The organism is Ruegeria sp. SAZD013 (genome assembly GCF_059612525.1).
The window spans coordinates 56961-112392 of the sequence record NZ_JBXWQT010000029.1; the positions used below are offsets into that span (position 1 = coordinate 56961).

Annotated in this window: 58 protein-coding genes and 1 other RNA gene (2 of these 59 only partly in view); 37 read left to right on the plus strand and 22 right to left on the minus strand. The window is 58.0% G+C overall.

Features of this window, described 5'->3' with window-relative positions:
* Nucleotides 1–327: the end of a ceramidase domain-containing protein gene (locus tag AC2FLU_RS15140; RefSeq protein WP_480475747.1), read on the plus strand. It extends 345 nt beyond the left edge of the window; the window shows 327 of its 672 coding nt (coding positions 346–672); the start codon falls outside the window, past its left edge; the stop codon is at nt 325–327.
* 75 nt (nt 328–402) lie between these two features.
* Here the strand turns inward: AC2FLU_RS15140 and AC2FLU_RS15145 are convergent, their stop codons facing one another.
* Both AC2FLU_RS15145 and AC2FLU_RS15150 read right to left on the minus strand, forming a co-directional pair.
* Entirely contained in the window at nt 403–966 is a 564-nt protein-coding gene (locus AC2FLU_RS15145; protein WP_496809099.1) for a DUF4202 domain-containing protein, read from the minus strand.
* Nucleotides 967–1123: 157 nt separating this feature from the next.
* Entirely contained in the window at nt 1124–1282 is a 159-nt protein-coding gene (locus tag AC2FLU_RS15150; RefSeq protein WP_209504628.1) for a hypothetical protein, read from the minus strand.
* Nucleotides 1283–1510: 228 nt separating this feature from the next.
* Here AC2FLU_RS15150 and gatC point away from each other — a divergent pair, with 228 nt between their 5' ends.
* From gatC to rnpB, 5 genes are all read left to right on the plus strand, one after another.
* Nucleotides 1511–1798 (plus strand): Asp-tRNA(Asn)/Glu-tRNA(Gln) amidotransferase subunit GatC, encoded by a 288-nt coding sequence (gene gatC, locus AC2FLU_RS15155; RefSeq protein ID WP_496809100.1) that lies wholly within the window; start codon nt 1511–1513, stop codon nt 1796–1798.
* A gap of 3 nt (nt 1799–1801) precedes the next feature.
* Nucleotides 1802–3289, plus strand: a complete 1488-nt coding sequence (gene gatA, locus AC2FLU_RS15160) for an Asp-tRNA(Asn)/Glu-tRNA(Gln) amidotransferase subunit GatA (RefSeq protein ID WP_480475755.1) — start codon at nt 1802–1804, stop codon at nt 3287–3289.
* 39 nt (nt 3290–3328) lie between these two features.
* Nucleotides 3329–4033, plus strand: coding sequence for a hypothetical protein (locus tag AC2FLU_RS15165; protein ID WP_480554027.1), 705 nt, complete (start codon nt 3329–3331; stop codon nt 4031–4033).
* Nucleotides 3990–4703: an N-acetylmuramoyl-L-alanine amidase gene (locus tag AC2FLU_RS15170; protein ID WP_480516166.1), complete on the plus strand. Its 714-nt coding sequence runs from the start codon at nt 3990–3992 to the stop codon at nt 4701–4703. The genes AC2FLU_RS15165 and AC2FLU_RS15170 overlap by 44 nt, the downstream gene beginning before the upstream one ends.
* Nucleotides 4704–4827: 124 nt before the next feature.
* An RNA gene (rnpB, locus tag AC2FLU_RS15175) (RNase P RNA component class A) lies at nt 4828–5225 on the plus strand.
* Nucleotides 5226–5231: 6 nt separating this feature from the next.
* Here the strand turns inward: rnpB and AC2FLU_RS15180 are convergent.
* The 3 genes from AC2FLU_RS15180 to AC2FLU_RS15190 form a co-directional block, all read right to left on the minus strand.
* Nucleotides 5232–5564 (minus strand): GYD domain-containing protein, encoded by a 333-nt coding sequence (locus AC2FLU_RS15180; protein WP_496809101.1) that lies wholly within the window; start codon nt 5562–5564, stop codon nt 5232–5234.
* A gap of 66 nt (nt 5565–5630) precedes the next feature.
* Nucleotides 5631–6473 (minus strand): DUF2182 domain-containing protein, encoded by an 843-nt coding sequence (locus tag AC2FLU_RS15185; RefSeq protein ID WP_496809102.1) that lies wholly within the window; start codon nt 6471–6473, stop codon nt 5631–5633.
* A 14-nt stretch (nt 6474–6487) separates the two neighbouring features.
* Nucleotides 6488–7123 (minus strand): DUF1326 domain-containing protein, encoded by a 636-nt coding sequence (locus AC2FLU_RS15190; RefSeq protein ID WP_209504621.1) that lies wholly within the window; start codon nt 7121–7123, stop codon nt 6488–6490.
* A 278-nt stretch (nt 7124–7401) separates the two neighbouring features.
* Here AC2FLU_RS15190 and AC2FLU_RS15195 point away from each other — a divergent pair, with 278 nt between their 5' ends.
* The 3 genes from AC2FLU_RS15195 to AC2FLU_RS15205 all read left to right on the plus strand — a co-directional run bounded on the left by AC2FLU_RS15195 (nt 7402) and on the right by AC2FLU_RS15205 (nt 9127).
* Nucleotides 7402–8109 (plus strand): DUF533 domain-containing protein, encoded by a 708-nt coding sequence (locus AC2FLU_RS15195; RefSeq protein ID WP_496809103.1) that lies wholly within the window; start codon nt 7402–7404, stop codon nt 8107–8109.
* Between the two features lie 127 nt (nt 8110–8236).
* On the plus strand, nt 8237–8404 hold the full coding sequence (gene rpmG / locus AC2FLU_RS15200; protein ID WP_037309480.1) for a 50S ribosomal protein L33: 168 nt from the start codon (nt 8237–8239) through the stop codon (nt 8402–8404).
* A 216-nt stretch (nt 8405–8620) separates the two neighbouring features.
* Nucleotides 8621–9127: a hypothetical protein gene (locus tag AC2FLU_RS15205; RefSeq protein ID WP_480475769.1), complete on the plus strand. Its 507-nt coding sequence runs from the start codon at nt 8621–8623 to the stop codon at nt 9125–9127.
* A 185-nt stretch (nt 9128–9312) separates the two neighbouring features.
* Here AC2FLU_RS15205 and AC2FLU_RS15210 read toward each other — a convergent pair whose 3' ends face one another.
* Together AC2FLU_RS15210 and AC2FLU_RS15215 are read right to left on the minus strand one after the other, a co-directional pair.
* The gene (locus AC2FLU_RS15210) at nt 9313–10089 is read right to left on the minus strand and encodes a Bax inhibitor-1/YccA family protein (protein ID WP_480475771.1); all 777 of its coding nucleotides are present in this window, start codon (nt 10087–10089) and stop codon (nt 9313–9315) included.
* A 183-nt stretch (nt 10090–10272) separates the two neighbouring features.
* Nucleotides 10273–10482, minus strand: coding sequence for a YjiS-like domain-containing protein (locus AC2FLU_RS15215; protein WP_480493744.1), 210 nt, complete (start codon nt 10480–10482; stop codon nt 10273–10275).
* 127 nt (nt 10483–10609) lie between these two features.
* Between AC2FLU_RS15215 and AC2FLU_RS15220 the strand changes: the two genes are divergently transcribed.
* On the plus strand, nt 10610–11491 hold the full coding sequence (locus tag AC2FLU_RS15220; RefSeq protein ID WP_480475775.1) for a LysR family transcriptional regulator: 882 nt from the start codon (nt 10610–10612) through the stop codon (nt 11489–11491).
* Nucleotides 11492–11497: 6 nt separating this feature from the next.
* Here the strand turns inward: AC2FLU_RS15220 and AC2FLU_RS15225 are convergent, their stop codons facing one another.
* A complete protein-coding gene (locus AC2FLU_RS15225) occupies nt 11498–12454 on the minus strand; it encodes an NADPH:quinone oxidoreductase family protein (protein WP_496809105.1) in 957 nt (318 codons plus the stop codon).
* Between the two features lie 340 nt (nt 12455–12794).
* On the opposite strand from AC2FLU_RS15225, the gene AC2FLU_RS15230 reads away from it, so the two are divergent.
* From AC2FLU_RS15230 to AC2FLU_RS15240, 3 genes are all read left to right on the plus strand, one after another.
* Nucleotides 12795–13166, plus strand: a complete 372-nt coding sequence (locus AC2FLU_RS15230) for a helix-turn-helix domain-containing protein (RefSeq protein WP_480475779.1) — start codon at nt 12795–12797, stop codon at nt 13164–13166.
* Nucleotides 13167–13211: 45 nt separating this feature from the next.
* Entirely contained in the window at nt 13212–14003 is a 792-nt protein-coding gene (gene hisN / locus AC2FLU_RS15235; protein WP_480554032.1) for a histidinol-phosphatase, read from the plus strand.
* A 114-nt stretch (nt 14004–14117) separates the two neighbouring features.
* The gene (locus AC2FLU_RS15240) at nt 14118–15452 is read left to right on the plus strand and encodes an 8-oxoguanine deaminase (protein WP_496812037.1); all 1335 of its coding nucleotides are present in this window, start codon (nt 14118–14120) and stop codon (nt 15450–15452) included.
* Here AC2FLU_RS15240 and guaD read toward each other — a convergent pair.
* On the minus strand, nt 15449–16735 hold the full coding sequence (gene guaD, locus AC2FLU_RS15245) for a guanine deaminase (RefSeq protein ID WP_480516182.1): 1287 nt from the start codon (nt 16733–16735) through the stop codon (nt 15449–15451). The two genes, AC2FLU_RS15240 and guaD, sit on opposite strands and share 4 nt — an antisense overlap.
* 139 nt (nt 16736–16874) lie before the next feature.
* Between guaD and mgtE the strand changes: the two genes are divergently transcribed.
* Together mgtE and AC2FLU_RS15255 are read left to right on the plus strand one after the other, a co-directional pair.
* Complete coding sequence (gene mgtE, locus AC2FLU_RS15250) at nt 16875–18269, plus strand: magnesium transporter (protein ID WP_496812038.1); 1395 nt, start codon at nt 16875–16877, stop codon at nt 18267–18269.
* On the plus strand, nt 18266–18823 hold the full coding sequence (locus AC2FLU_RS15255; protein ID WP_480475789.1) for a 5-formyltetrahydrofolate cyclo-ligase: 558 nt from the start codon (nt 18266–18268) through the stop codon (nt 18821–18823). The genes mgtE and AC2FLU_RS15255 overlap by 4 nt, the downstream gene beginning before the upstream one ends.
* A gap of 3 nt (nt 18824–18826) precedes the next feature.
* On the opposite strand, the gene AC2FLU_RS15260 is transcribed toward AC2FLU_RS15255, so the two are convergent.
* Entirely contained in the window at nt 18827–19054 is a 228-nt protein-coding gene (locus tag AC2FLU_RS15260) for a putative hemolysin (RefSeq protein ID WP_480475791.1), read from the minus strand.
* 129 nt (nt 19055–19183) lie between these two features.
* On the opposite strand from AC2FLU_RS15260, the gene AC2FLU_RS15265 reads away from it, so the two are divergent.
* The 3 genes from AC2FLU_RS15265 to AC2FLU_RS15275 all read left to right on the plus strand — a co-directional run bounded on the left by AC2FLU_RS15265 (nt 19184) and on the right by AC2FLU_RS15275 (nt 22699).
* Nucleotides 19184–19999, plus strand: coding sequence for a TIGR00282 family metallophosphoesterase (locus AC2FLU_RS15265; protein ID WP_480475793.1), 816 nt, complete (start codon nt 19184–19186; stop codon nt 19997–19999).
* A gap of 87 nt (nt 20000–20086) precedes the next feature.
* Nucleotides 20087–21865 carry an SLC13 family permease gene (locus AC2FLU_RS15270; protein ID WP_480604531.1) on the plus strand — a complete coding sequence of 593 codons (1779 nt, stop codon included), beginning with the start codon at nt 20087–20089 and terminating at the stop codon, nt 21863–21865.
* Between the two features lie 96 nt (nt 21866–21961).
* On the plus strand, nt 21962–22699 hold the full coding sequence (locus AC2FLU_RS15275; RefSeq protein ID WP_480554036.1) for an META domain-containing protein: 738 nt from the start codon (nt 21962–21964) through the stop codon (nt 22697–22699).
* A 13-nt stretch (nt 22700–22712) separates the two neighbouring features.
* Here the strand turns inward: AC2FLU_RS15275 and AC2FLU_RS15280 are convergent, their stop codons facing one another.
* The 3 genes from AC2FLU_RS15280 to AC2FLU_RS15290 all read right to left on the minus strand — a co-directional run bounded on the left by AC2FLU_RS15280 (nt 22713) and on the right by AC2FLU_RS15290 (nt 27102).
* Nucleotides 22713–24374, minus strand: a complete 1662-nt coding sequence (locus AC2FLU_RS15280; protein WP_496809109.1) for an FAD-binding dehydrogenase — start codon at nt 24372–24374, stop codon at nt 22713–22715.
* A gap of 204 nt (nt 24375–24578) precedes the next feature.
* Nucleotides 24579–25313: a glutamine amidotransferase gene (locus AC2FLU_RS15285; protein ID WP_480475801.1), complete on the minus strand. Its 735-nt coding sequence runs from the start codon at nt 25311–25313 to the stop codon at nt 24579–24581.
* A gap of 16 nt (nt 25314–25329) precedes the next feature.
* Nucleotides 25330–27102, minus strand: a complete 1773-nt coding sequence (locus AC2FLU_RS15290) for an SLC13 family permease (protein WP_496809111.1) — start codon at nt 27100–27102, stop codon at nt 25330–25332.
* 110 nt (nt 27103–27212) lie between these two features.
* Between AC2FLU_RS15290 and AC2FLU_RS15295 the strand changes: the two genes are divergently transcribed.
* Together AC2FLU_RS15295 and AC2FLU_RS15300 are read left to right on the plus strand one after the other, a co-directional pair.
* The gene (locus tag AC2FLU_RS15295; RefSeq protein WP_480475805.1) at nt 27213–27953 is read left to right on the plus strand and encodes a YebC/PmpR family DNA-binding transcriptional regulator; all 741 of its coding nucleotides are present in this window, start codon (nt 27213–27215) and stop codon (nt 27951–27953) included.
* Nucleotides 27954–28100: 147 nt separating this feature from the next.
* Complete coding sequence (locus AC2FLU_RS15300) at nt 28101–29381, plus strand: MFS transporter (RefSeq protein WP_496809112.1); 1281 nt, start codon at nt 28101–28103, stop codon at nt 29379–29381.
* A 25-nt stretch (nt 29382–29406) separates the two neighbouring features.
* Here the strand turns inward: AC2FLU_RS15300 and AC2FLU_RS15305 are convergent, their stop codons facing one another.
* A complete protein-coding gene (locus tag AC2FLU_RS15305) occupies nt 29407–30096 on the minus strand; it encodes a nitroreductase family protein (protein ID WP_480475809.1) in 690 nt (229 codons plus the stop codon).
* Between the two features lie 27 nt (nt 30097–30123).
* Nucleotides 30124–31017, minus strand: coding sequence for a LysR family transcriptional regulator ArgP (locus AC2FLU_RS15310; protein ID WP_480624566.1), 894 nt, complete (start codon nt 31015–31017; stop codon nt 30124–30126).
* 87 nt (nt 31018–31104) lie between these two features.
* Between AC2FLU_RS15310 and AC2FLU_RS15315 the strand changes: the two genes are divergently transcribed.
* The 6 genes from AC2FLU_RS15315 (at nt 31105) to AC2FLU_RS15340 (ending at nt 37034) form a co-directional block, all read left to right on the plus strand.
* Complete coding sequence (locus AC2FLU_RS15315; RefSeq protein WP_480554041.1) at nt 31105–31704, plus strand: LysE/ArgO family amino acid transporter; 600 nt, start codon at nt 31105–31107, stop codon at nt 31702–31704.
* Nucleotides 31705–31744: 40 nt separating this feature from the next.
* Nucleotides 31745–32653 (plus strand): DMT family transporter, encoded by a 909-nt coding sequence (locus AC2FLU_RS15320; RefSeq protein WP_480516206.1) that lies wholly within the window; start codon nt 31745–31747, stop codon nt 32651–32653.
* Between the two features lie 83 nt (nt 32654–32736).
* Nucleotides 32737–33309, plus strand: coding sequence for a choline-binding transcriptional repressor BetI (gene betI / locus AC2FLU_RS15325; RefSeq protein ID WP_480554043.1), 573 nt, complete (start codon nt 32737–32739; stop codon nt 33307–33309).
* Entirely contained in the window at nt 33306–34814 is a 1509-nt protein-coding gene (betC, locus tag AC2FLU_RS15330; RefSeq protein WP_480516210.1) for a choline-sulfatase, read from the plus strand. The genes betI and betC overlap by 4 nt, the downstream gene beginning before the upstream one ends.
* Before the next feature lie 66 nt (nt 34815–34880).
* Nucleotides 34881–36539 (plus strand): choline dehydrogenase, encoded by a 1659-nt coding sequence (gene betA / locus AC2FLU_RS15335; RefSeq protein ID WP_480554044.1) that lies wholly within the window; start codon nt 34881–34883, stop codon nt 36537–36539.
* A gap of 255 nt (nt 36540–36794) precedes the next feature.
* Nucleotides 36795–37034, plus strand: a complete 240-nt coding sequence (locus AC2FLU_RS15340) for an HP1242/YdcH family protein (RefSeq protein ID WP_480475823.1) — start codon at nt 36795–36797, stop codon at nt 37032–37034.
* A gap of 73 nt (nt 37035–37107) precedes the next feature.
* Here AC2FLU_RS15340 and AC2FLU_RS15345 read toward each other — a convergent pair whose 3' ends face one another.
* Entirely contained in the window at nt 37108–38508 is a 1401-nt protein-coding gene (locus AC2FLU_RS15345) for a helix-turn-helix domain-containing protein (RefSeq protein WP_480554045.1), read from the minus strand.
* Between the two features lie 63 nt (nt 38509–38571).
* Nucleotides 38572–39777, minus strand: coding sequence for a multidrug effflux MFS transporter (locus AC2FLU_RS15350; RefSeq protein ID WP_480516214.1), 1206 nt, complete (start codon nt 39775–39777; stop codon nt 38572–38574).
* A 183-nt stretch (nt 39778–39960) separates the two neighbouring features.
* On the opposite strand from AC2FLU_RS15350, the gene AC2FLU_RS15355 reads away from it, so the two are divergent.
* The 3 genes from AC2FLU_RS15355 (at nt 39961) to AC2FLU_RS15365 (ending at nt 42579) form a co-directional block, all read left to right on the plus strand.
* Nucleotides 39961–41493 (plus strand): acyl-CoA carboxylase subunit beta, encoded by a 1533-nt coding sequence (locus AC2FLU_RS15355; protein ID WP_480554047.1) that lies wholly within the window; start codon nt 39961–39963, stop codon nt 41491–41493.
* A gap of 113 nt (nt 41494–41606) precedes the next feature.
* Nucleotides 41607–42092, plus strand: a complete 486-nt coding sequence (locus AC2FLU_RS15360; protein WP_480554048.1) for a DUF6497 family protein — start codon at nt 41607–41609, stop codon at nt 42090–42092.
* A gap of 133 nt (nt 42093–42225) precedes the next feature.
* Nucleotides 42226–42579, plus strand: coding sequence for a hypothetical protein (locus AC2FLU_RS15365; RefSeq protein WP_480475833.1), 354 nt, complete (start codon nt 42226–42228; stop codon nt 42577–42579).
* Nucleotides 42580–42665: 86 nt separating this feature from the next.
* Here the strand turns inward: AC2FLU_RS15365 and AC2FLU_RS15370 are convergent, their stop codons facing one another.
* Nucleotides 42666–43817 carry a DcaP family trimeric outer membrane transporter gene (locus tag AC2FLU_RS15370; RefSeq protein WP_480493766.1) on the minus strand — a complete coding sequence of 384 codons (1152 nt, stop codon included), beginning with the start codon at nt 43815–43817 and terminating at the stop codon, nt 42666–42668.
* A gap of 650 nt (nt 43818–44467) precedes the next feature.
* Between AC2FLU_RS15370 and AC2FLU_RS15375 the strand changes: the two genes are divergently transcribed.
* Nucleotides 44468–44671 carry a hypothetical protein gene (locus AC2FLU_RS15375; protein ID WP_480475837.1) on the plus strand — a complete coding sequence of 68 codons (204 nt, stop codon included), beginning with the start codon at nt 44468–44470 and terminating at the stop codon, nt 44669–44671.
* A gap of 116 nt (nt 44672–44787) precedes the next feature.
* A complete protein-coding gene (locus AC2FLU_RS15380) occupies nt 44788–46833 on the plus strand; it encodes an ATP-binding protein (RefSeq protein ID WP_480516220.1) in 2046 nt (681 codons plus the stop codon).
* 76 nt (nt 46834–46909) lie between these two features.
* Here the strand turns inward: AC2FLU_RS15380 and AC2FLU_RS15385 are convergent, their stop codons facing one another.
* Nucleotides 46910–47356, minus strand: coding sequence for a DUF4174 domain-containing protein (locus AC2FLU_RS15385; RefSeq protein WP_480475841.1), 447 nt, complete (start codon nt 47354–47356; stop codon nt 46910–46912).
* 168 nt (nt 47357–47524) lie between these two features.
* Here AC2FLU_RS15385 and scpA point away from each other — a divergent pair, with 168 nt between their 5' ends.
* From scpA to AC2FLU_RS15415, 6 genes are all read left to right on the plus strand, one after another.
* A complete protein-coding gene (gene scpA / locus AC2FLU_RS15390; RefSeq protein WP_480554051.1) occupies nt 47525–49651 on the plus strand; it encodes a methylmalonyl-CoA mutase in 2127 nt (708 codons plus the stop codon).
* Between the two features lie 104 nt (nt 49652–49755).
* Nucleotides 49756–50358 (plus strand): VOC family protein, encoded by a 603-nt coding sequence (locus tag AC2FLU_RS15395; protein ID WP_480493769.1) that lies wholly within the window; start codon nt 49756–49758, stop codon nt 50356–50358.
* Complete coding sequence (locus AC2FLU_RS15400) at nt 50355–50843, plus strand: GNAT family N-acetyltransferase (protein WP_480516224.1); 489 nt, start codon at nt 50355–50357, stop codon at nt 50841–50843. Before AC2FLU_RS15395 ends, AC2FLU_RS15400 begins: the two co-directional genes overlap by 4 nt.
* Nucleotides 50844–50888: 45 nt before the next feature.
* Nucleotides 50889–51569, plus strand: coding sequence for a molecular chaperone DjiA (locus tag AC2FLU_RS15405; RefSeq protein WP_209597848.1), 681 nt, complete (start codon nt 50889–50891; stop codon nt 51567–51569).
* Nucleotides 51570–51573: 4 nt separating this feature from the next.
* Nucleotides 51574–52575, plus strand: a complete 1002-nt coding sequence (locus AC2FLU_RS15410; RefSeq protein WP_480554142.1) for an endonuclease/exonuclease/phosphatase family protein — start codon at nt 51574–51576, stop codon at nt 52573–52575.
* Between the two features lie 37 nt (nt 52576–52612).
* Entirely contained in the window at nt 52613–52987 is a 375-nt protein-coding gene (locus tag AC2FLU_RS15415; RefSeq protein WP_480554053.1) for a hypothetical protein, read from the plus strand.
* A 12-nt stretch (nt 52988–52999) separates the two neighbouring features.
* Here the strand turns inward: AC2FLU_RS15415 and AC2FLU_RS15420 are convergent, their stop codons facing one another.
* The 3 genes in view from AC2FLU_RS15420 to AC2FLU_RS15430 are tightly spaced (at most 49 nt apart) and all read right to left on the minus strand, a layout consistent with a single transcriptional unit that may run on beyond the window.
* Entirely contained in the window at nt 53000–54544 is a 1545-nt protein-coding gene (locus AC2FLU_RS15420) for a Ppx/GppA family phosphatase (protein WP_496812039.1), read from the minus strand.
* 49 nt (nt 54545–54593) lie between these two features.
* On the minus strand, nt 54594–55283 hold the full coding sequence (locus tag AC2FLU_RS15425; RefSeq protein ID WP_209504575.1) for an HdaA/DnaA family protein: 690 nt from the start codon (nt 55281–55283) through the stop codon (nt 54594–54596).
* Nucleotides 55284–55432, minus strand: the end of a protein-coding gene (locus AC2FLU_RS15430; RefSeq protein ID WP_496812040.1) for an AI-2E family transporter. 925 nt of this gene lie beyond the right edge of the window; only the last 149 of its 1074 coding nucleotides appear in the window; the start codon falls outside the window, past its right edge — the gene reads right to left on this strand; it ends in the stop codon at nt 55284–55286.

Here is a 55432-nt window from a genome sequence, read left to right on the forward strand (position 1 = left end):
TATGCGGCTGCTGCTGTCCCACTTTTCCAACAGGTTCCGGGGCTTGGAGGGTCGGCGGTTTATGCGCCGGTCGCTTTGCTGATCCTGATCTATGCTGTTGCGTTGCGCGACCGTGATCCGATTCTGGCCAAAGGGCTGAAAATCGGGGCGTTGATCCTGATCCTGTCGATTGCCTTCCGTGCCCTCGATATGCGTCTCTGTGCTCAATGGCCGGTGGGGACACATTTCATGTGGCATATCCTGAATGCCATTACGCTGGGCTGGATGATCGAAGTGTATCGTGCGGCCCTCATCAGGGGCCGCTTCACCCAAACTCGTGGATCATGAGCATATGTCGTGGAGGCCTGTCGTGACCATCCTTCAGACTTATGATTCGGTCGGTGAAACGGCGCGGCCCTTTTCTCAGTCTTGAAAGGCTGCGGCCAGATGATCCGGCAGGTCGAATTCGCACAAAACCCGTGCGCGGCCCTCGGGCGACATCTTGCGGGCAGTCTTCTCAACGATGCTTTGGATTTTCTCGGCTGAGTGTTTCGCCGCAAAGGGCTGGAGATACCATTTCAGAAATACAAAGCAGATCACATCTTCCAGCGCCTGCACCTCTGCATCGCGTTTGATGCCTTGCTTGCGCAACATGCGACCCGCGGCTTCGGCCTGCTCGGCGTCATAGCCTTCTTGGGTCATCAAACTCATCACCACATCCGCGTGATGCACACCCTGCGCCTTGCGCCAGGCCAGATAACCCGCCCGGCCTTCAGGGAATTCATTGCGGGCAAGTTTCCACCGCTCCACATGTTGACCACGCGCCGCAATCTGCAAGGCGTCGGACGCGCCCGGAAACAGTCGGTCAAGCTCTGCGCTCATCCGCTCGCCGTAAAGCTGCGCTTCGGGGCGGCCATCATCGCGATTGGGGTCATTTGCGTTGGCCGCATCGATGGCATCCAGGACCGCTTGTTTTTGCGTGTTCATCAGCTGCTCCACTGGCTTATTGGAGCCGCAAGTGCCTTATGCAGTTCCATTTTGGTATTTGCAGCAATGCTAACGACTCGGATTGGGCTGTGCACCCTCGAATATGCACTTTGGCCGGGTCAGAGAGGGGAAATCCGACCCGGCCGGAACCTGCGCGTCACTTTGCAGGCTTAACCTTGTCCTGTGTGACCGGCTCCGTCACAGGCGACGGGAAGGTCAACGTGCGTGTCAGGTTGCTTGTGTCGATACCCAAGGCCATGGCCGGTGCGGCCAAAAAGGTGGCGGACAAGACTGCGGCAATCATCAGGGGTTTCATGGTTTTCTCCGGTTTGCGTTGTGTCGCACAAATAGAAATGAACAGTATAGTTCAGTTTTCAAGATCAATATTGAACTAATCAGTTTACTTTTTTGCATACCACTCATTCAGTTTTGAATGGCGGGTGTCATGTGGGGGATCAAAAACTCGCCACGGCCTGTGGCGCAGCGGTCTTGCGACTGCCGCGACAGACAGGTAAACGCCCCATAACGTAGATGAGGGAAGCCGATGTCGATTGACCAAAGCACCGCCGCCAAAGTGGCCAAACTGGCCCGGATCAAGGTCGAGGATGACGCGCTCTCGGCGCTGGCATCCGAGTTCAACACCATCCTCGGGTTCATCGAACAGCTGAACGAAGTGGATGTCGAAGGTGTCGAGCCGATGGTCTCGGTCACGCCGATGCGGCTGAAACGCCGTAAGGACGAGGTGACCGACGGCAACCAGCAGGACAAGGTTCTGGCCAACGCCCCTGATGCCCGCGAAGGGTTCTTCGCAGTCCCTAAAGTGGTGGAGTAAGACATGAGCGATCTGAACAAACTGGGTCTGGCCGAGGCACGCGATGCCCTGCGTTCCGGTGACGTCACTTCTGTCGAGCTGACTGACGCCTGCCTGAAAGCCATTGACGAGGCAGATGCGCTGAACGCTTTTGTCCACAAGACGCCGGAAATTGCGATGGAACGCGCCAAGGCCGCGGATGAGCGGATCCAGCGTGGCGACGCACCGTCGATGTGTGGCCTGCCGATCGGTATCAAGGATCTGTTTTGCACCAAGGGTGTGCCGTCGCAGGCGGCGTCGAAAATCCTGGAAGGGTTCAAGCCGGAATACGAATCCACTGTTTCACAGCAACTGGCCGACGCAGGCGCGGTGATGCTGGGTAAACTGAACATGGACGAATTCGCCATGGGATCGTCCAACGAAACTTCGACCTATGGCAATGCGGTCAGCCCGTGGCGCCGTGGCAACGATGATGCGCATCTGACACCGGGTGGCTCCTCTGGCGGCTCTGCGTCTGCCGTGGCTGCTGATTTGTGCCTGGCGGCGACAGGTACCGACACCGGTGGCTCGATCCGCCAGCCTGCGGCCTTTGTTGGCATCACGGGCATCAAACCCACCTATGGTCGTTGCTCTCGTTGGGGCATCGTCGCCTTCGCGTCCTCGCTGGATCAGGCAGGACCAATGACCAAGAACGTACGTGATGCAGCAATCATGCTGGAAACCATGTGCGGGCATGACCCCAAGGATTCGACCAGTGCCGAACTGGCCGTCCCGAATTTCGAGGCCATGCTGACTGGTGACATCAAGGGCAAGAAGATCGGTATCCCGAAAGAGTACCGTATGGACGGCATGCCCGCCGAGATCGAAAAACTCTGGGCCGATGGCGCAGCGATGCTGAAAGCCGCGGGTGCCGAGATTGTCGATATCTCGCTTCCGCATACCAAATACGCGCTGCCCGCCTATTACGTGATTGCCCCGGCCGAGGCGTCTTCGAACCTCGCCCGTTATGACGGTGTTCGCTATGGCCGCCGCGCACAGCTGGCGCAGGGCGATGGCATCACTGAGATGTACGAAAAGACTCGCGCCGAAGGCTTTGGCCCCGAGGTGCAGCGCCGCGTGATGGTCGGCACATATGTGCTGTCCGCAGGTTTCTATGATGCCTATTACAACCGCGCGCGCCGGGTCCGGACCCTGATCAAGAAAGACTTCGAAGACGTGTTTGCCGCGGGCATCGATGCCATTCTGACACCGGCAACCCCTTCGGCGGCGTTCGGTCTGGGGGAAATGACCGAGGCGGACCCTGTTCAGATGTATTTGAACGACGTCTTTACGGTTACCGTGAACCTCGCGGGCTTGCCCGGTATCTCGGTCCCCGCAGGCCTGGATGCACAAGGTCTTCCATTGGGGTTGCAGCTGATCGGGCGCCCGTGGGAAGAAGGTGACTTGCTCAACACCGCTTATGCGCTGGAAAACGCAGCCGGATTTGTGGCCAAGCCCGGCAAATGGTGGTAAGCCTTCGGGAAAGTGGATTACCAAAAACGGAGCCAAACAATGCGTGTTTTGCTTTTGGTCCCGGCCCTGACACTGGCTGCGGCCTGCACCAATGTCGCGCCGTTGACCAGCACGGGTTTCAACACGCCTGAATATCAGGCGCGGCGCGAGGCTCAATTGGCCGGCCAGGGTGGAGCGATCAATCCGCTGCTGGCTCCGGTCGATGTTTCCCAGCAACCACTGGGCGCGTCAGGAGCATCAACCTTTGCAACGGGTGAAAATGCGGACATCGCCAACCAGACCGCCGCAGCGTTGGCCAGCACGTCCGGGCAATCCTCGGTCCCCGCGTCGCCGGCTTCCGGCTCCAGCAGCAGTGCGATCTCTGACGAGCAGGACTTCGCGGCCGTGTCCGAGAGGCGCAGCATCCAATCCGATGCCGCGCGGATTGAACAAAACCGCCAGACCTACGAAGTTGTCGCACCAACCGCCGTGCCTGAGCGCACGGCGAGCGGCCAGCCGAATATCGTACAATATGCGCTAAGCACCTCCAATCCGGTGGGCACGCAACTCTACAGCCGCTCCGGTTTCAACCTGCAAGCCAAGGCACAGCGGAACTGTGCGCAATTCCCGTCACCGGATCAGGCTCAGATCGAATTCCTGTCCAACGGCGGTCCGCAACGTGACCGCAAGGGTCTGGACCCGGACGGCGACGGCTATGCCTGTGGCTGGGACCCCAGCCCGTTCCGCAGTGCCGTTAACAACTGACGCCCTGACGCCGATCTGGCATCCGTCTCCGAATTTCGGCAAGCGCCGGGGCGGGTTGGTGCCATTCTTGATCGTGATCCACTATACGGCCATGGACAGTGCACTGGCGGCTCTGGATCGCCTGTGCGACCCGGCTTCCGAGGTTTCGGCCCATTACCTGATCGGCAATGACGGCACCCTTTGGCAAATGGTGCGGGAAGAAGATCGCGCCTGGCATGCCGGGGCAGGGGAATGGGGCGGCAAGGACGACATCAACTCGCGCTCGGTTGGGATCGAACTGGACAATACCGGAACACATCCGTTCTCGCAGCCGCAAATGGCAGTGCTGGAACAGCTGTTGCCCCTGATCATGACCCGCTGGTCCATTACGCCGTCCGGGGTCATCGGACATTCCGACATGGCGCCCGGGCGCAAATCCGACCCTGGGCCGCGCTTCGACTGGAACAGGCTCGAAAGGCAAGCGCTGGCCAAACCGCGCGGCACAGGAGTTGATCCGATGTCACCTGATGCAGAAGCATTTCGCGCCTCTGCTCGGATGGCAGGTTTCACCGCCCCCGTGGACGATGCAAAACTGCTGGCCGCTGTCCGATTGCGATTTCGACCCTGGGCGAAAGGTCCGCTGGACATGGCGGATATGAATGCGCTCACCCCGTCGGACATAACAACCTGATCCGCTCTTCATCTGGCCAAAAATATCCCGGGGTTGAATTGGCCGCAGGCCAAGAAGGGGCTGGCCCCTTCTCTGATCCGTCAGCTCTTGACGCCGCAGACCACAAAGCCTACCCAGCCCAGGCGCGGAGGGCCGGATGGCCGCTGGGGCGTACGCCCGAGAGGAAAGTCCGGACTCCACAAGACAACGGTGCCGGGTAACGCCCGGGCGGGGCAACCCGACGGAAAGCGCCACAGAAATCAGACCGCCCAGGGCCTCGGCCCCGGGTAAGGGTGAAACGGTGGGGTAAGAGCCCACCGCGCCGCTGGCAACAGTGGCGGCACGGCAAGCCCCACCGGGAGCAATGCCAAATAGGGTCCTCACGCGGGCCGGTCGGCGCAAGCCGATACCGCCGCTAAGTGCGTCTTGGCCGAGAGGGACCGGGTTGGCAGCTTGAGCCGTGCAGCAATGCACGGCCTAGAGGAATGGTCATCGAAGGGGGCAACCCCGGAACAAGATCCGGCTTACAGGCCCTCCGCGCGTATCCTCTTATCCTCCGGGTGGCGTGTACGTCCCTGTCAACCTTGCGGCTTTCTCAGTGACCGAAACGAACTCGTCCGCGGTCCAGGCGCGAACCGTTTCTATGCTCGTGACCGCTCCCGATGCCGCGACTGCCATGCCGACCGCCACAGCATCTGTTCCGTCTGGCGCTTCGCTGATCACGACCACGTCATTGCTGCCGGTCGTCATGTAGAAGGACAACAGTCGACCGCCGACTTTCTCCAGTAATGCTTTCACCGGGCCGGTGCGGTTCTCGGGCTTTTGCAACATGCCTTTGACGCCAGCATGCGAGTAAGTCGCATAGGTAATGAAAATGGGCATTGGAACCTCCGTATTAACGAAAATTACAGGGCCTTTCAGTCAGCCGACCCCGAAGGCTGTCACGTGTCAAATGTCAAAAATCGACGGTGCCACGAAAAACCAAAGACCTGTGCCGATCAGTGCCACACCTGACACTGGCACCAACCACCTGGTCCTGGGTAGAAGCTTTTCCAGTGCCACGTAAGCGGCGATACCGACAATCCAATAGAGGTTCATTATCCCCCCGATGAATAGCAGCAACATCAGAGCCCAGCAGCACCCAAGGCAATGTGTGCCGTGCAAGGCTCCGGTTCTGAGCGCGCCGAAGGGGCCGGGCCGGTTGTGACCGGCCAGAAACCTTGCGGGGCTTTGGCAGTAACGAAGACACGCGTTCTTTAAACTCGAAAACTGGTAAAACCCGGCAGCCAGCAGAACACATCCCGCGAAGAGGCCGGAGCGGATTGTCATCATCGGCCCGTTCGACAGCCCGATATGTTCCAACTCCCACTGCATTGCCGTTGCAGCCAGGCTGAACGCACCCCAGGTCACCAGATAGCCCAACAGGAAACACAGGCTGAACTTTGCCGCACGGTCTTTCTCAGGACCCATTCGCTTTGTTGCGGCAAACAAAAGCACGGCTGGCGCGGCACTTGGGGTCATCATGGCAATCATCATGATCCACCACATCAGGAAGATGAGCAGGGTGTAACCGAAGCTCCAGACGGTTGCGGAACCCATCTGCATGGGCTCTCCAACCGGGCCTGCCATGCGGGTCATTTCGACCGCAGACATACTCATCCCGACGCCGGCAACTGTGTACCAGGTGGCTGCAAGAATGATCAGAAGGACGCTGCCCAACACGATTGCATTGTCCTGCCTCAACAGCCGCTCAATCGCCCCGGCAGGGGCTGCCGCACTCTGTCTGGTCATGAGAAAGTCTCCGGCTACGCGCCCAGAACACCGTGACCCGAGAGGTTCAGATGTGCGAGATGAGCGTGCGTGGCGTCAAAGGTAAGACTGATCTCACCACCCGTTGTTTTGGCCGACCCGGAGGCAGCCTCGGCGTGGCGGTACTCAAAGCCGTTCGGCAACTGGATCGATGCCCTGTGCGCAGCGCCCGATACGATATGAGGAATCGGGCTGACCTCGACGTCGAAGACCCCTTGAACCCTGGCATAGCCACTGCGATCATCGCGGTTCCAGTTCAATTCGATCGGTACAAAAAGCGTTTCATGTTTCGTCGGTGCCATCGCACTGTAAACGTACCACATGGTCGCCATTTCATCGGTGTCTTCGCCGGTCATGATGGCCTGCAATGCTGCGCGCTGTTCGGCTGTAGCACTTTCGTCAATGATCAGTTGCATCTGACCATTGCCTTCGTGGATCGGTCCCGGCCAGTGATAAACACCTGCTGCCCGCAAACCTGCCAGATCAGTATCGCCATAATGTCCGCTTTCGATGTCGAAAACGACCACTGCCTCGCAATTGCCATGAGATGGAAGAACGCTGAATTGGCAGGGGCAACCGAAATTGCAATTACAATTGGCCAGTTCTTCGCCCTGAATAACCCACTCTGTCATGATAGCCCCCCAAGAAAAGCTGCGTAAAACAACACTGCTCCGCGCGGGCATTACCTGTTTACACTGCCTTGGCCGTCGAGCCTGAAGTCGGCCTCTTGGACGTATCAGTCGCGGTAAACCTATCACGATATCGTGATATGTACAAACTTAGTCACTGCCGTCCGGTCCTCACCGGCTTGGAAATTCAGTCCAGAATCCCGTGGGGGTTGAACGTGGTATTCGCCTTTGCATTCCTCTGATAGAATTGGGGCATATTTTGAAAAACCGGGAGGATTGTCATGAGCTTTATGAAGACACTTGCGTCCGTTGCAGTTGGTTTCGCAGCCGCGAAGGGGCTGGAAAAATACCAGAAAATGGGCGGAATGGCTGGCTTGCAGGACATGATGCAAGGCGCAGGCGGTGGCCTTGGCATGGATCAGCTCGGCAAGATGGCAGAACAGTTCGGCCTTCCCGGAGGTGCGACAGGCCTTCAGGATATGATGGGCAAGATGGGGTTGGGTGGCAGTACCGCCGGTGCCGCCGGTCTTGGCAGGCTTTTGAATGCGATGCAGGGGGCGGCCAGAACTGGCAGCCAGCAAACCACCGACATGATGGAGACGGTGTTTGGCGGAACACCAGCCGGGGCCGCGATGGAAGCTCAGGCCAAGCTTATGTTGCGGGCAATGATCCAGGCGGCCAAGGCAGACGGCGAATTGGATGAACACGAGAAAGAAACGATCCTGGGTGAACTGGGCGATGACATCAGCGACGAAGAACGCGCATTTGTGCAGGAACAACTGAACGCACCCGTCGACGTAATGGGTCTGGCAGCTGATTCTGGGGCGCCTCTCGGAACGCAGATTTATGCGATTTCTCTGGCGGCAATACGGTTGGACAATGATCGTGAGGCCGCATATTTGCGGCAATTGTCCACTGCGCTGGGCCTTTCGGACGGTGAAAGAGACCAGATTCACAACTATATGGGCGCACCAACGTTGCCGGGTTGAACCTGTGCCCGATTCCTGGGCTGGGATCGTCCGATTGGCCTTGACATGCACGGCGTAGCGCGTAAAAGCGCACGCTCATAGGAATTCAACCGAAAGGCCCCTGCCTTTCCGGACGCAGGAGATAACCATGGCGAAGCCGACGACAATCAAGATCCGTCTGAACTCGACCGCGGGCACGGGCCACTTCTACGTGACCAAAAAGAACGCACGCACCATGACCGAGAAAATGACCATTCGTAAATACGATCCGGTCGTTCGGAAGCATGTCGAGTACAAGGAAGGCAAGATCAAGTAATCTTTCCGTTCCATTTGGACTTTCCAAAAAGGCTCTGCTTGGCAGAGCCTTTTTTCGTGCTGAATTCCGGTGGATGGTTGCCAGAAACGTCAACATGCCCATCTGGGGCCGTTGCAGGAGCGCATCAGCCACCGATGCAATCGCATGGCCTGCGGCTTGCTTTTTGTGCCGACCTGCAAGTACGCTTGAGCAAACCGCCACAAAATGTTGACCGCCATGAAAAAAATCTTGTTATCCACAATAGCCGTTCTGACTTTGGCGGCCTGTGAAGACCCGTTCAACCGCAAAGGTGTCGGGTTTACCGGAATCGATGGCGAACCCCGCACGATTTCCGACGTTCCCGGAGCCGTCGCTTTTCTGCCGCCCGAAACGAACGTCCCTGCCGAACTGGCAGAGCTTCAGACCGTCACTCTCTTGGTTGATGAAGTGGATCCATCCAAGGTGGCGTCCGTTGCCATCGATAATGGCGGGCAGACGCCGGGCAATGCGGTCCAGCTACAGGGCAGCGATACGAATCTGTTCTTGAGCACCGTCAGTGTCAACGGAACCTTGTATGGTGTCCTTCGTACGCCGACGAACAGCGTTAAGGTCGACAACTCGGTCGGCGTTGGTTTTGCGCAAGAGGCCGAGCGTTTCACCGGGTGTCTACCTGCTGGCGATGTGTTCCGCAAAGGCACGTCCGAGCGTAGTTCGGGCTTTGCAGTACCGTTGAACTGTAGCTAAGTCTTTTACCTTCTGATGTATCAAGCCCTCGCCGATCTAGCGGGGGCTTTTTCTTGACCGGGCGCGCGTACATCGCTGCCTTTTCCGGTAGAACTTGTGCGCCGGACAAGCTCTATCACCAGTTGGTTCAAAACGAAAAAAGGCCGGTCTGATGACCGGCCTTTCCCCATACCAATGGTATGCAATTACTCGCGGTTGCCCAGGAATTGCAGCAGGAACATGAACAGGTTGATGAAGTCCAGGTACAGTTTCAATGCACCCATGATAGCAGCCTTGCCCAGCCATTCCTGATCGCCACTGTGGGCCATTTGCAGGTATGTGGTCTTGATGTTCTGGGTGTCGTAGGCGGTCAGGCCCGCGAAGATCAGAACGCCGATGGCCGAGATTGCAAAGGCAACCGCCGAAGACGCCAGAAAGATGTTCACAACCATCGCGACGATCAGGCCGATCAGGCCCATCATCAGGAAAGTGCCCATGGCGGACAAGTCTTTCTTGGTTGTGTAACCGTACAGGGACAGGCCCGCGAACGCGATTGCGGTGATCAGGAAGACCTGGATGACCGACTCACCGGTGAAAACAAGGAAGATCCAGCTGATCGAAATGCCCATCACCGCAGCAAAAACGTAGAACACCAGCTGTGCGGCGGCTGCCGACATGCGGTTGATCCCGGCACTGAAGCCGAAAACAAACAGCAAAGGTGCAAACATGATGACCCAGCGCAGGGGCGACGCGTAAATGCTATAGCCCAGCGATGTCAGATAGGTATCGGCATTCAACTGTGCCGCCGCGGCTGACGGATCGCTTGTGGTTGCCAGGCCCGCGATGGCCCAGGCTGCTGCGAACGTAATCAGCATGCCGACGGACATAGTGCCGTAGACTTTGTTCATATGGGCGCGCAGGCCCTCATCAATCTCGGCAGCGCGCGCGCCGGCCGCCGTCCGGATCGTGTCGAATTGTGCCATCAAAGGGTCTCCCTTTACATAATTATTCAGCCCCCCTGCTATGAGGGAAGCGTTCTAGGCAAATATCGGCAACTCAGGGCTGTGTTTCAAGTATTTACCGCGGAAAACCTACTAATTTACGCAACAAAAGTGGCGATCCGCAACACGTGACCGCCACTCATGAACTAAAGATATGTATTTGCATCATTTCTGCCAGAATTCCGGCGCGTCCCAGACGAAACGTCTGGCTTCGGCATCAGCCTCTGATCTACAGACTCCGATGTCCTGAAGGGCGCGATCATCAAGTCGCGCCAGCCGACGGCGTTGACGCTTCAGGGAAACAGCACGCCTGATGATAGTGCCGAGCGATTGCTTCTTGGGATTGCAATGGTGATGAATGGCAATTTGGGTCATATTTATTGTCCTTTCGTGCATTCTCGATGGTTTATCTCGTCTTCATCAATTTCCTTGATTGATATGGGGGAGTATGACATATTTTTAAAACGAATATTTTTGATGAAACACATAAGGAATCGTGAAGATGCGGAATCTGGACATCACAACCCTTCGGTCATTTGTTGCGGTGGCGGATCAGGGTGGGGTGACTCGCGCTGCCGGATTTCTGCATCTGACGCAATCTGCGGTCTCGATGCAGTTGAAACGGCTGGAAGAGTTGCTTGGCCTTCAGTTGTTGGACCGCAGTGGCAGAACGATTGCCCTGACCGCGTCTGGCGAGCAACTGCTGGCCTATGCGCGCCGTATGATCGCATTGAATGATGAGGTCATCTCGAAACTGACCGATCAGGCCTTTGAGGGTGAGGTGGTATTGGGGGTTCCTCACGACATAGTTTACCCGGCCATCCCACGGGTCCTGCAACGGTTCAACGCGGATTTCCCACGGGTCCGAGTTCAGTTGGTCTCGTCTTATTCCTTGCAGTTGAAAGACATGTACAAACGCGGCGAATGTGACGTGATCCTGACCACGGAACCGTCGTCGGTGGACGGTGCGGAAACCATTGCAGAGCTGCCCTTGCGCTGGATAGGTGCGCCGGGTGGATCGGCCTGGCGCAAGCGTCCGCTGCCTTTGGCACTTGGACGTCGCTGCTTGTTTCGACCACAGGTGATCTCTGCGCTGGATGCAGCCGGTATTCCCTGGGAACTGTCGGTGGAAACTGAAAACGACCGCACAATCGAGGCCACAGTCAGTGCTGATCTGGCAGTGTATGCGGCACTGGAAGGTACCGAAGCCGCACATCTTGAACAGATCGAAAGCGGGGGTGCGTTACCGGACCTGCCTGCGCATATGATCAACCTGTATGGTGGCGAACCGGGTCGAGACGCGGTTGTCGAAGCGCTGGCACAACTGGTACGTCAGAACTTCCGCCTTCTTGGGGGGACGCAGCTGCGTGCCGTAGTGGGCTGATTGTGGTCAGGGGGTGATCACGATTTTGCCTGTCGATTTCCGCTCTTTCAGCAACCGCATGCCCTGCGCGACCTCATCAAGAGGCAAGACGTGGCTAATGTGTGGATTGATACGGCCCTCGGCGTGCCAGCGGAAAAGAGTGTCAAAACTTTCGCGCACGGCTTCTGGCCGGAATTTCAGATACCCGCCAATGTAAAAACCGATCACAGTCAGATTCTTGACCAGCAGATGATTGGCAGGGATTTGCGGAACATCGCCGCCGGCAAATCCGATGGGCAGCAGGCGGCCTTCGGGATTGGTGGCGCGGAAGGCCGCCTTGAACACATCGCCGCCGATTGCATCATAGACGACATCCGCGCCGCCAAGCGATCTGACCCGATCCCTTAGATCCTCTGAGGTATCAATCAGGTGGTCGGCCCCCGCCGCACGGGCAACGGCCAGCTTTTCAGGGCCGCGGGCCTGTGCGATGACGGTGGCGCCCATGAGCTTGCCGATCTCAACCGCGGTCAGCCCAACGCCGCCTGCTGCGCCGGTTACCAGAAGTGTCTCGCCGGGTTGCAGCCTGGCGCGGTGGTCAAGGGCCATGTGACTGGTACCATAAGCAATCTGGATCGCGGCGGCATCTTCGAAACGGGTCGTGTCAGGCAACGGGATCGCGCGATAGGCGTCGAAAACGCCATACTCTGCCAGCCCGCCCTGACCAGAATAGACGGCGATCCGATCACCCGGTTTCAGGGTGGGCACACCTGGACCGATGGCATCCACGACACCGGCTATTTCCATTCCCAAAGTAAACGGCGCAGGCGGTGTATCCTGATACGTTCCTTTCTGCATTAACAGATCAGCGAAATTCAAACCGCAGGCTTTGATCGCGACCCGCACCTGGCCCTCACCCGGCTCGGGTTTTGGTACATCGCACAGCTGGGCAACTGCCCCCTCGGATTGAATACAAAAGGCCTTCATGTGGCTCCTCACGTGTTTCGGGCATTGGCACGTCGGCTGTACAAGATGTCAATTCCTTATGCGCTGCGTCCTGAAACGACTGAAAATCTGTCGCATGTCCAACCGGGGCAAGCGAAAAGCGCACAGGGCTTTTGACACATACAACCACAGCCCTTGTGAGGGGGGATCGACTCAACCAGCTTGAAAAAAAATTCAAAACGGGCAATATAGACTATCAGTGCTGGTAACGGGGGACGGCACAGTCCGGATTAGGGGGCGGTTAAGGAAGCCCCTGTTGGTATTGCGATCTCGGACGTCGCTCGATCCCGTACAAATGTGTGTGTAGTAGAGGAGAATACCAATGACTCATCACGTCGATGTCCATGTGGGCAAACGCGTTCGGCATCGCCGCTGGCTGATTGGGATGACCCAGCAACAATTGGCGCAGCAAGTTGGTATCAAGTTTCAGCAAATCCAGAAATATGAGACAGGAGCCAACCGAATCAGCGCGTCCCGCCTGTGGGACATTGCCGAGGCTTTGGACGTACCGGTAAGCTTCTTCTTCGAAGGTCTGGAAGAAGCCGAGAAAAGCAGCTCGGACAAGAAATCTGTTCCAGCTGATCTGATGGGCGATAAAGAAGCCCTGGATCTTGTACGCTCTTACTACGCAATTCCGGAAAACCAGCGCCGCCGCCTGTTTGAACTTGCACGTGTCCTCAGCGACGTCGCCTGATCAGACCGGCTTGACTTTGTCAGGTAATGCCCGCACCAGAGTGCCATGCATCCGGCGAGTTTAAGCGACATTGAAATTGCAGAAGAAATGGCCGAAGCGGCACGCGCGGCCATTCTTCCTTTTTTTCGTCAGACCAATTTGGAAACAGCGAACAAGCTGACCGAAGGGTTTGACCCCGTCACCGCGGCGGATCGGGCCGCCGAAAAAGCCATGCGAGAGGTGCTGTCCCGGTTGCGCCCCGAAGATGGCGTGTTGGGCGAAGAATACGGTGCGCACAAGGGCAGCAGTGGCCGAACCTGGGTTTTGGACCCCATCGACGGCACGCGCGGGTTTATCAGTGGCACACCAACTTGGGGCGTTCTGATCGCGCTCAGCACAGCAGACGGGCCGATCATGGGAGTGATTGATCAGCCCTATATTGGCGAACGCTTTGTCGGATCGACAGCTGGTGCGCACCTTACAGGGCCACTGGGGACCAGTAAGCTGCAAACCCGGGGGACGAAATCTCTGGCGCAGGCGACGCTGTTCACCACTTTTCCTGAAGTCGGCACCCCGGATGACCGGGCCGGGTTTCAGGCCGTATCGGAACAGGTGCAACTGACCCGATATGGAATGGACTGCTACGCTTATGCCTTGTTGGCCGCTGGGCAGGCAGATCTGGTGATCGAAGCAGGGCTGAACTCGTATGACATTCAGGCGCCTATCGCGGTTATTCAGGCGGCAGGCGGAATTGTGACCGATTGGCAAGGTGGCCCGGCGCATGAGGGCGGTAGGGCATTGGCCGCAGCCAACGCAGAGATTCATGCAGAGGCCCTTCAGATCCTGCGTCGGTTCTGAAATCTGTTGTCGCAGATCCCGATGGCGGGTACATAATACACGGTCGGTTCTTAAGCCCGTTTTCCGCCGACCTTCGCACTCCTTGCAAGAGACGGGCAGATGCAGGAGCGCGACATGACAGAAATCCTACTCAAAAACGCTGACCTGATCCTGACGATGGACGAGTCCCGGCAGGAACTCCCCGGGGCTGACATTCTGATCCGCGACGGCCAGATTGCGGGGATCGGGTACGGATTGCAGACACAAGGCGAGGTTCACGATGTTTCGGGCTGTCTGGTGACACCCGGACTGGTGAACACTCATCACCATCTTTACCAAACGTTGACCCGCGCGGTGTCGGGCGGGCAGGACGCATTGCTTTTCGGGTGGCTTCAAACACTTTATCCGATTTGGGCGAAGTTCGGACCAGACGAGATGTTCACCTCGGTCCAGATCGGTTTGGCAGAGCTGGCGCTGTCAGGCTGTACGCTCAGTTCCGATCACCTGTACCTCTACCCCAATGGATCGCGGCTGGAGGACACGATTGCTGCCGCATCCGAGTTGGGGATGCGATTTCACCCGACACGTGGCGCGATGAGCATCGGTGAAAGCGATGGCGGCCTGCCTCCGGACAGCCTGGTGGAAGAAGAAACTGCTATTCTGGACGACATGATCCGCGTCGTGGATGCTTTTCACGATCCGTCCGAAGGGTCGATGTGCCGCGTAGGTCTGGCCCCGTGTTCACCGTTCTCGGTCAGCCGGGACCTGATGCGAGATGCCGCCCTTCTGGCACGGGACAAAGGCGTGATGTTGCATACACATCTGGCTGAAAACGATGAAGATATCGCCTATTCACAGGCTCAGTTCGGCTGTCGGCCCGGTCAGTACGCCGAAGATCTGGGTTGGATCGGCCCGGATGTGTGGCACGCTCATTGCGTCAAGCTGGACGGGGCCGAGATTGACCTGTTTTCGCGTACGAAAACCGGTGTCGCTCATTGCCCATGTTCGAACTGCCGTCTGGGATCAGGCATCGCGCCGGTGCGGGCGATGCGCGATGCGGGGGTAAAGGTCGGCCTCGGCGCTGATGGCTCGGCCAGTAACGACAACGGTAATCTGATGCTTGAGGCCCGGCAGGCACTGCTGTTGCAGCGGGTGGTTAATGGGGCAGATGCGATGTCGGCCCGCGAAGCATTTGAGATTGCAACACGTGGCGGGGCCGATGTGCTGGGGCGTCCTGATTGCGGGCGGCTTGTGCCGGGAAAACGCGCGGATGTTGCTGTCTGGGATGTGCGCAGTATCGAATGCGCAGGCAGTTGGGACCCGGCAGCACTGCTTCTGGCCGGTCCGATGCAGGTAAAGCACCTGTTTGTAGAAGGCCGCCAGATCGTGCGGGATGGGCATATCACGACGATTGACCTGCCCCGCGTGATTGAGCGTCAAAACAGTCTTGCCAAGGCGTTGCAGGCCTAAGCGGCCTTCCGCCCACCGATCCAGACCTCGGCCACAGCCCGATCATCACCCATCATGATGGTCGGGAAGATTGCCTCCCAAACATCGTTTGCACAAGCCTCGCGCTGGGCGATGGCCGGGGTCGAGGCGAGATCAATCACGACCAGATCCGCCTCCATTCCCGGAGCAATGTTGCCGATGCAATCATCCATCCGCAGGCTGCGCGCCGACCCGACTGTACCCAGCCACAGCAATTGCGCCGGATGCAGGGGGCGCCCGCGCAACTGACCGATTTCATAAGCGGCAGCCATGGTGCGCAGCATTGAAAAACTTGATCCGCCACCGGTGTCGGTGGCCAGACCGATCCGGTGGCCATCGTGGATCAAGCCGTTCATGTCGAACAGACCCGACCCTATGAAGGTGTTCGAGGTGGGGCAGTGGATCAGTGACGCATCAACCTCGCGCAGACGATCGCGTTCCCGGTCTTCCAGATGGATGACATGCCCATAAAGTCCGTTCTGCCCCAGCAACCCGAACTTTTCGTAAGTGTCCAGATAGTCCCGGGCATCGGGGAACAGGGAGCGGACCCACTCGATTTCGTCTGTCTGCTCGCTCAGGTGTGTTTGCATCAGGCAATGGGGATGTTCCGCCCAAAGCGCGCCCATGGCCTCAAGCTGTTCTGGGGTGGACGTGGGCGAAAACCGGGGCGTGATGGCATAGGACAGGCGGTCGACACGGTGCCATTTCTCCAGCAGCGCGGCAGATTGGTCATAGGCTGTCTGGGCCGTGTCCCGAAGGCCTTCAGGCGCATTGCGGTCCATACAGGTCTTGCCCGCGACCACGCGCTGTCCCCGTTGCTGCGCGGCAGTGAAAAAGGCATCCACGCTTTCGGGGTGGATGGTGCAAAAACTGCACATCGTCGTGGTGCCATGGGCGGCAGTCAGATCCAGATAACGGTTGGCGATTTCAGAGGCGTATTCAGGATCACCAAACTTCATCTCTTCGGGGAAGGTGTAGGTGTTCAGCCAGTCGATCAGCCGCTTCCCCCAACTGGCGATCATGGCGGTCTGCGGGTAGTGCACATGCGGGTCAACGAAACCCGCAATGATCAGGTGATTGCCATGGTCCTTGATGACGGCATCAGGGTGACGCCGCATCAGCGCATCGGACGCGCCGACATCGGCAACGCGTCCTTTGTCAATCACGACGGCTTCGTCCAGCCGGGTCGCTTCGGTTGGCTCTCCGTCAAAGGGTGAGCCTGTGAAACTCAGAACGCGCCCTTTCAAAAGCGTCTTTTGCGCCATTTGCCCTGTTCTCCACCTGTTTGGGACCGCGCTGTAGCATAGGCAGACGAAAGAAGTGGGTAAATCGGCGCATTGTCATTGTTTTCTGGTAGCTGCTTCTTCTATTTAGGGGCCAATCGCCGAAAGAAGGGGGCAGCGCATGACGACAGGCAATAACCAAGCCGAACACGATCTGCCCCAGGACGAAGACGCGTATGCGCTGGATCGCCGGACCGTGGCGGCGATCCTTTATGCGGTTGATGTGGATGATCGCGACAAGCTGATTGAGCTGATGGAGCCGCTGCACGCGGCCGATATCGCTGACCTTTTGGAGCAGATCAATCCTTATGACCGGGCCCGGCTGATCCGGCTTTATGATAAGGAATTTGACGGCGACATCCTGTCTGAACTGGATGAATCGGTTCGCGAGGAAATCATCGCCGTTCTGACCCCCGAGGTTCTGGCGGAAGCCGTGCGCGAGATGGAAAGCGACGACGTCGTTGACCTTCTGGAAGATCTTGAGGAACCGCAGCAGGAAGCCATTCTGGGCGCGCTCGAAGATTCCGAGCGGCTAGCAGCGCAACAGGCGCTTGCTTACCCCGAGAGTTCTGCTGGTCGTTTGATGCAGCGTGAGGTCGTTATGGCCCCCGAGCATTGGACCGTCGGTCAGGCCATCGACTTCATGCGTGCCAATGACGATCTGCCCGAGCAGTTCTATCATGTTGTTCTGGTCGACCCGCGCCTGAAACCAACAGCGCAGGTGACATTGGGCAAGCTGATGGCGTCCCGTCGTGAAGTGCCGTTGCGCGATCTGGTGGAAGAGGAGTTTCACATCATCCCCGTTGATCAGGACGAGGAGGATGTGGCTTATGCCTTCAACCAGTATCACCTGATCTCGGCCCCCGTGGTCGATGCCGACGGGCGTCTGGTTGGTGTGATCACCATCGACGACGCGATGGTCGTTCTGGATGAAGAGCACGAAGAAGACATCCTGCGCCTTGCCGGTGTGAGCGACGAAAGCTCGCTGTCCGACAGTGTGGCGGCCACCAGCCGCCGGCGACTGCCTTGGCTGGCGGTAAACCTGTGCACGGCAATCTGTGCTTCGTTGGTTATCTCGCAATTTGCGGCGGCGATTGACCAGCTTGTCGCGCTGGCCATCCTGATGCCGATTGTTGCATCCATGGGGGGCAATGCGGGAACGCAGTCGCTGACCGTTGCAGTGCGCGCACTGGCGACGCGCGACCTGACCAACTCAAACGTGATGCGCGTTATCAGGCGGGAACTGCTGGTGGGCATGTTGAACGGGCTCTGTTTTGCCATTGTACTGGGGACCGTGGGAATGCTGTGGTTCGGTTCACCTTGGCTGGGTGTCGTGATTGGGTCAGCCTTGGTCGTGAACATGATCATCGCGGGCTTTGCAGGTACGGTAGTACCGGTAGTGCTGGATCGTCTGGGAATTGACCCGGCGCTGGCGTCAGGAACCTTTGTGACAACCACAACCGATGTCATGGGGTTCTTCATCTTTCTTGGGTTTGCCAGTGTGGTGCTATTGTGACCGATCTGACTGAAATCAAAGCAGCTGCACGCAAAGCGGCATTTGCGCGCCGCAAGGTCGCGTTCGACACGCGTGTTCCCGGTGCGGCCGGACGTTTGTCCGAGGTTCTGGCGGGTTATCGCGGCGTGCCCTTGTCAGGCTACATGCCAATCCGAACCGAGATCGACCCGGTGTCTGCCATGGCTGAAGCTGCGGCTTATGGACCTGTCGGTGTTCCCGTGATACAAGCCGCTGGAAAACCTCTGAAATTTTCGCGCTGGACGCCAGAAGGACCGCTGAAAGACGGCCCATTCGGTGCCAGAGTGCCCGAGGTTGATGATTATTTCGACCCCGAAATCCTGATTGTGCCGCTGGTGGCTTTTGATGCCAACGGCGGGCGTTTGGGATATGGCGGTGGATTTTATGACCGCACGCTGGAAGGATTGCGAGGCAAGCGCGCGACACTGGCAATCGGTTTCGCTTTTGACGCGCAAGAGGCGCAGAAACTGCCGCTGGAGCCGACCGATCAGCCGCTGAACATGGTTATCACCGAAAGCCGGGTGCTGACGTTCTAAGCCTCATTGCTGAAAGTGGCTGCGTAAATAGTCCCAGGCATCCACCTCGGTACCGTCTTTCAGGATGCAGATACCAAAGACGCTTCCATCTTCGTTCTTCCGAAGTTGGTAAACCCCATCATTCTCGACGCAAAAGGTTGCTGCGGGATTGGGCATGGATGTCTTTGTGCCTTGCGCCATAACACCCGAAGCGACCACAAGGCCGAATGTCAGTATTGCCAATAGCTTCACAACATGTCCTTTTGATTTAAGCGCATGGCTAAGACTTTGCCACGCCTGCATGCAATTTCAAGTTCGGCTCAACTTAAATTTCACGGTTCCGCCTTGTTATTGCCCAGCACAGCACCTACGACCCGGATCATGAGGATTTTGTTTCTTGGTGATGTGATGGGGCGCGCGGGGCGCGCGGCCGTTCAGCAACATTTGCCGCGCCTGCGCGACGAATGGCGGCTGGATTTCGTTGTGGTCAATGGCGAAAACGCGTCGAACGGCATGGGGTTGAGCGGCGATCACGCCAAGCTGCTGCTGGATGCCGGGGCAGATTGCCTGACATTGGGCGACCATGCGTTCGACCAGAAAGACATGCTGCAATATATCGAGAAAGAACAGCGCATCGTGCGCCCGGTGAACTATGCAAAGGGTGCGCCGGGGCGGGGGCACCGGCTGTTTAACGCACCCGGCGGGCGCAAAGTTCTGGTGGTGCAGGTGTTGGGGCAGGTCTTTATGAAACGGCCATTCGACGACCCGTTCTCGGCCATTGAACCTATCCTGAAGTCGCACCCACGGGGTGGACAGGCACAGGCCATCATCGTCGATATGCATTGCGAGGCGACGTCTGAGAAGATGGCCATGGGTCATTATTGCGACAAGCGCGCCAGCCTTGTGGTGGGAACACATACCCATGTACCGACAGCGGATTCGCAGATTCTGCCAGGTGGCACAGCCTATCTGACGGATGCGGGCATGTGCGGCGACTATGACTCGGTCATTGGTATGGACAAGCAGGAACCGATGCGCCGGTTCATAACCGGGATGCCCAAGACCCGGTTTACCCCTGCCAATGGCGAGGCCACGCTGAGCGGAGTTTTCGTCGAAACGGATGATCGCGACGGCCAGGCCAAATCTGTTCGCATGGTGCGCGTTGGTGGACGTTTGGAACAAGCCGGGCCTGATTGACAAACGTCAGGCTTGCCCTGCCACGCGCAATGCGTGAAACTGCATGTCATCAGGCGCTTGGGCCAGGGTTCGGACAGAATACCACGAATGAATTTCCTTTCACTGACAGAGACGGGCAGCGCAATTCTGGCGCTGCTGATTGTTGCGAGCATGTTCGTCATGTTCCTGCGCGAGGTTTATCCGGCCGAGGTCGTGGCCATCGGTGGTGCCTCACTGATGCTGGTCACTGGGATCCTGCCCTATCAAAGCGCGCTGGCGGTCCTGTCCAATCCCGCGCCCTGGACGATTGGGGCAATGTTCATCATCATGGGGGCCTTGGTGCGGACCGGGGCCTTGGACGCCTTCACGTCGACCGCGCAAAGGCAGGCGCAGGTCAACCCGCGTATTGCCATCGGATTGCTGATGGGATTTGTCGTGCTGGCCTCGGCTTTTGTGTCGAACACGCCCGTTGTTGTGGTCATGATCCCGGTTTTTGTTCAGATCGCCCGCACGCTGAACGTACCCGCGTCAAAGCTGCTAATTCCACTCAGTTATGCCGCCATTCTTGGCGGGACACTGACACTGATCGGAACGTCCACCAACCTGCTTGTGGATGGTGTGGCCCGCGCGCAGGGGATGAAAGCTTTTACGATATTCGAAGTCACGCCGCTGGGGATTGCACTGGTGATCTACGGCATGATCTATCTGCGTTTCATCGCCCCCAGATTGTTGCCCGAGCGGGATAGCATGGCCTCGCTGCTCAGCGATCGGTCCAGAATGAAGTTTTTCACCGAAGCGGTCATTCCGCCCGACAGCAACCTGATCGGGCGTGAAGTGACCGGCGTTCAGTTGTTCAAACGCCCCGGCGTGCGTCTGATCGACGTGGTCCGGGGCGATGAATCGCTGCGGCGCAATCTGAAGGGCGTTGAATTGCAGGTCGGTGACCGCGTGGTTCTGCGCACCGAGATGACCGAACTTCTGAGCCTTCAGAGCAACAAAGAGCTGAAGCGTGTGGATCAGGTTTCCGCTGTCGAGACCAAGACGGTCGAGGTGCTGATCACACCCGGATGCCGTTTGGTGGGTCGGACCCTTGGAATGATGCGACTTCGGCGCCGGTATGGTGTCTATGTGCTGGCCGTTCACCGACGCAATCAGAATATCGGTCGCCAGTTGGATGATCTGGTGGTTCGGGTAGGGGATACATTACTGCTGGAGGGCGCCCCGGCAGATATCCAGCGCCTTGCCGCGGACATGGACATGGTGGATGTCAGCCAGCCCTCTGCACGCGCCTTCCGTCGCAGTCATGCACCGATTGCAATTGGCGCGCTGGTCGGGATCGTCGTCTTGGCGGCATTGGGTGTCGCGCCGATCCTGCTGTTGTCGATTGTGGCCGTAGCCGTGGTTCTTCTGACCCGTTGCATCGATGCGGACGAGGCGTTTTCGTTTGTCGAAGGTCGCCTGTTGGCGCTGATCTTCGCGATGCTCGCCATCGGTGCGTCACTGGACAGCTCTGGCGCGGTTTCACTGATTGTCGAGGCCGTGGCACCGGGACTAAGCGCTTTGCCGCCCTTCCTGATCATCTGGGCGATCTATCTGCTGACTTCGGTGCTGACCGAACTGGTTTCCAACAATGCGGTCGCAGTTGTGGTCACGCCTATAGCCATCGGGCTGGCCCAGGCCGTCGGAATGGACCCGCGCCCGTTGGTAGTTGCGGTTATGGTGGCGGCTTCGGCATCCTTTGCAACACCGATCGGGTACCAAACCAACATGATGGTCTACGGCCCTGGCGGCTACAGGTTCACCGATTTCATGAAGGTGGGTGTTCCGCTTAACCTGACGGTCGGATTGTTGGCATCCCTTCTTATTCCATTGATCTGGCCTTTGTGATTTCGGCGCAGAATCGCCACTTTGGCGAAGCACATCTTGCAAAGACCCAAGGGCACACGATCTTTTGCGAAGAGGGTTTGCAAAAGGATTTGACCGATGCAGCATTTGGGTCGCGCAATATGGGCGGGTGCAGCAACTTGGGCAGCTTTAAGCAGTGTCGCTATTGCCGGTATTGTTGAAGGGACCGCAACGTACCGAGAGCGCATTGCACTGCCACCGGACGCAACCCTTTATGTTGAGCTTCAGGATATCTCGCTGGCCGATGCCCCCGCTGTCACTCTTGCCGCGCAACGGTATGCGCTGAGCGGGGTGCCCGCGCAGTTCAAATTGACCTATGACGACGCGCTGATCATCGATGCTCATCGCTATGGCGTGCGGGCTTCAGTGATGCAGGGGCAAAACTTGCTGTTCACCACAGATACTGTGTACCCGGTTCTGACGAATGGGGCAGAGAATGCCGCCGATCTGCTGTTGGTTCAGGTCCAGGGGCAGGGGGCGGCAACGCTGGATAACACCCAATGGACCGCCTCGGGCCTGAATGGTGCGCCTATCGAGACCGAAAAACGCCCTGAGCTTGTCTTTGATCAGGATGGCGTCTTTTCAGGCAGCAGCGGCTGCAACCGGTTCAGTGGTCGGGCCGAGATCTCCGGTAATCGTATTGCGTTTCCTGACAACATGGCGGCAACACTCATGGCTTGCCCACCTCCGTTGGACGCGGTCGAGCGGCAATTCCTGCAAGCCTTGCAAAACGTCACGACCTTCGCGATGCAGGGCAACGCTCTGGCTCTGCTGGATGCGCAGGGCCAGCCGGTGATCAAACTGATGCGCAAGTAACCGGGAAAGTGCGTCAGGCGACAGCCCTTGAACGCCCGGCATTGCGACCGGAAAAGATGCAGCCGCCCAGGAATGTACCCTCCAGCGCGTTGTAGCCGTGATAACCGCCGCCGCCGAATCCGGCGACTTCACCAGCAGCGAACAGGCCCGGCACGACATTGCCGTCTGATCCAATCATCTGACTGTCCAGATTGGTCTGCAATCCACCCAGGGATTTGCGTGTCAGGATATGCAGCTTGACGGCAATCAGCGGGCCGTTGGCCGGATCCAGAAACTTATGCGGTTTGGCTGTGCGGATCAGTTTATCTCCGCGATAATTGCGCGCGGCAAGGATCGCCATCATCTGCGCGTCTTTCGAAAAGGGGTTGTCGACCTGCAAATCCCGGGCTTCGATCTGGGCACGCAGATGAGCCTCGTCTATCGGAGTGTCGCCCAGATGGTTCATGCCGTTGACCAGTTCAGTCAGCGTGTTGGCAACAACAAAATCCTCACCCTTTTCCTTGAACGCCTCAACCGGGGCGGTTGCGCTGGAACCTGACAGAATGCGTTGGCGGATTACCTCTTTCCAGCTACCTGAAGTGAAGTCGGGGTTTTGTTCCGACCCGGACAGCGCAAATTCCTTTTTGATCACCTTCTGGGTCAGAACGAACCAGCTGTATTCATATCCGGTTTTCAGGATCTCACGCAGAGTTCCCAGAGTGTCGAACCCCGGCAGACAGGGCGGTGCCAGGCGGTTGCCCCTGGCATCAAACCACATTGAACTTGGGCCGGGCAGGATACGAATGCCATGGGCGGGCCAGATCGGGTCCCAGTTGCGCACGCCTTCGGTGTAGTGCCACATCCGATCACCATTGATGACCTGGCCGCCCGCCTTTTCGCTGATTGCGATCATGCGGCCATCGACGTGAAAGGGTACCCCTGCAACCATATCTTTGGGCGGCTCACCCAAACGGTCCCGGGGCCAGTTTTGACGCACCATGTCAAAATTGCCACCAATACCGCCGGACGTGACAATGATTGATGGGGCATAAACTTCGAACTCGCCAACCTCATCGCGGTTGGTTTTGTTACCGCGCTGGGCGGTGTCATCGGCCAGAATTTCTCCGGAAACACCTTTGGCGGTTCCGTTCTGCATGATGATATGGCTGACTTGGTGGCGGAACTTCATCTGGATCAATCCGGCGCTGACATGGTCGCGGACGCGTCGGATAAATTGTTCCAGAACGCCGGGGCCGGTGCCCCATGTGATATGAAAGCGCGGGACCGAGTTGCCATGCCCCGTCGCATAAGACCCGCCACGTTCGGCCCAGCCAACGACCGGAAACCAGCGCAGGCCCATTTCGTGCAGCCATGGCCGCATTTCGCCAGCGGCAAACTCAATATAGGCTTCGGCCCATTTGCGGGGCCATGCGTCTTCGCCACGGTCAAATTGCGCGCTGCCCATCCAGTCGCGCAGCGCCAATTCGTGGCTGTCGCGTATACCCATGCGGCGCTGTTCGGGTGTGTCGACCATGAACAGGCCTCCAAGGCTCCAGAACGCCTGACCGCCCAAAAAGGTTTCGGGTTCCTGATCGACAATGATCACCTTCTTGCCCCGGTCGCCCAGTTCCGCCGCAGCTGCCAGCCCGGCCAACCCGGAACCGACGATAATCGCATCTGCAGTATTGTTTGTCATGAACACTCCTTTCAGCGGCGGCGGAACAAAGCGGTGAACGGCAGATCCAGGGCAGGCAACATGATGCCATAGACGGCCGAAAGCAGGGTCAGCGAAACAGGGCGGCCGGCAATGGCAACCTGATGATCCGCAATCAACCCCTCGCAAAGTTGCGTCAGATCAGCCTAAGCGAGGCGGAAAGGCGCAGGCAACCACGCCGTTGGGTCACTCGTATCGCTGGACGAAACGGCGCAGGATTTCGCCGGGCTGCGTGACCTTCGCCGAATGGCAGTGGTCGATCAGTTTCTGCGCGTCTTCGGGCGGGAAATAGCCGTGGTTCCTGTAGATGTTGATACGCTGTTCAAAGTCTTTGGCATCGGCTTCCGGATGGAACTGAGTGGCATAGACGTTCCGGCCCCAGCGGATCATCTGGAACGGGCAGGGGTCGGACGCAACAAGGTGAACGCAGCCCTCGGGCAGGGCTTGAACCGCTTCTTTGTGGCCAACAAACGCATCAAAGGTGGCGTCCAACTCTGCGGTCAACGGGTCTTGTTGTCCTTCGGGGGTCAGGCGGCACCTGGATGGTCCCACAGGCTCGCCATACCGGGCTTTGCTCACGTTGCCATCCAAATGCACGGCCAGAATACCAAGGCCATAGCAACACCCCATGAAGGGATGATCCTGCGCGGTAATCTGCGGCATCAAACCCAGGATCGCTCCTTCGATCCGCGCATCCGTCGCGGATTTGGTCGCGGGGTCATCACTGACGCATCCCGGCCCGCCGCCTACGATAATCCCCGCATAATCGGTGACTTTCAGCCCTTCTGGCAGGTCTTCGCAATCCAGACGGATGCGATGCGTGCGTTCGGGTAACAACCCGCTGCGGTTCAGGATCGAGGCATATTCTGCGTCGGAGGCATCCGTTTCCGGGCGCAATTGCAGGATCAAAAAGCGTTTCATGAAAAGCCTTTACCCGTCACAATGGCCAGAAGACAAGGATGGCGGGGACGGAAACCACGATGATCAGAGCCTCCAGCGGCAGGCCCATGCGCCAGTAATCGCCAAAATGATAGCCGCCGGGGCCCAGAACCAGCGTGTTGTTCTTGTGACCGATAGGCGTCAGGAACGCAGCCGAGGCCGCAACGGCCACGGTCATCAGGAACGGGTCGGGCGACACCCCGAGCGTTTGGGCCATCTGGATGCCCACCGGGGCCGCGACGATGGCGGTGGCGGTGTTGTTCAGAACATCCGACAAGGTCATCGTCACGACCATCAGTACGGTCAGGATCGCCCATGCGGGCAGACCATTGGTCAGCTGAATCAGCGCATTGGCAATCAACTCGGTGCCGCCGGATGTTTCCAAAGCGCTGCCCAGTGGGATCATCGAGCCCAGCAGCACAACCACGGGCCATTCGATATGGTTATAAATTTCTGTGATTGGCATGACCTTGGTCAGCACAAAGGCTATGACGACAAGACCCAATGCGACGGGAAGGTAAATCAACCCAACACTGGCCGCGAAGACGGCAACTGCAAATAGACCGATGGCCAACAAGGCCTTGTCATTTGCCGTCACGTTCAACCCGCGTTCGGCCAAAGGCAGACACCCCAGCCAGTCGGTCACATCGGCGCTGCGATCACGGGGGCAAAGCAGCAGCAAGATATCGCCCGGTTCAACCTCGGTCTTGCGAACCTGTTCGGTGATCTGACGACCCTGACGTGAGATGCCCATCAGGACGGTGCTCTGGCGCCAAGCCAACCCGATACCCTGCGCTGTACGGCCGGCTATGCGCGCACTTTCCGGAACAACCACTTCGATCACTTCCAACCCGTCGCCTTCAGCCGTCAGCAGCTCCTGCCGTCGCGTGTCCGAGAAATCCAGTTTCAGCGCAGAACGGAATTCGTCCAGCGCTTCGGGGCGCGCTTCCAGTACCAGCGCGTCGCCATCGTTCAGTGTGGCATGGGTTGACCGGCCATATCGCCGTTTCCCATCCCGGATCAGGCCGATGATAGCCACGTCGGATTTTTCGGCCGTTTCATAAAGTTCGCTGACCCGTTTGCCGATATGGGCAGAGCCCGGCGGGATCGTCAGTTCGGCAATGTATTCGGCCAGAACCTCGGATGTTTCTTGTTGCACGCCGCGATTGGGTATCAATCGCCATCCGATCAGCGCGACAAACGCCAGACCGGCGATCGCTGCTATTCCACCAACAGGGGCGAAGTCGAACATACGAAACGGCTCGCCCAGCGTTTCCTGCCGGATCGAGGCGATGATGATATTCGGCGGGGTGCCGATCAGGGTGACCATGCCCCCCAGAATGGTGGCAAAGCTTAGCGGCATTAGGGAAAGGCCCGGGGGCCGACCTGCTTTTCGCGCGGTCTGAATATCCACGGGCATCAGCAGGGCAAGCGCCGCGACATTGTTCATGAAGGCCGACAGAATCGCACTGATCCCGCCCATCAGGGCGATATGCGCGCCCAGCCCCCGTGACGCATCAACCAGAGTTCGGGTGATCAGAAATACCGCACCTGACCTGACCAAACCGGCAGAGATTACAAGCACCAGCGCGACGATAATGGTCGCTGGGTGGCCAAAGCCCGCAAAGGCATCATCGACCGGCACAACACCCAGCACGACACCGATCATAAGCGCGGCAAAAGCCACAAGGTCGTATCGAAACCGACCCCAAAGCAGCATTCCGAAGACAGTGATGAAAAGCGCGAAAAGAATGATCTGATCTGTCGTCATGCCGTCACCATACAAGGCGGTGAGGTCGTCGCAAGCCGCTCTCTTGATCCTGCCCCCCGCAAACGTCTATATGAGCGCCGAACACGCAAACATGATGACGAGGACGCACTATGGCAGGCCACTCCAAATGGGCCAACATCCAGCACCGCAAGGGGCGTCAGGACGCCGCGCGGTCCAAACTGTTTTCCAAACTGTCGAAAGAGATCACTGTCGCCGCCAAGATGGGCGACCCCGATCCCGACAAGAACCCGCGCCTGCGTCTGGCGGTGAAAGAAGCCAAGTCGAACTCGGTCCCCAAGGACGTGATCGACCGCGCGATCAAGAAATCGCAAGCGGGTGAAGGTGACGATTACGAAGAAATCCGCTACGAGGGCTATGGGCCCAATGGTGTTGCGGTCATTGTCGAAACCATGACCGACAATCGCAACCGGACCGCATCGACCGTGCGTTCGACCTTTTCGAAGAATGGCGGCAACCTGGGCGAGACCGGTTCGGTCGGTTTCATGTTCGAACGCAAAGGCGAGGTTGTTTACCCGGTGACCGCAGGGGATGCAGATTCCATTTTCGAGGCGGCCATCGAAGCGGGCGCGGAAGACGTCGAAAGCTCGGATGACGGTCACATCATCTGGTGCGCCGATACCGATCTGAACGATGTCTCCTCTGCATTGGAAACCGCGCTTGGAGAATCAGAATCCACCAAGCTGGTCTGGAAACCGACCACAACGACGGAACTGGGCCTGGAAGACATGCAAAAGCTGATGAAGCTGGTAGATGCTTTGGAAGACGATGACGACGTGCAGCGTGTCACGACCAATTTCGAAGCCACCGACGAGGTCATGGCGCAGCTTTAAGCTGACCCAATACCAACTCATTGAAACCCGGTCGCAACGGCCGGGTTTTTTTGATTTTTGATGGTCTTATTGAATTATTGGCTGAAACGTTCGATGCGCTTAGGCTGAAAGTACGGGAAATACAGAAAACACGAAGACACAGTACGAATGACATCCGAAACTTCCGATCAGACCAAGCGCAACGTGCCCGTCCTGGCCGGGCAAAGTATCCTGTCTCAGGTCGCTTGGACGCTCGGCAGCCCGTCGGTTGTTTTGCCGTTTTTAGCCGTTTCCTTCGAGTTGCCGATGTTTGTAGCAGGGGCACTGGTGTCGGTGCGGATGGTCGGTTGCTTGATTGCCGACTTCTTTCTGGCGCAACCCGTTGCAGCAAGAAGCCGGAAGAAACATGCAATTGCGTTGACCGAAGCGGTCATTGGCGCCTGTCTGGTTCTGGCAATAGCTGCGGCCGCGACCGGGGCTGTCCCATTGATCGCAGTGGTTTTCCTGTCTGTATTTCTTGTGATCGGGCTTGTCAGCGAAGTGCAGACCTTGATGCTTACGGATCTGCTAGGGGACCATGTTCAGGCGCGTTCGCGCATGATCATGCAATATCTACAGCTTGGTGCAGGGGGGCTATGTGCCATTGGCCTTGCGTTGCTGGTGCATCAGATCACCAAGGATAATCCACCCTTTTCGCGCCATTCAGTCATGATTGGCGTTTCGGTTTTATTCTTCCTGCTGTCTGGTCTGTTCATGCTGGCGATAACAGAAACCGCGCGTGAGGTCGCGCCGACGACACCGCAGGAGTCCGAAAGGGGCATTTCGATTAAGGCGAATATCAAGGGTGTTCTGGGCATGTTCGAATACCAGTGGTTCCGGCGCTATATGATCATGCGTCTGCCCTTGGTCGCAGTGTCGCTATCCGTTCCGTTCTTCGCGCTCATCGCAGCCGAAGCGCATCACAGCTCGACACAGGGTTTGACCGCGATGATCGTTTCTTCTGCCTCGGGATATCTAGTATCGGGCCCTCTGTGGCAAATCATCAACATGAAATCCCATCGTGCGGTCATGGTGGTCGGGACATTGATGGTCGCCGCAACAGGCAGTGTTCTATTGGTTTTCCACTATTTGGGCATCGACCATCAGGTTCACTTGCATGCAATTGCACTGTTCGTTGTCACCGTTGCTGTGACCGGGACCAGCAGTGCGCGTAAGCTCTATTTTCTGGATGTGGCACCCAAAGAGCAGCGGGTGCGAGGATCGGCAGCGGTCAAGGCGTTCGCGCGTTTAACCGCGGTGTTGTTGTCTGCGGGCCTTGCCGCTGTCGCCCACATGCACGAGGTCGCGATGGCCGTCGCTTTCATCGTCGTCGCCAGTCTGGTGTCCTGTATAAACTGCTACCGCATGATGCAACCAGAACGGAAAAAGGCGGAACAGCCCTCGAATTGAGTTTTTGGCGAGCGTCGCGAAAGCCTCAGAAGAAGGATGAAATCTCTTCCAGGGGTTTCTTGAGTTTTGCCACAGCAGGCACAGTCGCTCCTTCTGACGGGTGTCCCACCGCGATAATCATGGTTGGTTTTTCCGACGCGGGCCGGTCCAGCGCGTCGTTCAGAAACCGCATCGGGTTTGGGGTGTGGGTCAGGGTGCTGAGGCCCGCGTGATGCAGCGCGGCAATCAGAAAGCCGGTGGCAATGTTCACACTTTCCGGGACGTAGTAGTTCTTGTACCGCGTTCCATCCTCGAATTGCCCCCAGCGCTGGGCAAAAACCACGATCAGCCAGGGGGCGATTGTCAGATGTTCTTTGACCGCGTTGGTGCCGATGGGCTCCAGTGCCTTGATCCATTCATCCCCGGCGCCACCTGCGTAGAACCGGCGTTCTTCTTCTTCGGCTTCTTCCCGGATGCGGTGTTTCAGGGCAGGGTCCGAGATGGCTGCAAAATGCCAGGGTTGGTGATTGGCGCCAGACGGCGCGGTACCCGCGGTGCTCAGGCTGGTTTCGATTACCTCACGGGCAACGGGGCGGGGGCTGAAATCCCGTACAGTATGACGCTGACGCATCTTTTCGTAAAATGCCTGCGCCGCGCCCAGCATGTCTGTATCGCTGATGTCGCATCGGTCCGGCAGGGGAATGGGGTCATAGCTAAGAGCGTCACGTGAGAACATCGGTTCCTCCGAAAATGTCGTGTTTGTTTAGTCGCTTTGAGGCGGAAGCAAAATCCGTTCTGAAGCTTTTTTGACAGCCTGGGTCAGTGGTTTGAGTGCGGGCGCGAGAACACGCCCAACCTGCCAGCTCAGCGCGACATCCAACGGCGCATCAGGTACGATGGGGCGCAACAGCCCTTGTTTCAAAGCCTCCTGCACCAGAGCCGCAGGGTTCATACCCCACCCAAGCCCGGCAATCGCCGCGTCCACAAATCCTTGTGAAGAAGGCAGGAAATGAGACGGGGGTGACAGACGTTTGCCAGTGTGTTGAACAATCCAGGCCCTTTGCAGCCCGTCCTTTTGGTTGAAAACCAGGCAGGGTGCCTTGCCCAGCTCTGCCTCGGTCACTTCGTCCCGAAACCAGGTGTTAATGAAATCCGGGCTGGCTGTTGGCAGATACTGCAACACGCCCAATGGGATCGCGTCGCACCCGGTCACTGTCTGACCACCAACGGTGACGGCGGCGCTCACCTCGCCCCGCCGCAGCCAGTCTGCGGAATGATCCTGATCGTCGATCACCAGATCGAAAAGCATGTCAGGCACCTGCGCCATCGCATCAACAAACCAGGTGGCCAGACTGTCTGCCGGTACGGCAATGCGGACGTGGGCGGACCTTGGTTCCTGCTCCAGCGTCAGTTCTCGAACCAGCTGTGCCTCAAGCAGTCCGACATCTTCCGCGTAACGGGCAATGCGCAGCCCGGCGGGCGTTCCGGTGCAAGGAGTGCCCCGATGTATCAGGGTGGCTCCAATCCGATCCTCAAGCGCCCTGATCCGCTGGGATATCGCCGAGGGTGTCACCGCCAGCTCTGCCGCAGCCGCATCAAAGCTGCCATGGCGCAGAATGGCAGACAAAGCGGACAGGTGAAGAGGATCAAGCAGCATTAGCCAGGCTTAACTTGGGATAACATCTTTAATTTGATAGATCGCACCGACGGCCTTAGTCAACGTCTTGCAGTAGTAGGAGATCCCATGCCCACGTCCATAATCGCCGGTTTCGCGCTGGGTTTCAGTCTGATTCTCGCCATCGGGGCACAGAACGCCTTTATTCTGCGACAGGGGCTGCGGCGTGAACATGTGTTCCTTCTGTGCCTGACCTGCTCAATGTCCGACGCGGTTTTGATCGTTGCAGGTGTCACGGGGTTAGGGACCCTGACCCATTCAGCTCCCTGGTTTGAACTTGTAATGCGATATGGCGGGGCCGCTTTTCTGACGTGGTATGGGCTGCGCAGCTTCGGGTCTGCCCTGCGGGGTGGCGCGGTGATGGAAGCGGGCAACGGTCCGCGAACCAGCCTCAAAACCGCGATGCTTACCGCTCTCGCCTTCACCTGGCTGAACCCGCATGTCTATCTGGACACAGTGGTTCTGATCGGCTCTATCTCGGCACAGTATGATAACCGGGTCGGATTTGCCATTGGGGCAGTCACTTCCAGCTTTGTCTTCTTCTTTTCACTTGGATACGGCGCTGGTGTTTTGTCTCCGGTGTTTGCGCGCCAGCGCGCCTGGCAGGTGCTGGACGCAGTGATCGGGGTCGTAATGCTGGGTATCGCACTGAAACTTGTTGTCATGTGAAGGGTTGTTCCCGACAGGGTTTCGGTGTTCAACCTAAGCCATGACATCGTTAGCCGTTTCGTCGCGCCCGCTTGCCGGTATGTTCTGGATGTTTACCGCCGGGCTGTCCTTTGTTGTGATGACCGCTTTGGTCAAATCTCTGGGCACGACGATGAACCCGATCCAGGCCGCATTTCTGCGTTATGCGCTGGGATTGGTGTTTCTGTTACCGGCCTTGCGGTCGATCATGGCGACCCGGCTGACACCCCGCCTGCTGACATTGTTCGGTTTACGCGGTGTCGTACACGCGATTGCTGTCATGCTCTGGTTCTTCGCCATGACACAAATTCCCTTGGCCGAAGTCACTGCCATGAACTACATGACGCCGGTTTATGTCACCTTGGGCGCAGCCCTGTTTCTGGGCGAGAAGCTGGCTTTTCGCAGGGTCGCCGCCATTCTGGTCGCCTTGGTGGGCGTGCTGGTCATCCTGCGCCCCGGGTTTCGCGAGGTCTCACAAGGTCACCTTGCCATGCTCGGAACGGCCCTGATGCTAAGCGGGTCCTATTTACTGGCCAAGCTTCTTGTCCGCGACGTGCCGCCTTCGGTTGTCGTGGCGCACCTGTCCATCTGGGTAACCATCGCCTTGATCCCCTTTGCGGTTGCCGTCTGGACCCGGCCCAGTATGCAAGAACTCGGGGTTCTGTTTCTGGTGGCCAGCTTTGCGACCGCAGGGCATTATTTCATGACATTGGCGTTGCAGGCCGCGCCTGTGGCCGTCACACAACCCGTCACATTCCTGCAGTTGATCTGGGCCACGCTTGTGGGTGCTGCGATCTTCCACGAAAGCGTTGACCTTTGGGTTGTGGCTGGCGGAACCCTGATACTGGGCGCTGTAAGCTTCATCTCATGGCGCGAGTTCATGTTGAACCGTCGGGACTTGACGCCTCCCAGTATTGCGCCGAAGCTATGAAGTGACATCTCTGCGCTTACATTGATTGACGAGTCAATAAAAACATCCTAGCTTGGTCGCATGACACCTGTATGGGGAAAGCGATGCCAAAAGTTGGAATGGAGCCGATCCGCAAGGACGCGATTGTTCGAGCGACGATTGCTGAACTGGGTGTCAAGAAATCCCTGGATGTAACCGTCAGCCAGATTGCCAAACGCGCAGGCATGTCCAGCGCATTGGCACACCATTATTTTGGCGGAAAGGATCAGATATTTCTGGCCGCAATGCGTCAGATCCTCGCCGACTTCAGCGACGAAGCCAGGGCCCAGTTGAAAGCGGCCAAACCGGGCAACCGGGCAGAGGCGATTATCCACGCCTGTTTTGCCCCTTCGTGTTTCACACCTGACGTGACTGCCGCCTGGATGACCTTTTATGTGTTGGCGCAGACCAACAATGACGCGCTGCGTTTGTGGCAGATCTATCAGGCGCGCATCAGGTCGAATTTGATCCATGCCCTGCGCCCCAGGATGCAGGATCCGGTCGAAGCTGCTGAAAACATGATTGCTTTGATTGATGGGCTCTATATTCGCGCAGCGCTCAGCGCCCCGGAAGAACCGCAACTGGCCGTGAACCACGCAATGCGCGTGCTCGATACTCTGCTCGAGGCTGAAAAATGACAAAACCAAACATTCTGATCCTGATGGTGGATCAGCTGAACGGAACCCTCTTTCCCGACGGTCCCGCTGACTGGCTTCACGCTCCGAACCTGAAGAAACTGGCGGAACGGTCGACCCGTTTTGCCAACGCTTATACTGCGTCGCCGCTTTGTGCGCCGGGGCGGGCCAGCTTCATGTCCGGTCAATTGCCCTCACGCACCGGCGTCTACGACAACGCGGCTGAGTTCCGCAGCGATATCCCAACTTACGCACACCATTTGCGCAGGGCCGGGTATTACACCTGTCTGTCAGGCAAAATGCACTTTGTCGGCCCGGACCAGATGCACGGGTTTGAGGATCGCCTGACAACTGATATCTACCCGGCCGATTTTGGCTGGACACCGGATTACCGCAAACCGGGCGAGCGGATCGACTGGTGGTATCACAACATGGGATCGGTGACCGGCGCGGGTGTTGCCGAGATTTCCAACCAGATGGAGTATGATGACGAGGTCGCCTATAACGCAAAGGCCAAACTCTATGACCTTGCGCGCGGCAAGGATGACCGCCCATGGTGCGTGACGGTCAGCTTCACCCATCCGCATGATCCCTATGTCGCCCGTCGCAAATACTGGGACCTCTATGAAGATTGCGCGCACCTGCTGCCCGAAATCGCTGATATCGGCTATGAAAACCAGGATTCTCACGCCAAGCGGATCTTCGATGCCAATGACTGGCGCAGCTTCGACATCACCGAGGAAGACATTCGCAAGTCCCGCCGTGCCTATTTCGCCAACATCACATATCTCGATGACAAGATCGGTGAAATCCTCGAAGTGCTGGAAACGACACGGCAAGAGGCGATCATCCTGTTCGTCTCGGATCACGGTGACATGCTGGGTGAACGTGGCCTCTGGTTCAAAATGAACTTCTACGAAGGCTCGGCGCGCGTACCTTTGATGATATCGTCCCCGGATTTGCCTGCGGGGCGGATCGATACGCCGGTTTCCACCATCGACGTGACACCCACGCTCGGGGCTCTGGCAGGCGTTGACATGGACGAAATCGCACCATGGACGGACGGCGAAAACCTGGTGCCATTGGCGCAAGGTGGCACGCGAACCGCGCCTGTGGCCATGGAATACGCGGCTGAGGCATCTTACGCGCCGCTGGTGTCGCTGCGCTATGGCAAGTGGAAATACAATCGATGCGCGCTGGACCCGGATCAACTGTTTGATCTTGAGGCAGACCCGCATGAGCTGACCAATCTGGCAGACAGTCCCGAACATGCGGGCACGCTGCAAACCCTGCGGGCAAAGTCCGAGGCCCGCTGGGATTTGGAGCGCTTCGACGCGGATGTCCGCGCCAGTCAGGCGCGACGCTGGGTCGTGTACGAGGCACTGCGGCAGGGCGGATATTACCCATGGGATTATCAGCCGTTGCAAAAAGCGTCCGAACGCTACATGCGCAATCATATGGATCTGAACATCGTCGAGGAAAACGCCCGGTTCCCACGCGGCGAGTAATCTCTTCGTCTTTTTGAAAATACTCCCGCCGGAGGCGTTTTTCCCGGCGGGCGGGGAGTTGTGAATATGGAAGCAGATTTTGTCATCGTTGGCGCAGGGTCCGCAGGCTGCGCAATGGCATATCGTCTGAGCGAAGGTGGGGCCTCGGTTCTGGTGATCGAGCACGGTGGTACCGACTTGGGGCCGTTTATCCAGATGCCCGCCGCGCTCAGCTATCCGATGAACATGTCGCGCTATGACTGGGGATATCAGTCCGAGCCCGAACCGCATCTGAACAACCGCCGTCTGGCCTGCCCGCGCGGCAAGGTGATCGGCGGTTCATCGTCGATCAACGGCATGGTTTATGTACGCGGTCACGCACGCGATTTCGACACTTGGGCCGAGATGGGGGCCGACGGCTGGTCCTATGCGGATGTGCTGCCCTATTACAAACGCATGGAGACATGGCATGACGGTGGTCATGGCGGCGATCCGGCCTGGCGCGGAACCAACGGCCCGTTGCACGTATCGCGCGGCCCACGTGCGAACCCACTGTTTCAGGCCTTTGTCGATGCGGGTCAGCAGGCGGGATACGAGGTCACCGGCGACTATAACGGCGAAAAGCAGGAAGGCTTTGGCCCGATGGAGCAGACCGTCTGGAAAGGGCGGCGCTGGTCAGCGGCGAATGCATATCTGAAGCCAGCGCTAAAACGCGACAATTGCGATATCGTGCGGGGACTTGCGTCTCGGGTTGTCATGGAAAACGGTCGCGCCACTGGCGTGGAATTGATCCGTGGCGGCAAGAAAGAGATCATCAAGGCCCGGCGCGAGGTCATTCTGGCTGCGTCCTCGATCAACTCGCCCAAGCTGCTGATGCTGTCCGGTATCGGACCGGGCGCGCATCTGGCAGAACATGGGATCGACGTTGTTGCAGATCGTCCGGGGGTGGGTGCGAACCTTCAGGACCATCTGGAGCTGTATATTCAGCAGGCCTCGCTGCAACCCATTACGCTTTACAAACACTGGAACCTGTTCAGCAAGGGCCTGATCGGGGCGCAGTGGCTGTTTACAAAAAAGGGGCTGGGGGCGTCGAACCAATTCGAGAGCGCAGCCTTTATCCGGTCGAAACCGGGGGTGGAATACCCTGACATCCAGTATCACTTCCTGCCAATTGCGGTCCGCTATGATGGGCAGGCTGCGGCTGAAGGGCACGGATTCCAGGCGCATGTCGGCCCGATGCGCTCGCCCTCGCGGGGTGCAGTCACGCTGCGGTCGGACAGGGCTGAAGACGCACCGGTGATAAAGTTCAACTACATGAGCCACGAAGAGGATTGGGAGGATTTCCGCACCTGTATCCGACTGACCCGTGAAATCTTTGGGCAGGATGCGTTCAAACCTTACGCCGGTAAGGAAATTCAACCAGGTGCCTCTGTGCAAACGGATGAAGAGCTGAACGCCTTTATCGCGGAACATGCCGAAAGCGCCTATCACCCCTGCGGCACCTGCCGGATGGGGCGTGCGGATGACAAAGGTGCGGTGGTCGATCCCGAGGGTCGCGTCATCGGTGTGGACGGGCTGCGCGTCGCGGACAGTTCGATTTTCCCGCAGATCACCAACGGCAATCTCAACGCGCCCTCGATCATGGTGGGCGAGAAAGTATCGGATTCCCTGCTGGGCAAAGACCCGTTGCCCAAGGCCAATGACCGCCCGTGGATTCACCCGGGCTGGGCAACCGCGCAGCGTTAATCCTTCTGAACTGCCCCCGGTTGAATGCGTAAATTTTCGGCGCTTGCCGGGGGTATATTAGCAAAAAGTTCAGTGTTCTTGTCCAGATAAGCCTGAGCCACGTTTCAGAACAACTTGCCCTCTGCACGGCAGGATGGCGCGTGGTGTTGTATTGAAACTCGCGGGATTATTGCGGGTAGTTGATCCCGGTCAAAGCGAAAGCCCGGTCACGCTTCTATCACTGATTTGCAACGACATATGAAGGAGCGAACAGAAATGTCTCACACCCCGCATGAACTGGCCGAAGAGTTTCCGGACAAAGTTGAACTGATGAGCCAGCTCAAGCAAACGGATGCGCATTTTGCGCGGCTGGCCGATGAATATCATGAGGTCAACCGCGAAGTTCACCGCGCCGAAACCAATGTCGAGCCCATGGAAGAACTGGCTGAGGTTGACCTGCGCAAAAAGCGCGCGGCGCTGAAGGATGAGATTTGGGCGATCCTGTCCAAGGCTTAAACAAAGTGACGGGGGCTCTGCCCCCGTCGTGACCAGAGACGCTACACCGGTGGGATAATAAATCAGACTAAGATCAAGTCACTTCATAGGGCAGGGTGCCGCGAATATGGGTGTCGATGCTCAGACGGCGTTCCAGCGGCGGGACCGAACGCTGGTGGCAGGTTTGCCGCTCGCAGATGCGGCAGGAAATACCGATAGGCTCGTAGGCGCTGGCATTGTTGATGTCGAGGTTATCAGCATAAACAAGAGCCGGGGCATGACGGACCTCGCATCCCAGCGCTATGGCGTATCGTCTGACCGGTGCGCCAAACGAGCCCCCAGATTTTGAGACATCCCGCGCCAGCGAAATATAGCGAACACCATCAGGCGTTTCCGCCAGTTGCCGCAGGAAATGCCCGGGCGTTTCAAAGGCCCGATGCACGTTCCAAAGCGGGCAGGCCCCACCAAAGCGCGCAAATTGCAGGCGTGTGGCCGAGTGCCGCTTGGTGATCGTACCGGCCTGATCAACCCGGACGAAGAAGAACGGGATACCCTTGGCGCCAGGACGCTGTAGTGTCGACAGCCGATGTGCAACCTGCTCGACCGACGCCCCGAAACGGTTGCTGAGCAGCTCCAGATCGTGACGCTCTTCCTGAGCGGCGGTCAAAAACGCGGTATAAGGCATCAGAGAGGCACCAGCGAAATAGTTGGCAAGTCCGATCTTGGCGATGGCGCGGGCTTCGTCGCTTTGGAATTTGGCGAAATCCAGCGTCGCCTCCAGCAACTGGTCCTGACTGATCAGCGCAACCTGCAACAGAAGTTGGAACACTTGCGTCTGCGGCGCAGCACGGGAGGACAGGCGCAAAATTTTGCTGTCGACATCATAAACGCGCAAGGGGCCCGTATCTGAAAAAACCACCTGAATTCCACGCTCTGAAAGGCTGCTCAGGGCGGCTTGCCGGATACCGCCGGGGCCGTCGGCGCGGTTGGCAAACAGTTCCGCAGCCCTGTCCACGGCGTCGATGTAGTTGTCGCAGTAGTGGAAGAAATCGCGCACTTCTTCCCACGGGCTGGCCTGAATGCGCGCATCTTCGCGTCCCAAAGCCTCGTCCAGCGAGGCTAGGCGTTCATGTGTCTGCCGATAGGTTTTATGCAATTCGATAAACGCCCGCGCCAGAGCCGGGGCGTTGGAAGCTGTCAGGCGCAGATCGGCCAGTGGGGGCTGAATGTCCGAAAAAACAGGATCGGCCAGCGCCTCGCGCATGTCTGAAACAAGACGTTCGCTGTCGCCGGTGCTGAGTTCGGTAACATCCATTCCGAATTCCTGCGCCAGAGCCAGCACAACCGTGGTCGAGATCGGCCGGTTGTTGTTCTCCATCTGGTTCAGGTAGGGCAGTGAAACGCCCAGTTTGGCGGCAAATTCGCGCTGCGTCAGAGTCAGGCGCGTACGCATTTCGCGCAGTTTCGCGCCCGCATATAGCTTTTGGGTGGCCATAGGGTGCCTTTGCAAGTTTTCCAATTGCCGAGGATAACTTTGCAAAATAATTGGAGCAAGCGGTTACAGCCCCAATTGCCGTTCTCTTCGTACGACAGTTGAAATTGCGACGATCGCCAGAACGGCTGTTGCCAGCATCAGCCAAAGCAGCGGCATTGCGCCGGTTTCACGCGTCAGCAAGGCACCTGCCAGCGCGCTCAGCCCGGCGCCGCCGCCTAACATGATGGCGCCACTCAGGCCCGAGGCGGTTGCAGCCAGGTGAGGGCGCACTGATAGCGCGCCCGAGGTTGCGTTGGGGATGACCATGCCATTGCCGACGCCCACAAATGTCATGAACCCAAAGAAACTAAGTGCGGTTCCGCGGTCCGCTAAAAACAGCAATGCCGATACAGCGACGCCAAACGCATTGAACAGGCTTCCCCACAGCACCATGCGGTTCACGCCGAACCGTACTGAAAACCGCCCACTCATAAAGTTACCTACAAAATACCCAACCGCAGGTGCGCCAAAATAAATGCCAACCTGTGCCGCGCTCAAGCCGAACAGTTCTGTGCCAATGAACGGTGCGCCGCCGAGGTAGGCGAAAAACGAACCCGAAGAGAAGGCGCAAGCCAGTGAGTACCCCCAGAACCGTGGCGAGGTTAGAAGTTCGGGGTATTCCTTGAATTGCTGGACAAGCGTTTTACCGCTTTTTGCTGATGTTTCCCCAAAGTCCGAATAGGTCAGTGCCAAAGTCAGCAGACCTACGGCAAAGGGCAGCCAGAAATTCGCTTTCCAACCAAAACTCACTTCCAGCAAGCCGCCGATGGCAGGGCCAATCATTGGAACCACGGCCATGCCCATCGTCACATAACCGATCATCGAAGCAGCTTGATCCTGATCGTACATATCCCGCACCGCAGCGCGGCTGAGAACCATACCGACGACCACAACCGCCTGACACATCCTGAACGCCAGAAAAACCGTAGCATTGGGGGCAAAGATGCATCCCAGGGTTGCCATCAGGAACAGGCCTAGGCCCCAAAGCAAAACCGGTCGTCTACCTGCCTGATCCGCTATTGGACCTATGAGAATTTGCAGAATGGCATTGATCAGCAGATAAAGCGCAATCGACAGCTGCATGACCTTGTAATCGGTTTCGAAATACTCGGCCATGTTTGGCAGGCTGGGCAGAAACAGGTTCATGCTCAGGGCGGACAGGCCCGAGAGTAAAACAAGCGTCGCCAATGTGGGTGGTGTCCGGTGGACCGCGTCAGAGCTGAACTGCATGGTTCACATGTATAGCCGTGGATTTTCGGATTGCCAGTCATTCGCAGAATTACTCGTGAAAATTCGCAGTTTTGCAGTTATCCAAATTACTGTTGCTGAAATTTTGCAAATTTGCCGAAAATAGCTTTGGATGAGCGGCCCAAGCAGGTAGGGTCCCGGCAAATTAATAAGGGGATAGTCGTCATGAAAGACATTCTTTCCGAATTGGAAGCCCGTCGTGATAACGCACGTCTGGGGGGTGGGCAGAAACGGATCGATGCCCAGCACGCACGCGGCAAGCTGACCGCGCGTGAACGGATCGAACTGCTGCTGGACGAGGGCAGCTTTGAAGAGTTTGACATGTTCGTCAGCCACCGCTGCACCGATTTCGGGATGGAAAAACAAAAGCCTGCGGGTGACGGTGTCGTCACCGGCTGGGGCACGATCAACGGGCGCATGGTTTATGTATTCAGCCAGGATTTTACCGTCTTTGGCGGATCGCTGTCAGAAACCCATGCTCAGAAGATCTGCAAGATTATGGACATGGCGGTGCAGAACGGTGCGCCAGTGATTGGCATCAACGATTCGGGCGGCGCGCGCATTCAGGAAGGTGTGGCTTCGCTGGCAGGTTATGCCGAAGTGTTCCAGCGCAACATTATGGCTTCGGGCGTGGTGCCGCAGATCAGTGTAATCATGGGCCCCTGTGCCGGTGGTGCAGTGTATAGCCCGGCGATGACCGACTTTATCTTCATGGTCAAAGACACCTCTTACATGTTCGTGACTGGCCCGGATGTGGTGAAGACCGTAACTAACGAAGTGGTGACTGCCGAGGAACTGGGCGGGGCTTCGACCCATACCAAGAAATCCTCGGTCGCTGATGGCGCGTTCGAAAACGACGTCGAAGCTTTGGCCGAGGTGCGGCGCCTGGTGGACTTCCTGCCCCTCAACAACCGCGAAAAGCCGCCCGTGCGCCCGTTCTTTGACGAACCCGGCCGGATCGAGGCTTCGCTGGACACTCTTATCCCAGAGAATCCGAACACCCCCTACGACATGAAGGAACTCATCGCCAAAGTAGCGGATGAAGGCGATTTCTATGAAATTCAGGAAGATTTTGCCAAGAACATCATTACCGGGTTCATCCGGTTGGAAGGTCAGACCGTTGGCGTCGTCGCAAATCAGCCGATGGTGCTGGCCGGGTGTCTGGATATCGACTCGTCACGTAAGGCTGCGCGCTTTGTACGCTTCTGTGACTGTTTCGAAATCCCGATCCTGACACTGGTCGACGTTCCTGGCTTCCTTCCGGGAACAAGCCAGGAATATGGCGGTGTCATTAAGCATGGGGCCAAGTTGCTCTTTGCTTATGGTGAGGCGACCGTTCCGAAGGTTACGGTGATTACCCGAAAGGCTTATGGCGGTGCTTATGACGTTATGGCCTCCAAGCATTTGCGCGGTGATTTCAACTATGCCTGGCCCACCGCCGAAATCGCGGTCATGGGGGCCAAAGGGGCGACCGAGATCATTCATCGCGCCGATCTGGACAATGCGGACAAGATTGCGTCTCGCACTAAGGATTACGAAGACCGATTTGCAAATCCCTTCGTGGCAGCCGAGCGCGGCTTCATCGATGAGGTGATCATGCCGCATTCGACCCGCCGACGTGTGTCCCGGGCATTTGCCAGCTTGCGCGGCAAACAACTGAAAAACCCGTGGAAAAAGCACGACAATATCCCGCTGTGATCCTTCTGGGGGCGGGGTGATCTGCCCCGCTCAATCTTTGACCGTCACAGCGGCTCCGAGGCTAATACTCCCTCAAATTGAGGCGGAATTGACAAAAACCGGCAAATAGTAGAATGATCCGACCCGTCAGACATAGAACCGCGCAGACCAATCGTACTGCGCGCGCGACCCCGGAAGGAGGAGCTCGCCGCTGGTGGGTCCGGGGCCGCGCCATTTGTCTGATTGCTCTCACCTTCAGCCATCCAGCTTTTGCGGACACCGATACGTTGCTGCCGGTGCCGTCGGGCCAGCCAGTGCAACTGAGCGATGTCCTGCTGGACAACAATCCTGGCGAGCTTTGGCTGCGCTTTCGCTTCATCGCGCCCAGAATAGGCGCGTCAGTGGGGCGGATCGGGTATGATGTGGCGTCGAAGGATATGGAGCACCTGTGCCAGATTCTGGCCGTTCCATATGTCGCGCAGCATGAATTGCAGCCGGCGCGGGTCGTGATCTCTTTGTCCGATCGCCCGGTTGAGTTTGGTGATGCCGCCCCTGATGCGACCCAGTTTTTTGAGGCCTACCGGCTGGAGCAGTCCCAGTGTATCTGGGAGGGGCTTTGACCATGAACGCAGGAATCCATGAGTACAAAGCATCTCAGACCAACTGTGCGGCTTTGGAGGTGCGCATCATGACCCCATCCCTTTTCGGGCTCGAATTGCTTTTGTCTGCAAGTATGACACAAGGGGGCCTTTCATGCTGAAGCATCGTGGTTTTCCCGGTCGCCTTTCAGGCACAGACTTTCAGTTCACCATTCGTCGCGCCAACCCAAAGGGCGTTACACCGTTAACGCGGCGGGAGCGGTTTCGGGATCGTAAACCTGCGGACAAGCGCGCTGATATTGCGTTCATGGAAGCCCTTTGGACCCATTTCGGTGACCAGCCGTTCGAACGGGGCAATCTGGATGCCGGGCGTTTGAGCTGGCTGTTCGGGCGCGAAGTCATTCCGGCAGAAGACCCCTTTGATCCGGCCAGCTATGATGCCTTGCTTGTCATCGACGTAGACGCTGCGCGCGCATCCTTCCCGGACATCATCGACGGGATGGACTGATTGTGATATTCGCAGCCGTACATAAGCCAATCACTGCCGGTTTCGGGAAGATCCTGCCCGAAACCGGGCAGGATTTGTGTGTGGTCTCAGAAGTTCAACTGCGCCGCAAGCTGAACACGGCTGCCATCAAAGGTTCTGCCGGTGGGCGCGTCGTTCCGCTCGCCATAGATATACTCGGCGCTGAGCGTCAGACTGTCTGTCGCCTTGTAGAACGCGTTGACATGGATCGTTTCCAGCTCGGTGAAGGACAGGGTGCCGGTCGAGGTCGGCAGATCATAACTCTCGCGACCATAGGAAATGCCAACGTTCAACTTCGGGCTGAGGTCCTGCCTGAATTCCACGGTATAGCCATCCACATCGTTGGCCTGTCCTCCGACAATGGCATCGCCGAGACCGATCAGGTATGGCCCAAGCGCCTCACCAGTGACGTAGTTGACCTGGAACAATCCACCTTGCCAGGGGCGAATGCCGCCCGACAACGTAAAGCCCGTCTGATCCACTTCGACATTGCCGGAATTGGCTTTGCCGTACAAAACGGCTCCACGGGCAATATATGTGCCGTCGTTATACTCCGCCGAGGCCGTCAGGACGGGATCATCGGAATTCGACCCGCTCACGTTCTCTTCGATCGAGACCGCAAACTGTGCATTGCTGCCAAGCTGCCCAGTGTATCTCAACTGCGGGACACGGGCGAATGCGATACCCACCGGGCCGTTGAATTCGACGGTGGTCGGGTAGGTGTCCAATGGTTGGAAGTTTGTCCAATACTGACCGATCAGGAACTGGTCGCCAATGGTGATGTTGGCATGGCGTATGCGCAATTCAGCCGTGCCACCGGAACCGAACAGGTCAAGCTCAAGCTGTCCGCCAATGTCACCGATCCCGCTTGGGGTGGTGGTACGCAGTCCGATCCGAGATTGGCGAACGGTTGCCCCGAAGGTGCCGTCGGTCGCGGCCGAGGGTTCGCCGATAACATTCACGAACGCTGTATCCCCCTGATCGTAGTCGAAGTCATAAAAGAAATCGGCCTTCACGTATCCGTAAATGTCCAGAACGGTGTTGCCGATGCGGAAATCTCCGTTGGCGGGGCTGCTTTTGCCGGCTTCCAGCGCCTCGATCCGTGCGCGCAAAGCGTCGAGTTCAGCCTGGGTCTGGGCGTCCTGAGCGAAAGCAAACGTGCCAGTCACACTGAGCGCAGAGGCAGCGAGCAGGAGTGCCTTTTTTCTAGTCATAGTCATGTGGGTGTTCCTTTGAGTGCGAGTGTGCCCAAGGACCGTTTCACGCAGCAGAAATCTTTGGAAATCACGAGAAAGAGAATAGAACCGTCTGATTTCTCAAGAAAATGTGCCTTTTTCGGCTTCTTGAATCACGGCGTCTTGAACCTGTCATCTAACGCACTGCTGCGAGGGAATTCCTTCGCCTGTGCAGTAGCGGCGATTCGTGATGTTGCAGTCGCAGAAAACATCGGAAGCGGCCCCTTTCGTCACGAAACTGTGACGGTGAACGGGTCTATCGCGCTGGTAATTCCCATGAATGCTGTCGGCACGAAGTTGCGCGCCATGTTGCGGCTTGGGCAGAAACCAGCCGAGTTGCCCTTGGGAAACAATACTGTGTTTGCCCAACGGATTGTGCCGTGCAATCTGAATGGGCCGTGCGGCTCTACTTTGCCTGCGCCGCACATGCACCTACTATTCCGTACCCCTTCCTTGCGCGGGCAGGCTTGTGTTCCCCACATAGACCTGTCCGCGTTTTTCTTTGTGGGCCGCGCAGCCAAAAAGTGGCGAAATCCCGCACAAAACCTGCCTGCAACCCCATTGATATTGAATAACAAGCCGCATTTCGCGCATCTGGCCCTAAACGAACCAAGAAACCTAAAAGGGCAGACACAATGCGATTCTCGAAACTCATCCTTGTTGCGGCGACCTGTGCTGGTCTGGCCGCGTGCGGTGACACCACGGGCGAACAGGCAATCCTCGGCGGCGGTGCCGGGGCTGTGGGGGCCGCGGTCCTCAATGCCGACCCGCTGTTTGGCGCGGCTGTCGGCGCAGCGGGCAACGTGCTGTACTGCAAGACGCAGAACACCTGTAACTAACGCAAATCTTTCGGGGCGCCTGGCGCCTCAGCCATCATCGCGCATCACGCCGTCGTGGGGATCGTTCCCTGCGGCGGCGTTTTGCGTTTCCGGAACACCAAGCCAAAGGACGTTTCATGTTCAATAAGATCCTGATCGCCAATCGGGGCGAGATCGCCTGCCGGGTCATCAAGACCGCCCGCAAGATGGGTATCGGCACCGTTGCCATTTATTCGGACGCGGACAAGAACGCGTTGCATGTGTCGATGGCCGACCAAGCCGTGCATATCGGTCCGCCCCCGGCGAACCAGTCCTACATTGTGATCGACAAGGTCATGGATGCCATCCGCAAAAGCGGCGCGCAGGCGGTTCATCCCGGCTATGGCTTCCTGTCGGAAAATTCGAAGTTCGCCGAGGCGCTCGAGGCCGAAGGTGTCGCCTTTGTCGGTCCCCCTGTTGGTGCAATCGAAAGCATGGGCGACAAGATCACTTCGAAGAAGATCGCACAGGAGGCCGGAGTTTCGACGGTTCCGGGTTACATGGGGCTGATCGAGGACGCGGACGAGGCGGTCAAGATCTCGAACGAAATCGGTTATCCGGTCATGATCAAGGCCAGCGCCGGTGGCGGTGGTAAGGGCATGCGCATCGCGTGGAGCGATGAAGAGGCACGCGAAGGCTTTCAGTCGTCCAAGAACGAAGCCGCAAACTCGTTCGGAGATGACCGGATCTTCATCGAAAAATTCGTAACTCAGCCGCGCCATATCGAAATTCAGGTTCTGTGCGACAGTCACGGAAATGGCATTTACCTGGGTGAGCGTGAATGCTCGATCCAGCGCCGGAATCAGAAAGTGGTGGAAGAGGCGCCGTCACCCTTCCTTGATCCCGAAACCCGCAAGGCGATGGGTGAACAGGCTGTCGCTCTGGCCAAGGCCGTGAACTACGCAAGTGCAGGTACGGTCGAGTTCATCGTGGACGGAGACAAGAACTTCTACTTCCTCGAAATGAACACGCGCCTGCAGGTGGAACACCCTGTTACGGAACTGATCACCGGCGTCGATCTGGTCGAGCAGATGATCCGTGTCGCAGCGGGTGAAAAGCTTTCGATAACGCAGGATGACGTGACCCTGACCGGCTGGGCGATTGAAAACCGTCTGTATGCGGAAGACCCGTATCGCAACTTCCTGCCGTCGATCGGTCGTCTGACCCGGTATCGCCCGCCGCAGGAAACCGCGGCTGGTCCGTTGCTGGTCAACGGCAAATGGCAGGGTGAAGCACCAGAAGGCGAAACCGCCGTGCGCAACGATACCGGCGTCTACGAAGGCGGCGAGATCAGCATGTATTACGACCCGATGATCGCCAAACTCTGCACCTGGGCGCCGTCCCGCGAAAAAGCTATCGAGGCGATGCGCGTGGCGCTGGACAGTTTCGAAGTGGAAGGCATCGGTCACAACCTGCCGTTCCTGTCGGCAGTGATGGATCACCCAAAGTTTGTCAGCGGTGACATGACAACGGCCTTTATCGCTGAAGAATACCCAGACGGGTTCGAGGGCGTCACGCTGCCCGAAGCTGATCTGCGCCGGATTGCTGCTTCCTGCGCGGCCATGCACCGCGTCGCCGAAATCCGGCGCACTCGCGTGTCGGGGCGGATGGACAATCACGAACGCAAAGTAGGCAAGCGCTGGGTTGTGACATTGCAGGGTCAGGAGTTCGCCGTGCAGGTCAACGCCGACAAAGAGGGGTCAACGGTCAAGTTTGAGGACGGACCGTCCCTGCGTGTCGCCTCGGACTGGACGCCGGGCGATCAGCTGGCGGTTCTGGACGTGGATGGCAGCCCGCTGGTTCTGAAAATCGGCAAGGTCTCGGGCGGGTTCCGTGTTCGCAACCGGGGCGCTGACATGAAAGTGCATGTGCGCCGCCCACGGCAGGCGGAACTGGCCAAACTGATGCCGGAAAAACTGCCGCCTGATACCTCGAAGTTGCTGCTCTGCCCAATGCCGGGCCTAGTCGTGAAGGTCGATGTCGAAGTGGGGCAGGAAGTGCAGGAAGGTCAGGCGCTTTGCACGATTGAGGCGATGAAGATGGAAAACATCCTGCGTGCCGAAAAGAGGGGCGTGGTGGCCAAAGTCAATGCAGGCCCCGGTGACAGCCTTGCTGTGGACGACGTGATCATCGAGTTCGAGTGACCATGTTGGCGCTTTCGATATACATTCCAACGTTCCCGGCGCATCGCGCCGGGGCCATTAGGTGTGGCGAAAGCATTCAGCCCCCTTCGCGCCGGTCGCGAATCTCGCGTTCGCGCAGGGGGGTCTTGTCGATAGATCTGCCAATCTCACGCACGCTCCACGGGCTGGGTTTGCGCAATTTGACCACACCGTCCTTGTCGACGAACACCATCTGGAAACCACGCGGCCGCAGTTTGGTCCGGATCGGGGACCGGGCAGACGGGTCCGTGTCTGTTAGCACGATGACATCGCGGTCGCGCATGGCTGCTTCTTCTGCGACAAGCATATCGATCTGCTGCTGGAACCGCGGATCGGCAGGCGTGTCAGCAAAAACCACGATGGGGCGTTTGACCCACAAGAACTCGCTGAGTTCACTTTCACCCACCGGGCGGACAAAACTGTCATCAGACGGCGCGGTTCCGTCTGCCGCTAGGGCAGCCAGAGGGATTAGTGCCGAGAAAACAAAGGCAAGCGTGCGTGTCATGTGGCCTCCTGTTCTTTCGAATATAGCCCCTGTGCCCGCGATTGCGACCGGCGATTTGCGCCGGGTGACCACATTTTCGCGCTTGCACCTGAATGAACAGGCCAAGTGCAGGACTTTGGCGCGGACGCTTTCAGCGACCGCCATCCGTATTGACGAGAGGAAATCGAAATGACCGACACGAAGGACTGGAAAGCGCTTGCCGAGAAAGAGCTGCGCGGACGTCCGTTGGACGACCTGACCAAGGAAACGCTGGAAGGTATCGCGGTCAAACCGCTTTACACCCAGGAAGACACCGCCGATCTGCCTCATATGGGGTCTTTGCCGGGATTTGGACCGTTTACCCGTGGTGTCAAGGCCACGATGTATGCCGGGCGTCCGTGGACGATCCGCCAATATGCGGGTTTCTCAACCGCCGAGGAGTCGAACGCGTTTTACCGACGCAACTTGGCAGCAGGCCAGCAAGGCGTTTCGGTTGCCTTCGATCTGGCGACACATCGCGGCTATGACAGTGATCACCCGCGCGTTGTTGGCGATGTCGGTAAGGCAGGCGTTGCGATCGACAGTGTCGAGGATATGAAGATCCTGTTTGACGGCATCCCGCTGGACAAGGTCTCGGTCTCGATGACCATGAATGGCGCGGTTGTTCCGATCCTGGCAAGTTTCATCGTTGCGGGTGAAGAACAGGGTCACGACAAGTCTGTCCTTTCCGGCACCATTCAGAACGACATTCTGAAAGAATTCATGGTGCGCAACACCTATATCTACCCGCCTGAACCGTCGATGAAGATCATCTCGGACATCATCGAATACACGTCGAATGAGATGCCCAAGTTCAACTCGATCTCGATCTCGGGCTATCACATGCAAGAGGCCGGGGCGAACCTTGTTCAGGAACTGGCCTATACGCTGGCCGATGGGCGCGAATACGTCCGTGCCGCGACTGAGGCCGGAATGGACGTGGACAAGTTCGCGGGCCGTTTGTCGTTCTTCTTCGCCATCGGCATGAATTTCTTCATGGAGATCGCCAAACTGCGCGCCGCACGCACGCTCTGGCACCGGGTAATGACCGAGTTTGGGGCAAAGTCCGAACGTTCAAAGATGCTACGCACCCATTGCCAAACTTCCGGCGTTTCGCTTCAGGAACAAGACCCTTACAACAACGTCATCCGTACCGCCTATGAAGCGATGAGTGCAGTTCTGGGTGGCACCCAGTCGCTTCATACAAATGCTCTGGACGAGGCAATTGCGCTGCCCACCGATTTCTCGGCCCGCATCGCGCGAAACACGCAGCTTGTACTTCAGGAAGAAACCGGTGTGACTGATGTGGTCGATCCGCTGGCCGGTTCTTACTATGTCGAAAGCCTGACCAATGAACTGGTCGAAAAAGCCTGGGCCCTGATGCAAGAGGTCGAGGAAATGGGTGGCATGACCAAGGCCGTTGCCTCGGGTATGCCCAAGCTGCGCATCGAGGAAAGCGCAGCCCGCCGTCAGGCCATGATTGACCGGGGCGACGAAGTGATCGTCGGCGTCAACAAATACCGCAAGGAACAGGAAGACCCGATCGACATTCTGGATGTCGACAACGTCGCCGTTCGCGAGGCGCAGGTGGCGCGGCTGGAACGCATTCGCGCGACCCGTGATGAAGCCGCGTGCCAAGCCGCGCTGGACGCCCTGACCAAGACCGCCCAAGAGGGCGGAAACCTGCTGGCCGCTGCGGTCGAAGCCGCCCGCGCCCGTGCATCCGTAGGAGAGATCAGCATGGCAATGGAGAAAGAATTCGGCCGCCACCGCGCCGAGGTGAAAACCCTGGCCGGTGTCTATGGCGCTGCTTATGAGGGCGACGAAGGCTTTGCCGCGATCCAGAAATCCATCGAGGACTTTGCCGAGGCCGAGGGTCGCCGCCCCCGTCTGCTGGTGGTCAAGATGGGGCAGGACGGGCATGATCGCGGTGCCAAGGTTATCGCCACGGCCTTTGCTGATATCGGTTTTGATGTGGACGTTGGCCCGCTGTTCCAGACACCTGCCGAGGCCGCGCAGGACGCGGTGGACAATGACGTGCATGTGGTCGGCATTTCCTCGCAGGCGGCGGGGCATAAAACACTGGCACCGCAGCTGGTGGAAGAGCTGAAGAAAGCAGGGGCCGACGATATCATCGTGATCTGTGGCGGGGTGATCCCGCAGCAGGATTACCAGTTCCTATATGACCACGGGGTTAAAGCCATCTTTGGTCCGGGCACCAACATTCCCGAGGCCGCTCAGGACATTCTGCGCCTGATCCGCCAAGCACGGCCCTGACCCAAGGCAAGACTTTCAACGAAAGCTCTTGTGATCCCGCGCCAATGGCGAAAACATGCGACCGGATCCCTTCGGGGCCGGTCGTTTTTCGCAGGAGGGTGCGCATGTTACTCGATCATCTGGCCGTCGCGGGCGAAACGCTTGAAGAAGCGTCTGCGCATATCGAACAGGCGCTTGGCGTTGCGCTGCAACCCGGTGGGAAACACGAAAAATTCGGGACACATAACAGGCTGCTGGGTCTCAGGGATGGGCTCTATCTCGAAGCGATTGCCATCGATCCGCAGGCGCAACCTCCGGGCAGGCCGCGATGGTTCGATCTGGACAATTTTCAGGGCGGCCCGCGTTTGACGAACTGGATATGCCGGGTCGAGGATATCGAGGCCACGCTGTCGATCTTCCCAGATGGTACCGGACAGCCCATCGACCTGACCCGCGGCGCGTTGCAATGGCGCATGGCGGTTCCGCCAACGGGGCGCTTGCCGTTCGACAATCTGTTTCCCGCCCTTATCGAATGGAAAGGCGACCTGCACCCAGCAAACATGTTGCAGGACAGCGCGTGCCGGTTGCGACGCCTGGTTGTCTATCACCCCGACGCCCTGACACTGGCCCGTCAACTGGGTGAACTGGATCATGTGGTGTTCGACACCGGCCCCGCGGCTTTGCAGGCAGAGATCGAGACAGCTCATGGGCTTCGGGTGCTGGAATGAACATTCGCCCGGCCACAGCGTCAGATGCACCAGCCATTGCCCGGATCACCAATGCGATCATCCGGGACACTTTGGTCACTTTCACGACGGACGAGCGCAGCGCCGCCCAGATTGCCGAAGATATCAAGGCACGCGTGCCTGGTTATCTGGTTGCCGAGCACGACAGCCACGTTATCGGCTTTGCCACATATGGCCCTTTCCGAACCGGGCCCGGTTATGCGCAAACATGCGAACATACGATCCAGCTGTCACCGGATGCGTGGGGCAAAGGGGTGGGACGTGCGTTGATGTCAGAGCTGGAGGAAATCGCGCAATCCCAAGGCGTTCATGTTCTGGTCGCGGGCATATCCTCGGCCAATCCGGGGGCTGAGGCGTTTCATGCCGCACTTGGCTATTCGAAAGTCGGGGTGATGCCCGAAGTCGGCTTTAAGTTCGGCCAGCGGCTGGACCTTGTGCTGATGCAGAAAATTCTTGGTGCTGAATGACCTGTTGCACCTGACAGTCCCGAATTGTGACGCTAGGGTGCGGTCATGTCGATCTGGACCCGCATATCCGATGCGCTGAGCGCGCTTGCCCAAGGCGAAAGCCTGACCGCAGTTTTTGAAAAACTACGCTCGCCACCGGAGCGGTCCGTGGCCTTTACGATTGCGGTCATCGCACTGGGTGCCAAAATGGCCAAGGCAGACGGTCAGGTGACCCGTGATGAGGTCACCGCCTTTCGCGACGTGTTTCAGATTGCGCGCGAAGATGAGGAAGGTGCAGCCCGAGTCTTCAACATGGCCCGTACGGACGTGGCGGGATATCAGGACTACGCGCGCAAGATCGCACGCATGTTCTCGGAAGACAGCACAACCCTGTGTGACTTGATGGAGGGGCTTTTTCACATTGCGATGGCGGACGGTTTCTATCATCCGAACGAAAACGCATTTCTCGAAGATGTCAGCCAGATCTTCGGACAAACCGACGCGCAGTTCAAAGCACTGCGGGCGCGTTTTGTCCCCGATGCGCCAAACGATCCTTATACGGTACTGGGCGTTCCGCATGACATGCCGCTGCCCGATATTCGCAAGGTCTGGCGGCAGCTGGTTCGGGAAACGCACCCCGACGCCATGATGGCCCGGGGTGTCCCCGAAGAGGCGATCCGGCTGGCCGAAAAAAAGATGATCGACATCAATCGTGCCTGGGATGAAATCAACGGCGCGCGGGCCTGATCAGATGCGGCTGGCGACTTATAATATCGAATGGTTCGCCAATCTGTTTGACCAGAAAGACAGGCTGATCGTCGATGACAGCTGGTCTGGCAGGCACGACGTCACCAAAGCGCAGCAGGTCGAAGCGATTGCCAAGGTGCTGACCGCAATTGACGCTGATGCGATTGTAATCGTCGAGGCGCCCAACACCGGCAGACGCCAGAACACGGTTCGGGCCCTGCAAACCTTTGCCGAAGCGTTCGACTTGCGCACGTCTGATGCGGTGATGGGCTATGCAAACGACACACATCAGGAACTGGCATTGCTCTATGACAGAACGGTGCTGAGTGTTCGCCATGACCCCAAGGGAGATATTGCAGATACGGCAGCCCCCCGGTTCGATGGCGTGTTCAAAATCGACCTCGATATTGATGCGACCGAGGACGTCGTGCGGTTCTCCAAACCGCCGATGGAACTGGCGGTGACGACGCAAGCCGGGCACAACATCCGCCTGATCGGGGCACATCTGAAATCCAAGGCACCGCACGGTGCCGAATCGCGGGACGAGGCGATCCGGATCTCGATTGCCAATCGCCGCAAGCAGCTGGCGCAAGCGATCTGGCTTGCACGGCGCGTCGAATGGCATGTTGCGCAAAAACAGCCTGTCATTTTGCTGGGCGATCTGAACGATGGCCCCGGGCTGGATGAGTTTGAACACCTCTTTGGCCGCTCGTCGGTCGAGGTGTTGCTGCAAGCCGGATTGTTCGATCCGAACGCCGTCACAGCCTACAGGTTTCGGCCCGGCCCGGTGCCTGCCACTGCGCGCTTTGCCCGTCCTGAGGAAGGCAAATTTCTGGACGCTTTGCTGGATTACATAATGATTACCGCGGACCTGCAAGCATATCGCCCGTCCTGGCGTATCTGGCACCCGTTTCAGGATGCCGCCTGTTGGACTGAACAGGAATTGCGGCAGGCGCTTTTGACGGCCTCTGATCATTTTCCGGTCACGCTGGATATTGAACTGTGACCTTTCCAGCCCGCCACACGGGCCTTATATGTCAGGTATGACACGCATTTTGCTGATCGGTACGATCTCAATGTTCCTTGCCGCGCCTGCGATGGCGCAGGAAGACAATGAAAAATCCCTGATGGAGCAGGGGGCCGAACTGTTTTTCGAAGGTCTGCGCAAGGAAATGGAACCGGCATTGGAAAACTTGCTGGGTCTGGCGGAAGAGCTTGGCCCGGCAATGCAGTCATTCTTGCAGCAGATGGGCCCGGCACTTGCCGAACTGGCGGCTGAGGTCAAGGACTGGAGTGTTTATGAACCACCCGAGATCCTGCCCAATGGCGATATCATTATCCGCAGAAAACCGCCCCAAGAGCCTTCTCAGCCCGAAAAGCAAGATATCGAGGTGCCCGAAGGACCCACGGATATCTGACCCGCTCAAGAGTCAGCCTTTGACAATCACGCGAGTCTGAGATTTCAGCGCCGCTGCCAAAGCGTTCAGCCGGGCTTCAGCCACTTCGCTAAACAGGGGGGCAGCGGTTTCGGGCAGATACAGTTCCAGCTCTCGCTTCTTGGGGAAAAACTTGAGCTGCCCCATATTGGCATCGTTGTGCATCCACAGCATCGCGCCAAAGCGCATGGCCTTGCCCAGAATCTCGGCCTGTTTCTGGCTATTTTCGTCCAGCAACTCGTAAAGCCGAGAGAACCGGTTGCCTTCCCGCTTGTTGCGATAGCGGTGTTGCAGTGCCAATCCGATGAAGATACGCTCGGAGTGCTTCAAGCCACCAAGATTGGCGCGCGTGACGTTGTCGAAACACACCTCGGCTCGATAATCGGGATGCGCGCGCCAGCTTACATCATGCAGCAGGCAGGCCGCTTTGATCAGGCGCACCCTGCTGGGCGGTGCGGATCTGAACAGCGGGATGACAAAATCATAGAGATTGCTGCCAAATCCGGGCAGGCGGGCGTCCTTTGCTTCCGAGAACCGGCTGGCTTCGATCAGCGGGTCGCGGTCGCGCACTTCCTGCGGCATCTGCTCATACAACAAGCCCTCGCGGATACCATAGCTTGAGATGGCGATATCCTTGGGTTTGAACGTGCGGATCAGCCGCGCCAGAACATCCATCGCATAAGGGATAAGCGCCATGCGCGAGCTGGACACGCCCGCCTGAGCACGCAGCTTTTCGCTATCGTGTTTTTCGATGTATTTGATCGTCTCGCGCACCTGCTTGGTGGTCATGCGGTATTCATGCAGCACGTTCAGCGGATAGCCCCGCCGCAGCATGTCCAGCCGCGCAAAGGCACGCCAGCTGCCGCCGACCAGAAATAAACGGTCCCGCTGCTGACCCATCTGATTGCGCAGATCCTCCATCGTTTCCTTGATATGCGCTTTTCGCGCACGTCGCCCGCCTTTGATGTCACGCAGTTTCAACGGCCCAAGCGGCGAGGTCACGCGGCGGCCGACCTGACCACCGCCGATTTCGGCCAATTCCATCGACGACCCGCCGATATCGCAGATCAGTCCATAAGCTCCGGGCCACCCCAACAAGACACCCTGCGCCGACAGGCGGGCTTCTTCGTCACCGTCAATGATGGCCACCTGCAAACCGGTTTCAGCCTGCACCTGATCGCAGAACTCGGGCCCATCCGAGGCTTCGCGCACAGCAGCGGTGGCCACAACATGCAAACCGGGCAAATCCAGATCCATTGCCAGGTGCTGGAACCGTCGTAGGGCCGACAAGGCGCGGTCGCGGCCACGCGGGTTCAGTCGTCCGGTTTCGGACAGGCCTGCCCCCAGTTCGCACATGACCTTTTCATTGTAGAAATAGGCCGGTGATCGCGCCGCCCCGTCGAAAATGACCATCCGGACCGAGTTCGACCCGACATCGACAACCCCGACGCGGGATAGTGCCCGTGCATCCGGTTTGTCAAACAGGGGCTTTCCGATTGTTCCCCAGTCCGGGATATCGGTTTCGACGGTCTGATCCATGTGCCTTCCAGATTGTCCTGTTTGAGGATGCGAAATTGACGTCAGTGGGTCAATCATTGGTCTCGACCTCATCCGGAGCCGTGTTCAGTACGCGAATGGCCAGCGCGCGTGTAATGTCGCGTTTTTCCGCCAGGGCCAGTTGGTCCAGTTGGGATACAACGTCGGCTGCGCTTTCAAACCGCCGGTCCATATGCTTGACAAGATAGGCGATGACATCGGGGCCGGGGTTGAGCTGCCTGTCGACAAACAGCTTGGCAAGAACCGCGCCCAGCAATGCGTCGTCGGGCGGATCCAGTGCGACGTGATGGGCACCTTCGACCCGGCTTTGCAGGTCGGCCAGCGGCAACTCCCAGAATTTCGGTGCAAGACGGCCGGTCATCAGCAAGGGGTGCCCCTCGGCCAGAACAAGGTTATGCAGGTGGAACAGCGTTTTTTGCTGCTCGAGATCACCGGCTATCAAAGGCACGTCTTCGACCGCGATCGGCATACGCGCCAGGTCTGGCACATCGTCATATCGCAGGTCTCTGGCCTGAAGGATACGCCCGCCGGTTTCAGCGGCCCAGACATGGGCCAGATGGGTTTTGCCCGCGCCAGCAGGCCCACTCAGTACCAGCTTGTTGCCAGGCCAGGACGTGGCCGAGATCATTGCCACCGCCAGCGCATTGGCCGGTGACACAAAGAAATCCTCTCGCCCGAGCGCAGTTTTGGCGGGCAGATCAAAGCTGAGTTGTCGGGCCATTTACTCGGTTTCCTGATCCAGACCTTTAAGACCAGTGTACAATCTGCTGTCGAGGTATAGCGATGTGGCAAAGCGGGCCAGCACGCCCAATGCTGCGGCGACCGGGACAGCGATCAGCATGCCGACGAAGCCGAACAGCGCGCCAAAGA

Bases quoted from the DNA above. Each gene is read 5' to 3' on its own strand.
- AC2FLU_RS15375 (WP_480475837.1), top strand. From the start codon at position 44,468: ATGCGATTCTCGAAACTCATCCTTGTTGCGGCGACCTGTGCTGGTCTG.
- AC2FLU_RS15350 (WP_480516214.1), bottom strand. From the start codon at position 39,777: ATGCAGTTCAGCTCTGACGCGGTCCACCGGACACCACCCACATTGGCG.
- AC2FLU_RS15320 (WP_480516206.1), top strand. From the start codon at position 31,745: ATGACATCGTTAGCCGTTTCGTCGCGCCCGCTTGCCGGTATGTTCTGG.
- betC (WP_480516210.1), top strand. From the start codon at position 33,306: ATGACAAAACCAAACATTCTGATCCTGATGGTGGATCAGCTGAACGGA.
- AC2FLU_RS15305 (WP_480475809.1), bottom strand. From the start codon at position 30,096: ATGTTCTCACGTGACGCTCTTAGCTATGACCCCATTCCCCTGCCGGAC.
- AC2FLU_RS15385 (WP_480475841.1), bottom strand. From the start codon at position 47,356: ATGACACGCACGCTTGCCTTTGTTTTCTCGGCACTAATCCCTCTGGCT.
- scpA (WP_480554051.1), top strand. From the start codon at position 47,525: ATGACCGACACGAAGGACTGGAAAGCGCTTGCCGAGAAAGAGCTGCGC.
- AC2FLU_RS15220 (WP_480475775.1), top strand. From the start codon at position 10,610: ATGCGGAATCTGGACATCACAACCCTTCGGTCATTTGTTGCGGTGGCG.
- AC2FLU_RS15370 (WP_480493766.1), bottom strand. From the start codon at position 43,817: ATGACTATGACTAGAAAAAAGGCACTCCTGCTCGCTGCCTCTGCGCTC.
- AC2FLU_RS15270 (WP_480604531.1), top strand. From the start codon at position 20,087: ATGAATTTCCTTTCACTGACAGAGACGGGCAGCGCAATTCTGGCGCTG.
- AC2FLU_RS15185 (WP_496809102.1), bottom strand. From the start codon at position 6,473: ATGACCAGACAGAGTGCGGCAGCCCCTGCCGGGGCGATTGAGCGGCTG.
- AC2FLU_RS15265 (WP_480475793.1), top strand. From the start codon at position 19,184: ATGAGGATTTTGTTTCTTGGTGATGTGATGGGGCGCGCGGGGCGCGCG.
- AC2FLU_RS15420 (WP_496812039.1), bottom strand. From the start codon at position 54,544: ATGGATCAGACCGTCGAAACCGATATCCCGGACTGGGGAACAATCGGA.
- betI (WP_480554043.1), top strand. From the start codon at position 32,737: ATGCCAAAAGTTGGAATGGAGCCGATCCGCAAGGACGCGATTGTTCGA.
- hisN (WP_480554032.1), top strand. From the start codon at position 13,212: ATGCATCCGGCGAGTTTAAGCGACATTGAAATTGCAGAAGAAATGGCC.
- AC2FLU_RS15230 (WP_480475779.1), top strand. From the start codon at position 12,795: ATGACTCATCACGTCGATGTCCATGTGGGCAAACGCGTTCGGCATCGC.
- AC2FLU_RS15195 (WP_496809103.1), top strand. From the start codon at position 7,402: ATGAGCTTTATGAAGACACTTGCGTCCGTTGCAGTTGGTTTCGCAGCC.
- guaD (WP_480516182.1), bottom strand. From the start codon at position 16,735: ATGGCGCAAAAGACGCTTTTGAAAGGGCGCGTTCTGAGTTTCACAGGC.
- AC2FLU_RS15300 (WP_496809112.1), top strand. From the start codon at position 28,101: ATGACATCCGAAACTTCCGATCAGACCAAGCGCAACGTGCCCGTCCTG.
- gatA (WP_480475755.1), top strand. From the start codon at position 1,802: ATGAGCGATCTGAACAAACTGGGTCTGGCCGAGGCACGCGATGCCCTG.
- AC2FLU_RS15215 (WP_480493744.1), bottom strand. From the start codon at position 10,482: ATGACCCAAATTGCCATTCATCACCATTGCAATCCCAAGAAGCAATCG.
- AC2FLU_RS15315 (WP_480554041.1), top strand. From the start codon at position 31,105: ATGCCCACGTCCATAATCGCCGGTTTCGCGCTGGGTTTCAGTCTGATT.
- AC2FLU_RS15365 (WP_480475833.1), top strand. From the start codon at position 42,226: ATGCTGAAGCATCGTGGTTTTCCCGGTCGCCTTTCAGGCACAGACTTT.
- AC2FLU_RS15360 (WP_480554048.1), top strand. From the start codon at position 41,607: ATGATCCGACCCGTCAGACATAGAACCGCGCAGACCAATCGTACTGCG.
- AC2FLU_RS15400 (WP_480516224.1), top strand. From the start codon at position 50,355: ATGAACATTCGCCCGGCCACAGCGTCAGATGCACCAGCCATTGCCCGG.
- AC2FLU_RS15150 (WP_209504628.1), bottom strand. From the start codon at position 1,282: ATGAAACCCCTGATGATTGCCGCAGTCTTGTCCGCCACCTTTTTGGCC.
- AC2FLU_RS15280 (WP_496809109.1), bottom strand. From the start codon at position 24,374: ATGACAAACAATACTGCAGATGCGATTATCGTCGGTTCCGGGTTGGCC.
- AC2FLU_RS15425 (WP_209504575.1), bottom strand. From the start codon at position 55,283: ATGGCCCGACAACTCAGCTTTGATCTGCCCGCCAAAACTGCGCTCGGG.
- AC2FLU_RS15395 (WP_480493769.1), top strand. From the start codon at position 49,756: ATGTTACTCGATCATCTGGCCGTCGCGGGCGAAACGCTTGAAGAAGCG.
- AC2FLU_RS15145 (WP_496809099.1), bottom strand. From the start codon at position 966: ATGAACACGCAAAAACAAGCGGTCCTGGATGCCATCGATGCGGCCAAC.
- AC2FLU_RS15355 (WP_480554047.1), top strand. From the start codon at position 39,961: ATGAAAGACATTCTTTCCGAATTGGAAGCCCGTCGTGATAACGCACGT.
- AC2FLU_RS15410 (WP_480554142.1), top strand. From the start codon at position 51,574: ATGCGGCTGGCGACTTATAATATCGAATGGTTCGCCAATCTGTTTGAC.
- AC2FLU_RS15225 (WP_496809105.1), bottom strand. From the start codon at position 12,454: ATGAAGGCCTTTTGTATTCAATCCGAGGGGGCAGTTGCCCAGCTGTGC.
- AC2FLU_RS15340 (WP_480475823.1), top strand. From the start codon at position 36,795: ATGTCTCACACCCCGCATGAACTGGCCGAAGAGTTTCCGGACAAAGTT.
- AC2FLU_RS15180 (WP_496809101.1), bottom strand. From the start codon at position 5,564: ATGCCCATTTTCATTACCTATGCGACTTACTCGCATGCTGGCGTCAAA.
- AC2FLU_RS15295 (WP_480475805.1), top strand. From the start codon at position 27,213: ATGGCAGGCCACTCCAAATGGGCCAACATCCAGCACCGCAAGGGGCGT.
- AC2FLU_RS15405 (WP_209597848.1), top strand. From the start codon at position 50,889: ATGTCGATCTGGACCCGCATATCCGATGCGCTGAGCGCGCTTGCCCAA.
- AC2FLU_RS15240 (WP_496812037.1), top strand. From the start codon at position 14,118: ATGACAGAAATCCTACTCAAAAACGCTGACCTGATCCTGACGATGGAC.
- AC2FLU_RS15275 (WP_480554036.1), top strand. From the start codon at position 21,962: ATGCAGCATTTGGGTCGCGCAATATGGGCGGGTGCAGCAACTTGGGCA.
- AC2FLU_RS15210 (WP_480475771.1), bottom strand. From the start codon at position 10,089: ATGGCACAATTCGACACGATCCGGACGGCGGCCGGCGCGCGCGCTGCC.
- mgtE (WP_496812038.1), top strand. From the start codon at position 16,875: ATGACGACAGGCAATAACCAAGCCGAACACGATCTGCCCCAGGACGAA.
- AC2FLU_RS15190 (WP_209504621.1), bottom strand. From the start codon at position 7,123: ATGACAGAGTGGGTTATTCAGGGCGAAGAACTGGCCAATTGTAATTGC.
- AC2FLU_RS15290 (WP_496809111.1), bottom strand. From the start codon at position 27,102: ATGACGACAGATCAGATCATTCTTTTCGCGCTTTTCATCACTGTCTTC.
- AC2FLU_RS15285 (WP_480475801.1), bottom strand. From the start codon at position 25,313: ATGAAACGCTTTTTGATCCTGCAATTGCGCCCGGAAACGGATGCCTCC.
- AC2FLU_RS15165 (WP_480554027.1), top strand. From the start codon at position 3,329: ATGCGTGTTTTGCTTTTGGTCCCGGCCCTGACACTGGCTGCGGCCTGC.
- AC2FLU_RS15380 (WP_480516220.1), top strand. From the start codon at position 44,788: ATGTTCAATAAGATCCTGATCGCCAATCGGGGCGAGATCGCCTGCCGG.
- betA (WP_480554044.1), top strand. From the start codon at position 34,881: ATGGAAGCAGATTTTGTCATCGTTGGCGCAGGGTCCGCAGGCTGCGCA.
- gatC (WP_496809100.1), top strand. From the start codon at position 1,511: ATGTCGATTGACCAAAGCACCGCCGCCAAAGTGGCCAAACTGGCCCGG.
- AC2FLU_RS15310 (WP_480624566.1), bottom strand. From the start codon at position 31,017: ATGCTGCTTGATCCTCTTCACCTGTCCGCTTTGTCTGCCATTCTGCGC.
- AC2FLU_RS15345 (WP_480554045.1), bottom strand. From the start codon at position 38,508: ATGGCCACCCAAAAGCTATATGCGGGCGCGAAACTGCGCGAAATGCGT.
- AC2FLU_RS15415 (WP_480554053.1), top strand. From the start codon at position 52,613: ATGACACGCATTTTGCTGATCGGTACGATCTCAATGTTCCTTGCCGCG.
- rpmG (WP_037309480.1), top strand. From the start codon at position 8,237: ATGGCGAAGCCGACGACAATCAAGATCCGTCTGAACTCGACCGCGGGC.
- AC2FLU_RS15205 (WP_480475769.1), top strand. From the start codon at position 8,621: ATGAAAAAAATCTTGTTATCCACAATAGCCGTTCTGACTTTGGCGGCC.